This window comes from Pseudomonas sp. MWU13-2100, assembly GCF_023242365.1.
GTDB lineage: Bacteria > Pseudomonadota > Gammaproteobacteria > Pseudomonadales > Pseudomonadaceae > Aquipseudomonas.
Genome location: NZ_JALLIX010000051.1, coordinates 1 through 43,815, shown reverse-complemented (window position 1 = coordinate 43,815; position 43,815 = coordinate 1). Strand labels below are relative to the sequence as shown.

Genomic DNA, 43,815 nt, shown 5'->3' with positions numbered 1-43,815 from the left:
ACTGGCGGTTTTTTGTTTTCACAGGAACCCGGCTCAGTCCGCCAGGCGCCAGGTCGTCCCACCCTTGCCGTCTTCCAGCACCACGCCCATGGCGGTGATCCGGTCGCGGATACGGTCGGATTCCGCCCAGTCCTTGTTCGCTCGTGCTGCCAGCCGCGCCTGGATAAGCACTTCGACTTCAGCCGCATCGACCCGACCTTCGGCACCTGCCTGCAGGAAGTCATCAGCTTCCAACTGCAGGACACCGAGCACGCTGGCCAGTTCTTTCAGGCGTGCCGCCAGACCGGCCGCCGCCGCGAGATCGCTCTCGCGCAGGCGGTTGATCTCGCGCACCATCTCGAACAGCACCGCGCAGGCTTCCGGCGTACCGAAGTCGTCGTTCATCACCCGAGTGAAACGCTCGACGAACGCCTCGCCACCGGCCGCCGCTACATCCGGCAGGCCCTTCAACGCATGGTAGAAACGCTCCAGGGCGCCCTTCGCATCCTTGAGATTGCCTTCCGAATAGTTGATGGCACTGCGGTAGTGGCTCGACACCAGCAGGTAACGCACGACTTCCGGGTGATACTTGTCCAGCACATCGCGAATGGTGAAGAAGTTGTTCAATGACTTGGACATCTTCTCGCCATTGATGCGAATCATGCCGCAATGCATCCAGGCATTGGCGTAGGTCTTGCCGGTGGCCGCCTCGCTCTGGGCGATTTCGTTTTCATGGTGCGGAAACTCGAGGTCGCTGCCGCCGCCATGGATATCGAAGGTCTCGCCCAGGCAGCAGGTGGACATCACCGAGCATTCGATGTGCCAGCCAGGACGCCCGGCGCCCCACGGTGACGCCCAGCTCGGCTCGCCGGGCTTGGCGCCTTTCCACAGGACGAAATCCAGCGGATCCTGCTTGGCTTCATCGACTTCGATTCGCGCACCGATGCGCAGGTCTTCGATTTTCTTGCGCGACAACTTGCCATAGCCCATGAACTTGGCGACGCGGTAGTACACGTCGCCATTGCCCGGCGCATAGGCATACCCCTTGTCGATCAGGGTCTGGATCATGGCCAGCATGCCCGGGATATGGTCCGTGGCCCGCGGCTCCATGTCCGGCTTGAGGATATTCAGGCGCGCCTCGTCCTCGTGCATCGCCACAATCATGCGCTCGGTCAGCACGTCGAACGATTCGCCGTTCTCGTTGGCCCGATTGATGATCTTGTCGTCGATGTCGGTGATATTGCGCACATACGTCAGGTCGTACCCGCTGAAACGCAACCAGCGGGTCACCAGGTCGAAGGCAACCATGCTGCGACCATGGCCCAGGTGGCAGTAGTCATACACGGTCATCCCGCAGACATACATGCGCACCTTGTTGCCATCCAGGGGCTTGAAGACTTCTTTGCTCTTGCTGAGCGTGTTGTAGATCGTTAGCACAACGGCTTCCTTAAAGAATCACTGGCCCCACGAATCACGCAAGGTCACGGTACGGTTGAATACCGGAGCACCGGGTTTCGAGTCCTTGATATCCGCGCAGAAGTAACCTTCACGCTCGAACTGGAAACGGTCTTCCGGCTGTGCATTGCCCAGCGAGGGTTCAGCACGACAACCGGTGAGCACTTGCAGCGAGTCAGGGTTGATGTTGTCCAGGAAACTGGCGCTGTCTTCGGCTTTCTCGGGGTTGGCCGAACGGAACAGGCGATCGTACAGGCGCACTTCGCACTCGACGCTGGCCGCCGCCGGCACCCAGTGGATCACGCCCTTGACCTTGCGGCCCTCGGGGTTCTTGCCCAGGGTCTGCGGGTCGTAGGAGCAGCGCAGCTCGACGATATTGCCGTCGGCATCCTTGATCGCTTCGTCGGCACGGATCACGTAGCTGCCGCGCAGGCGCACTTCACCGGCAGGCTCCAGGCGCTTGTAGCCCTTGGGCGGCTCTTCCATGAAGTCGTCGCGATCAATGTAGATCTCACGGGCGAACGGCAATGCGCGCACGCCCATGTCTTCTTTCGGGTGGCGCGGCAGTTCGAGGTTCTCGACCTGGCCTTCCGGATAGTTGGTGATCACGACTTTCAACGGACGCAGCACGCACATGGCCCGCGGTGCGCTGTGATCGAGGTCGTCACGGATGCTGAACTCCAGCATGCCGAAGTCCACCACACCATCGGAACGGTTGGTGCCGACCATTTCGCAGAAGTTGCGGATGGATTTCGGCGTGTAGCCACGACGACGGAAGCCCGAGAGCGTCGACATGCGTGGGTCGTCCCAACCGTTGACGTGCTTCTCGTCCACCAGTTGCTTGAGCTTGCGCTTGCTGGTGATGGTGTAGTTCAGGTTCAGACGGCTGAACTCATACTGACGTGGATGCGCCGGCACGGACAGGTTGTCGAGGAACCACTCATACAGCGGACGATGGCTTTCGAACTCCAGGGTGCAGATCGAATGAGTGATGCCTTCGATGGCATCCGATTGACCATGGGTAAAGTCGTAGTTCGGGTAGATGCACCACTTGTCGCCGGTCTGGTGGTGATGCGCGTGGCGGATGCGATACATGATCGGGTCGCGCAGGTTCATGTTCGGCGAAGCCATGTCGATCTTGGCCCGCAACACCCGGGCACCGTCCGGGAACTCACCGGCGCGCATGCGTGCGAACCAGTCGAGGTTCTCTGCCACCGAACGCTCGCGGAACGGGCTGTTCTTGCCCGGCTCGGTCAGGCTGCCTCGGTATTCCTTGGCCTGCTCGGGGGTCAGGTCGTCGACATAGGCCTTGCCGGCCTTGATCAACTCCACCGCCCAGTCGTGCAACTGGTCGAAATACTGCGAGGCATAGCGCACTTCGCCGGACCATTCGAAACCCAGCCACTTGACGTCGCTTTCGATGGCGTCGATGTATTCCTGGTCTTCCTTGGCCGGGTTGGTGTCGTCGAAACGCAGGTGCGTGACGCCACCGAACTCCTGGGCCAGGCCGAAGTTCACGCAGATCGACTTGGCGTGGCCGATGTGCAGGTAGCCGTTGGGCTCAGGCGGGAAGCGCGTCACGATCCGGGTGTGCTTGCCCGAGTCCAGGTCGGCCTGAATGATCGGGCGCAGGAAGTTGACCGGGACAGCCGGTCCGGTCTTGGCGTTCGAGGTAGGGTCGACAGTGGGCTTGCTCATAGGATCCTTGGGCTTGCGGATGCGCGGCCGGGGGCGGCCTGATCAATCAAAACGGGTATCATAGCCGATGCGATCAGGCAGCCGACAGTGGCGCGCCGAAAACGGCGGCTATTAATAGTCCGAGAATAAAAAACCGCCTCGAAATTCCCGCGCCTCACGCTAAACTGCGCAACCTGGCTGCTTTATGCCAGACAGGTTCGGACCCGCGGGCGCCACCCGCGCTCCGAAGCCCACGAATTCCTTCAAAGAGTAGCCAAGATGACCCAAGTCAAACTGACCACCAACCACGGCGAAATCGTCCTGGAACTGAATGCCGAGAAAGCCCCGATCACCGTGGCCAACTTCATTGAGTACGTCAACGCCGGCCACTACGAAAACACCGTTTTCCACCGTGTGATCGGCAACTTCATGATCCAGGGCGGCGGTTTCGAGCCTGGCATGAAAGAAAAGAAAGACAAGCGCCCAAGCATCCAGAACGAAGCCGACAACGGTCTGCCGAACGAGAAGTACAGCGTCGCCATGGCCCGTACCATGGAGCCGCATTCGGCCTCCGCGCAGTTCTTCATCAATGTCACCGACAACAGCTTCCTGAACCACAGCGCCAAGACTGTCCAGGGCTGGGGCTACGCGGTATTCGCCAAAGTGGTTTCCGGGACTGAAGTGGTCGACAAGATCAAAGGCGTGGCCACCACCATGAAGGCCGGCCACCAGGACGTACCAGCAGAAGACGTGATCATCGAGAAAGCCGAGATCATTGAGTGATATTGCTGATTTCAGATTTGCATCTGGAAGAGGAGCGCCCGGACATCACCCGGGCGTTTCTGGATTTCCTCGCCGGACGCGCCCGTTCGGCACAAGCACTGTACATCCTGGGCGATTTTTTCGAAGTCTGGATCGGCGACGATGCCATGACCCCCTTTCAACGCTCGATCTGCGCAGCCTTGCGCGCATTGAGTGACAGTGGCACGCAGGTTTTCCTGATGCACGGCAATCGCGACTTCCTGCTCGGCAAGGCTTTTTGCAAAGAAGCCGGTGCGACCCTGCTCAAGGACCCGAGCGTGGTGCGGATGAATGACGAGCCGGTGCTGCTGATGCACGGCGACAGCCTGTGCACTCGGGACGAGGCCTATATGCGCCTGCGTCGCTATCTGCGCAACCCCATCACCTTGTTCATCCTTCGGCACCTGCCACTACACACTCGCCACAAGCTGGCGCGCAAACTGCGCAGTGAAAGCCGAACGCAGACGCGGATGAAAGCCAATGACATTGTTGATGTGACACCGGATGAGGTGGTGCAGGTCATGCAGCAGCATGGCGTGCAAACCCTGATCCACGGCCACACCCATCGACCGGCCATTCACAAGTTGCAGCTCGGTACGCAAGCCGCGAAACGGATTGTGCTGGGGGATTGGGATCGCCAGGGCTGGGCCTTGCAGGTGGATGAGCAGGGTTTCCAGCTGGCAGCGTTTGATTTCACCCCGCCAGCCTGACAACAGAATCCCGTGTGACGAAGGGGCCTGCCCCCAATGCCGTTCATTCAGCGGCATGGCATATTGAAAACGCCACACCACTGTGGGAACGGTGCTTGCCCGCGAAGAGGCCCTTGAGGCCGCTAAAAGCTTCGCGGGCAAGCTCCACTCCCACAGGGATCGTGTTCGCCCCTAACTGAAAGACATTGGGGCTTACTCCTCGCCACATCGGTAGCTAGCCGTCAGTGCCCGGCCGCCGCCGGCCCGGCCTTCGCCGCGAACGGCGGCTTGGCCAGCCATACCAACAGCATCAAGGCCATAAAACCCCAGCCCAGCAGCGTGAAGTAATCCACGGTCGAGAGCATGTAGGCCTGGCTGGTGAGCACCTGATCCAACTGGGCATAAGCCCGGCTGCCCGCCCCGCCGAGATTGCCCAGGGCATCACGGGTCGCCGGGTCGAAGGGAGTGATGCTTTCACTCAGGTAAGCATGGTGCTGGTCCGCCCGGCGAATCCAGATCCAGGTCGTCAGCGAGGCCGCGAAGCTCCCCCCCAGCGTACGCAGGAAGGTGGCCAGGCCGGCACCATCGGCGATCTGGCTCGGCGGCAGGTCCGACATCAGGATGCTCAAGGTCGGCATGAAGAACAACGCCACGCCGATCCCCATGAACAGTTGCACCATGGCGACATGCTGGAAGTCCACCTCGTTGGTGAAACCGGCGCGCATGAAGCAGCTCAGGCCGATCGCCAGGAACGCCAGGCCGGCGAGCAAGCGCAGGTCGACCTTGTTGGCATATTTACCGACGAAAGGCGACATCAACACCGGCAGGATCCCGATTGGCGCCACTGCCAACCCGGCCCAGGTCGCGGTGTAGCCCATCTGGGTCTGCAGCCACTGCGGCAGGATCAGGTTGATACCGAAGAACCCGGCGTAGCCAAGGACCAGCACAATGGTGCCGATGCGGAAATTGCGGTAGGCGAACAGGCGCAGATTGACCACCGGATGCTTGTCCGTCATTTCCCAGATCACGAACACCGACAGGGCAATCGCCGAGATGACCGCACCGATCACGATGAAGTTCGACTCGAACCAGTCCAGGTCATTGCCCTTGTCGAGAATCACCTGCAAGGCGCCCACACCAATGATCAGGGTCAGCAAGCCGACATAGTCCATCGGCTGGCGACTGATCTCCACCGGTCGGGCCTTGAGTTGCTGACGGACCACCATGGCCGCGAATACGCCGATAGGCACATTGATAAAGAAGATCCACGGCCAGCTGTAGCTGTCGGTGATCCAGCCGCCAAGAATCGGCCCGGCTATCGGCGCGACCACCGTGACCATCGCCAATAGCGCCAGGGCCATGCCGCGCTTGGCCGGTGGATAGACCGCAATCAGCAGTGTCTGGGTCATCGGGTACAACGGCCCGGCGACCAGCCCTTGCAGCACACGAAAGCCCACCAGCTCAGGCATCGAGGTGGAAATACCGCAGAGGAACGATGCCATTACAAAGAGAATCGTCGCCCAGATAAACAGTTTCACCTCGCCAAAGCGCCGACTCAGCCAGCCGGTCAGCGGCAAGGCAATGGCATTGCTCACGGCAAAGGAGGTGATGACCCAGGTGCCCTGCTCCGAACTCACCCCCAGGTTGCCGGAAATGGTCGGCAAGGCCACGTTGGCGATGGTGGTGTCGAGCACCTGCATGAAGGTCGCCAGCGACAGGCCGATGGTACTGAGCAACAGGCTGGGCGGTGTGAAAGATGCGTTCGAGCTCATCGCGAATCCTTGGAAACGAGGCAGGTGCCGCGACGTTCGGGTCGCGGCTGGATTGGCGACTCAGCGTTGCACGGTTTTCGTCGCGATAGCGCTGTTTTCATGGATCAGGCGGGTAATCTCCGCATCGGCATCGGCCAGTTGCTGCCCATACACATCGGTGCTGAACGAAGCCTTTTGTGGCGGCTGCTGGGCCAACACCGGACCGCTCTGATCATGCAGATTGACTTCGACCTGGGTCGACAGGCCGACCCGTAGCGGGTGCTTGGCCAGCTCTTCGGCATTGATGTGAATGCGCACCGGCACCCGCTGGACGATCTTGATCCAGTTGCCGGTGGCGTTCTGCGCCGGCAGCAGGGCAAAGGCACTGCCGGTACCGGCGCCGAGGCTGTCGATGGTGCCGCTGAATTTCACCGAACTGCCATACAGGTCGGCCTCGATGTCCACGGGCTGGCCGATGCGCATATCACGCAGTTGGGTTTCCTTGAAGTTGGCATCGATCCATAGCTGATCCAGGGGAATCACCGCCATCAGCGCGGCACCCGGTTGCACCCGCTGGCCCAATTGCACGGTGCGCTTGGCGACATAACCGGTGACCGGCGCAATCAGGGTGGTCCGCGCGTTGGCCAGATATGCCTGGCGCAGTTGCGCGGCCGCGGCTTTGACATCCGGGTGATTGGACACCACGGTGTCGTCCACCAGGGCATTGCTGCTATTGAGTTGATGCTGGACGTTGCTCAGTGCGCTCTGGGCGGAGGTCAGGTCGTCACGGGCATGGGACAGCTCTTCCTGGGAAATCGCGCCACCGGCCGCCAGGTTCTTGCGACGGGTGAAGTTTTCCTGGGCCTTCTGCACCGCCGCCTTCTGTTCAGCGACCTGGGCCCGCATGCCATCGACATTGCTATACAAGCCACGGACCTGGCGCACAGCCTTGGCCAAGTTGGCCTCGGCGCTTTGCAAGCCGATCTTGGCGTCGCTCGGATCGAAGTTCACCAGCACCTGGCCGGCGTGCACCAGGTCGCCATCATCGGCACCGATGCTGACCACGGTGCCAGTGGCCAGCGGCGTGACTTCCACCACGTTGCCGTTGACGTAGGCGTCGTCGGTGCTTTCATTCCAGCGCCCGTAGACCTCGTACCAGCCCCAGACCCCCAGCCCGCCCAGGATCACCAGCAGGGTAAGACCGGTCAGCATGACCTTGCGCTTGCGGGAATTGCCAGCGTCCCGGGTTGTTTCAGTTGCGTTCGTTTCAGTGGCCATGGCAGGTACCTTGAATTAATAAGTCTGAGCCGAGGGGCGGGGGGCGCTCGAGGCGATATTGTCAGCCTGGAAACCACCGCCCAGGGCCTGCATCAACTGGATGGAAAAATCGATCTGCTGGGCATTCAGGTCCGCCAGTTGACGCTGGGCCTGCAACAGGGTCTGCTCGATGGTGAGCACGTCCAGGTAGTTGCCGATGCCGGCGCCATAACGCTGCAACACGGTGTTGTAGGAGTCCTGGGCGATATCCGCCGCGTGTTGCTGGGCCACGATCTGCTGGCCGAGGGCGCGCAACTGCTGGAGGGTGTCGCTGACATCGCCCAGGGCCTGGACCAGGCTCTTGTTGTACTGCGCCACCGCCAGGTCGTAGTCGGCGTCCTTGGCGTCGAGACCGGCGCGCAGTCGACCGCCGTCGAAGATCGGCAGCGAGACGGTCGGGGCAATGCTGAAGAAGCGGCTGGGGGAGCCGAACAGGGCGTCACCCAGCAGCGACTCACCACCGGCGGCGGCACTCAGGTTGAGATTGGGATAGAAGCGGGTCTTGCCGGCGGCAATGTCCTTGCTCGCGGCCTCGACGCGCCAGCGTGCGGCCACCAGGTCAGGACGCCGTCCCAGCAGTTCCGCCGGGAGTACCGACGGCAAGGCCACGGCGCTCGGCTGGAGAATCTTCGGTCGGGCAATTTCATTACCGCGATCCGGCCCCTTGCCCAACAGTACAGCCAGGGCGACCTTGGCGCTTTGCAGTTTTTTCCCGGCGTCGATCACCTGTTCCTCGGCACTGGCGGCCAGGCTTTCGGTCTGCTGGTACTGGTAGTGGCTGTCAATCCCGGAGCTCAGCCGGCGTTTGCCCAGGTCCAGCAGTTTGTGGGTGCGCTGCAGGTCATCATTGGCCAGGTCGTAGACGATATGCGCCTGCCCCAGGTTGCTGTAGGCCCGCGCCACGTCGGCGGCGAGGGTCAACTGCGCGGCCTGGCGGTCAACTTCGGCGGCACGCGCCTGACCCAGAGCGGCTTCCCAGGCGTCACGCTGGCCGCCCCAGAGGTCGAAGCTGTAGTTGAAGCTGACACCGAGCTTGCGCACGGTGTCGTAGACCCCGCCGCGACCGCTGGGGTCCTGATCCCGTGCCAGACGCGAACGGCTGACACTGCCGCTGGCATCAAGGGTCGGCAACCGCGCCGCATCGGCGGCATAGGCCGCTGCGCTGGCTTGGTGCGCCCGTGCACTGGCGACCTGCATATCGGGGCTGTCATGCAAGGCTTCGCGGATCAGACCATCGAGTTGCGGATCGCCGAGGCTTTTCCACCAGTCGTTTTTCGGCCAGGCCGCCGGTGACAGGGTCACGCCCTTGAGGGATTGTGCGGCCTTGAGGTTTTTCGCCTCGAGGCTGACGCCTTCGGTGTGCAGGCCGCTGTAGCTGGCGCAACCGGCCAGGAGCATCGACAGGAACACCAGGCTGAAGCCGGTATGCAGGGTTTTACTGCTCATTTTTTTCACCCACCCGCAGCAGGGTGATCGAGTCCCCGGCCGCCAGCAAAATTTTCTTCAGGATGCTCTCCAGAGTCCGCAGCTCTTGCTCGGTGACAGCTCCCGCCAGCTCGTTCATCGCATCGGCACCGATTTCCGGCAAACGGTCGGCGAGGACCTGCCCCTGGGCCGTGAGCACCAGTTGGACCTGGCGCCGATCACCCTCCGAGCGCCGACGGGCGAGCAGTTCTTTCTGCTCCAGGCGATCGAGCATGCGGGTCATCGAACCGCTGTCCAGGGACAGATGGCGGCACAGCTCGGCCGGGGTATCGACGCCGAACTGGGCCATGATGATCAGCACCTTGAACTGCGCGGCGGTGATGCCGTACGGCACCATATGGGTGTCAATGATCCGGTCCTTGAGCAACGCGGCACGCCCCAGGAGCAAGCCGAGGTGGCAGTTGTGAAAGTCGTCCGGGGTGAAATGCTTCATGAGGCCACCAAAAGCTGCTTAGGCAGAGAGTTGGTGAGATATTACTGCTTAGGCAGCTAATGTCAAAACATTAGTTAGCAGGCTTTTTATTTTCCCGATAAAAGGCCGAGGACGGAATAGATAACTCTAGACACACCTTTGAATTCGATGTCTGATAGTGGGGCGACTAGGCTTCCCTGACATACCTGACAAGGAGTCACAGGTGAAAAGCAGGGATTTGATCGCCGAACTGGAGGCCGCGGGCTGGACGCTGCAACGAATCAGGGGCAGTCATCATGTATTTGTCCACCCCAGCAGCCCCCACTCGATCCCCGTGCCACATCCTAAGAAGGATCTGCCGCCCGGGACCATCAGAAGCATCAGAAAACGGGCGGGCTTGCTATGAACCCGCTCAGTCAGGAGACCATCATGCAATATCCCATCGCCATCGAATGGGGTGATGAACACACCGCCATCGGCATCCAGATTCCGGATATTCCAGGGGCCGTGACCGCCGGCGATACCTTCGAGGAGGCCTATAATGCCGCCCTGGAAATCGCCCACATCCTGCTCGAGGAGATCGTTTCGAACGGCCAGCCCGTGCCGACGCCATCGCCCTCCTTCACCCATCGGAAAAATCCCGAGTTCGCGGACATGGGCTGGGGCATGCTGGAAATCGATATCTCGCCCTATCTGGGCAAGACCGAGAAGGTCAACGTCACCCTTCCCGGCTTTGTGATCCAGCGTATCGACCGTTACGTACGCGACCACCGGATCAAGAGCCGCTCGTCGTTCCTGGCGGACGCGGCGCTGGAAAAGCTGGTCCGTACTTAAGCGCCGGTAAAGGCCGGGACACCGCTGTGGAAGCGGAATTCGCCGTCGGGCGACTCGATCAGTTCCTGTTCGACCGCCCGCACCCGCTCGATGACCCTGTCGATGTCCTCGGCGTCGCCGTACTGGTAGGCCAGTTTCAGGTAACCCTGGAAATGCCGGGCCTCGCTCTTGAGCAAGCCGAAGTAGAACTTGCCCAGCTCCTCGTCCAGGTGCGGCACCAGCGCTTCGAAGCGCTCGCAGCTGCGTGCCTCGATAAAGGCGCCAACCACCAGGGTGTCCACCAGCTTGACCGGTTCATGACTACGGACCGCCTTGCGCAGCCCTGAGGCATAACGACCGGCGGACAACTGCCGCAGCTCGATCTTGCGCCGTTTCATCAGGCGCATGACCTGTTCGTGGTGCACCAGCTCTTCCCGGGCCAGGCGCGACATCAGGTTGATCAGGTCGACATGGGAATGGTACTTGGCGATCAGGCTCAAGGCGGTGCTGGCCGCCTTGAACTCGCAGTTCTTGTGGTCGATCAGCAGGGTTTCCTGATCCGCCAGCGCCGCCTGCACCCAGCCTTGCGGGGTTGGGCAGCCGAGGAATTCGTGGATTTCCGGCAGATTCACAGGAAAGCTCCCGTCACAGGAAAGGCTTGGCAGGGGTGCAACACGGGAATAGTCGACATGGGACTCACAAAACCGGGGATCAGGCAGGACGAGGCCGCCGATTATACGGGCCCCGGGGCAGATCGCCAGCCGTCGCCCTTGATATGCATCAAGGTCGCAGTCGGCAGACTGCAACTATAGTTGTAGCAAGTCGCCTTCAGCCTTCCCCGGAGCACCCCGACCATGCAAGCCATCCGCAGCATCCTGGTGATACTCGACCCCGACCACGCCCACAGCCTGGCCCTCAACCGCGCCAAGCTGATCGCCGGCGTCACGGATGCGCACCTGCACCTGCTGATGTGCGACCCCAAACAGGACCACAGCGCCCTGCTCAGCCTGCTCAAGAGCCAGTTGCATGATGACGGCTATAGCGCCACGGCCGAGCAGGCCTGGGACAAGACCCTGCATGAGACCATCATCGGCGTGCAACAGGCCGAAGGCTGCGGCCTGGTGATCAAACAGCACCGCCCCGACAGCCCGCTGAAGAAAGCCCTGCTGACCCCTTCCGACTGGAAACTGCTGCGCTACTGCCCCTCCGCCGTCTTGATGGTCAAGACCGAGACACCCTGGTCAGGCGGGGTAGTTCTGGCGGCGGTGGACGTGGGCAATGCCGACGATGAACACCGGCACCTGCACGCCAGCATCATCGATCACGGCTATGACATCGCCAGCCTGGCCAAGGGCCATTTACACGTTATCAGCGCTCACCCCTCGCCGATGCTGTCGGCCACCGATCCGGTGTATCAGCTCAGGGAAACCATCGAAGGCCGTTATCGCGATCAATGCCGGGACTTCCAGGCGCAATTCGATGTCGATGACGAGCACCTGCATATCAAGGAAGGCCCCGCCGACGTGCTGATCCCCCATATGGCCCGCACGCTCGGGGCTGCAGTGACGGTGATCGGCACGGTGGCGCGTAGTGGGATTTCAGGGGCACTGATCGGCAATACCGCGGAAGTGGTGCTCGATGCACTGGAAAGCGATGTGCTGGTGCTCAAACCCCAGGAAATCATCGATCATCTGGTGGAAACGGCACCGCGGCCCTGAAGGTATCAGGCAGCCTTGCGATCGCCTTCGCGGGCAAGCTCCGCTCCCACAGGGATTCGCGTCGGACCTGGAGTTTGTGTGAGGCCGAAAACCTGTGGGAGCGGAGCTTGCCCGCGAAGAGGCCAGAACAGACACCACAACCTCAGGCGCCGTACGCATCCTTGAGGAAGCCCGGCGCGATATAGCGCTGGTAATGCGCCTCGGACAGCAGGAAAAACTCCCGGTCGATGGCATCACGCAACTCGGGCAGGCCCCAGTCGCGAAACTCCGGCAACAATACCATGCCGTAGGCCTCCAACTGGCTGATCACCCGCGCGCCGCGGGCAATCAACTGGTACGCCCAGCAATATTCCGACTGATGGGGCACGAAGCGAATCTTCCGGGCTTCCAGCTGCTGGCGCAGCCTGGGCGGATCGAACACCTCGATCTTGGCCACCATGACCTGCACCAGCAATTGCTCCAGGCGCAACCACACCGCACGCTTTTCTTCCTCGTTGTAGCCGTTCCAATGGATGACTTCATGATGGAAGCGCTTGCAGCCGCGGCACACCAGATCACCGTAAACAGTGGAACAGAGGCCGACGCAGGGGGTCTTGATGGTCTGATTGGACATGGGCAGGGGTCACGCGGAAAAGCAAAACAGGCCCGCATGTTAGCCCTTTGTCTAACAAGGGTCACCCCCGAACCTGAAGGGCTTAACTTACCTTTCTCCGGAATATGCCGTAGAATCGGCCTGCCTTTTTAGGCGCCAATGTCCGTTGGAAGCTGTTTTCAAAGCGTCACGAGCACAGTGCAGGGGGAAATCACGTCCGAGGACGCTTCATCCCTCGGGCGTAAATCGCCCTCAACCCTAAAGAACGGCGTTGGCGTGGGATTTTCCGCCCGGAAGTCCCTGCGCCAACCCTCATCAGCTCCCGTTCCGCAGGCGTAAAACTTTGAAAACAGCTTCTGTTGGAAAGCGTGGAAACTCTGGCTAAGCGGCTCAAAAAGCCCCGCAGCGCATGAGTGCCGTGCATTTCTGGATGAGCGTCCCGGACACCCATTTGGGACCACTGATGAGGGTAATAACTGTGCTTGAAGCCTACCGCAAACATATCGAAGAGCGTGCCGCACTGGGCATCGTGCCCCAGCCGCTTAACGCCGAACAAACCGCAGGCCTGGTCGAGCTGCTGAAGAATCCCCCGGCTGGCGAAGAAGCTTTCCTCGTTGACTTGATCACCAACCGCGTTCCACCTGGAGTGGACGAGGCGGCCTACGTCAAGGCCGGTTTCCTTTCCGCCCTGGCCAAGGGCGAAGTCAAATCCCCCCTGATCGACAAGAAGCGCGCGGTAGAACTGCTCGGCACCATGCAGGGCGGCTACAACATCGTGACCCTGGTCGAGCTGCTGGACAACGCCGAGCTGGCCGCCGTTGCCGCCGCACAACTCAAGCACACCCTGCTGATGTTCGATGCCTTCCACGACGTCGCGGAAAAAGCCAAGAAGGGTAATGCTCACGCCAAGGAAGTAATCCAGTCCTGGGCCGACGGCGAGTGGTTCAAAAACCGCCCGGTACTGGCCGACAAGATCAGCCTGCGCGTATTCAAGGTCACTGGCGAAACCAACACCGACGACCTGTCGCCGGCTCCTGACGCCTGGTCGCGTCCGGATATCCCGCTGCACGCACTGGCCATGCTGAAAATGGCCCGTGACGGCATCGTGCCTGACCAGCAAGGCGCGATCGGCCCGATGAAACAGATCGAGCAGATGCGCAACGACGGCTTCCCGATCGCCTACGTCGGTGACGTGGTCGGTACCGGTTCGTCGCGTAAATCGGCAACCAACTCGGTGCTGTGGTTCTTCGGCGACGACGTCCCTTACGTGCCGAACAAGCGCGCAGGCGGCTTCTGCTTCGGCAGCAAGATCGCCCCGATCTTCTACAACACCATGGAAGATGCCGGCGCACTGCCGATCGAGTTCGACGTTACCAACATGAACATGGGCGACGTGATCGACCTGTACCCGCATGCTGGCAAAGTCACCAAGCACAACAGCGATGAAGTCCTGACCACCTTCGAAATGAAGACCCCGGTCCTGCTCGACGAAGTCCGTGCCGGCGGCCGTATTCCGCTGATCATCGGCCGTGGCCTGACCGAAAAGGCGCGCGCCGAACTGGGCCTGCCACCTTCGACCCTGTTCAAGCTGCCGGAAGCCCCGGCCGAAAGCACCAAGGGCTATACCCTGGCGCAGAAAATGGTCGGCAAGGCCTGCGGCGTGACAGGCGTTCGTCCTGGCACCTACTGCGAGCCGAAGATGACCACCGTCGGTTCCCAGGACACCACTGGCCCGATGACCCGCGACGAGCTGAAAGACCTGGCCTGCCTGGGCTTCTCCACCGACCTGGTGATGCAGTCGTTCTGCCACACCGCGGCCTATCCGAAGCCGATCGACGTCACCACGCACCACACCCTGCCCGACTTCATCATGACCCGTGGCGGTGTGTCCCTGCGTCCGGGCGACGGCATCATCCACAGCTGGCTGAACCGCATGCTGCTGCCGGACACCGTCGGTACCGGTGGTGACTCCCACACCCGTTTCCCGATCGGCATCTCGTTCCCGGCCGGTTCCGGCCTGGTGGCTTTCGCCGCCGCCACTGGCGTGATGCCACTGGACATGCCGGAATCGATCCTGGTGCGTTTCAAGGGCAAGCTGCAACCAGGCGTCACCTTGCGTGACCTGGTTCATGCCATCCCTTACTACGCCATCCAGAAAGGCCTGTTGACCGTCGAGAAGAAAGGCAAGAAAAACGCCTTCTCCGGTCGCATCCTGGAAATCGAAGGCCTGGAAACCCTGACCGTCGAACAGGCTTTCGAACTGTCCGACGCCTCGGCCGAACGTTCCGCCGCCGGCTGCACCATCAAGCTGTCGAAAGAGTCGATCGCCGAGTACCTGAAGTCGAACATCACCCTGCTGCGCTGGATGATCGGCGAAGGCTACGGCGATGCCCGCACCCTGGAGCGTCGTGCCCTGGCGATGGAAGCCTGGGTCGCCAACCCTGAGCTGCTGGAAGCCGACAAGGACGCCGAGTACGCGGAAATCATCGAAATCGACCTGGCCGACGTCAAGGAGCCTGTGCTCTGCGCGCCGAACGACCCGGACGATGCCCGTCTGCTCTCCAGCGTTGCCGGCGAGAAGATCGACGAAGTGTTCATCGGCTCCTGCATGACCAACATCGGTCACTTCCGCGCTGCGGGCAAGTTGCTGGAACAGGTCAAAGGCCAGCTGCCAACCCGTCTGTGGCTGTCGCCGCCGACCAAGATGGACGCTCACCAGCTGACCGAAGAAGGCTACTACGGCATCTACGGCAAGGCTGGCGCACGCATGGAAATGCCGGGCTGCTCGCTGTGCATGGGTAACCAGGCACGGGTAGAACCGAACTCCACCGTGGTTTCGACTTCGACCCGTAACTTCCCGAACCGTCTGGGCGACGGCGCGAACGTCTACCTGGCTTCGGCCGAGCTGGCGTCCGTGGCTTCGATCCTGGGTCGCCTGCCGACCGTCGAGGAATACATGGAGTACGCCGGCAAGATCGACAGCATGGCTGCCGACGTCTACCGCTACCTCAGCTTCGACCAGATCGCCGAGTTCCGTGAAGCTGCGGCGAACGCCAAGATTCCGGTCGTTCAAGCCTAAGCTGTACGCGCAATAGAAAAAGCCCCGACTTGTCGGGGCTTTTTTATGCCTGCTGTCCCCTCAGCGAGCCGCTCAATGTGGCGAGCGGGCTTGCCCGCGCTCGACTGCGCAGCAGTCGCAAAACCGGAATCCTTGATCCGCCTGACAAACCGAGCTCGCCGGTTTTAGGGCCGCTTCGCGGCCCAGCGCGGGCAAGCCCGCTCACCACAAGTAAGAAGTACGCTTACTGGCGCACCAACCGCAGGTTCTGAAATGCGACCTTCTCCGTACTGCGATACGGATTGATGTCCAACCCGCCCCGCCGCACATAACGCGCATACACGGTCAACTTCTCCGGCTTCAGCAAGCGCTGCAGGTCAAGGAAGATCCGCTCCACGCATTGCTCGTGGAAGTCCGAGTGCTGACGAAAGCTCACCAGGTAAGCCAGCAGGCTCGCGTGATCCAGCGCCGCACCGCGATACTCCACGACCACACTGCCCCAGTCCGGCTGGCTGGTCACCGGGCAATTGGACTTGAGCAAATGACTGTGTACGACCTCCTCGACCACCCGTGACGCATCGCAACGCAGTAGCTCCGGACGCGGATGGGCGTAGTCACTGACGCTGATCTCCAGGTCGTCGATACACGCACCCGGCAAGGCGACCATTCCCTCGGCCTGCACCTCGCTCAATCGGCGAACCCGCACGCCCACCGGTTTTCCAGCGGCCGCCGACAGATCGGCACGCAGCACCGCTTCCAGGCTGGCGGTATCGACGAACGGCGTCTGGTTCAGGGAATTGAGGTACAGCTTGAAGGATTTGGATTCGATGATATTCGGCGAATCCGCCGGGATGCTGAACTCACCGATCGCCACCACCGGCTTACCGGACGGCAGCAGCCAGGACAACTCGAAGCAGTTCCAGAAATCCACGCCGACATATGGCAGGGTCTCGGCGCTCAGGCCCAGTTCGGCCCATTTGGCCGCCCGCGGAATCGGGAACAACAAGGACGGCGTGTAGGTGGCGATGTACTCACTGGACTTGCCCAGTGGCGAGTGTTCGGCGGCGGGATGCATGACAAAAACCTGACTGAATAAACCCCGCCAGTCTATCGCAATTCACCCGCGCGCACGAAAGCCCCCGGCCTGGTCGGGGCACTTCAAGGCGCGACCTTCAACGTCCCGACCATTCCCGCCTGGTAATGCCCGGGAATATTGCAGGCAAACTGCAGATTCCTGGCCTGGCTGAAGGTCCAGGTCAGTTCGGCGCTCTTGCCCGGTTCCACCAGCACGCTGTTGGGATCGTCATGCTTCATCGCATGCCCCATGGCCGCGTGGTCCATGCCGGCCATATTCATATCGCCCATCTGCATGCCGGTGGCCGTCAACTGGCCGCCCTGCTGCATCTTGAGCATCTCCTGCTGATGCTCGGCATGCGCCGCCGCGTGCCCCAGGTTGAATTCATGCAACAGATGGCCTTTATTGATCAGCACGAAACGCACGGTTTCACCGGCCTTCACATCCAGCTCCTTGGCACTGAAGGCAATATCGCTCATGGTCACCTCAACAGTGCGCGTGGCCTTGCTCGCCGGCGCCGGCTGGCCGAAGTCGTAGCTGCCCGCAGGCGAGGCCCAGACCGGCAAGCTCAGGACCAGCAAACCGACAAGCAGCAGGCTGTTACGCAAAAACATAGTCACACTCCAACTTCGATGGGCTCCAGATTGTGTGAAACTGTAAGGCCAGGTCGCTGGCATTGAGCTGACCCGCAGATTACAACTTTGTCAGCTTGCCCCCGTCCATCGCGTGCTCGGTATAACGCTCCCGTTCCATTTGCCACGAGTCATCCATGAAACTGCTGATCGTCGAAGACCAACCGAAAACCGGCCAATACCTGCGCCAGGGCCTGAGCGAGGCCGGTTTCAACACCGAACTGGCGGCCGACGGCATCACCGGCCAGCACTTGGCGCTGACCGGCGACTATGCCTTGCTGATCCTCGACGTCATGCTGCCCGGGCGCGATGGCTGGCAGATCCTCCAGGCCGTGCGCAGTGCCGGCCTGGACATCCCCGTGCTGTTCCTGACGGCCCGCGACGCCGTCGAGGACCGGGTCCATGGGCTGGAACTGGGCGCCGACGACTACCTGGTCAAGCCGTTCGCCTTTTCCGAACTGCTGGCCCGGGTCCGCAGCCTGCTGCGCCGGGGCAGCGCGGCCACCCAGGAAACCCACCTGCAACTGGCCGACCTGCGCCTGGACCTGATTCGCCGCCGGGTCGAGCGCGCCGGACAGCGCATCGACCTGACCGCCAAGGAGTTCGCCCTGCTGGAAATGCTGTTGCGTCGCCAGGGCGAAGTACTGCCCAAATCCCTGATCGCCTCCCAGGTCTGGGACATGAATTTCGACAGCGACACCAATGTCATCGAAGTGGCGATCCGCCGCCTGCGCCTGAAGGTCGATGACAGCCACCCACACAAGCTGATCCACACCGTGCGCGGCATGGGTTATGTCCTTGAAGAGCGCAACGCCTGATGCGCCGCCTGTCCCTGGGCGGCCGCCTGGCCCTGCTGTTCGCCGCTTGCACCGCCGTGGTTTCGTTGAGCGCGGGCGTACTGTTCAACCGCGCCAGCGAGTCGCATTTTGTCGAACTCGACCAGCAACTGCTCGATGCGCGTCTGGCGGCGTTGCGGGGCACCCTCGCGGGGGTCGTAAGCCTCGACGACTTCCAGCAACGCCGCGAACGGCTGCCCGCCGAACTCAACCTCAGCCCTGATCTGGCCTTGCGGGTCAGCGGAGCCGATGGCCGGCGCTGGTTCAATGCCGCGAACGCCCTGCCCGGCGACCTGCCGACGCAAGCCGGGCTTACCAGCCTGCGGATCGAGGGCACCGCCTATCGGGTCTTCAATGCCCCGCTGGACCCGAACAAGAGCGACTCTCCCCAATTGACCCTGATCCTAGACATCACTCATCACCAGCATTTCCTGCAGCGCATGCAGCACCTGATCTGGCTGACGGTCAGTCTTTCAGCCCTGGCCACCGCCCTGCTCGGTGCCTGGGCCGCGCGCAGCGGCTTGCGGCCCTTGCGGCGCATGAGCGAAATCGCTGCCGGGGTCTCGGCCAGCTCGCTGACCCAGCGCCTGCCCGAGGAACAGATGCCGCCGGAACTGGCGGAGCTGGCGCAGTCGTTCAATGCCATGCTCGCGCGCCTGGATGACTCGTTCCAGCGACTCTCGGCCTTCTCCGCCGATATCGCCCATGAACTGCGCACACCGCTGTCGAACCTGCTGACCCATACCCAGGTCACCCTGACACGACCGCGTACCCTGGAGGACTATCGCGAAACCCTGCACAGCAACCTCGAAGAGCTGCAATGGATGGCGCAATTGGTCAACGACATGCTCTACCTGGCCAAGGCCGACCACGGGTTGCTGACGCCGCGCCGCGAAGCGCTCGAGCTGGCCGATGAGGTGGATGCCCTGCTGGAGTTCTTTACCCCGCTGGCGGAAGAGAATCGAGTACGGCTCAAGCGCGAGGGCAAGGCGAGCCTGGCCGGTGATCGCGGCATGCTGCGGCGGGCGCTGTCCAATCTGCTGGACAATGCCTTGCGCTTCACTCCCGAAGAAGGCGAGATCGTGGTCAGACTGGAGAATGTAGCGCAGGGCCTGCGGGTCAGCGTCGAGAATACGGGGGAAGGTATCGCGTCGGGGTTGCTGCCACAGCTGTTCGACCGTTTTTATCGGGCCGACCCGGCACGTCGTGAAGGCAGCAATGAACACGCGGGGTTGGGGCTGGCGATTACCCAGTCGATCGTTCGGGCCCATGGTGGGCAGATTCACTGTAAATCAGAGGCGGGTTGGACGCGGTTCGTGATTGACCTACCCACCTCTCACTGACACAACACCCTTTGTGGCGAGCGGGCTTGCCACTGGCGCCATCCCGGATTACGAATAACGCAAGGCATGCGCCGGCTCGATCTTCGCCGCCCGATACGCCGGATACAGCGTCGCCAGGAAACTGAGGATAAACCCGGCCGAACAGATCAACAGCACATCCCCGCCCTGCAACTGCGATGGCAGGTTACTGACGAAATACACGTCGGAACTGAAGATATGCTGCCCGCTGACCCGCTCGATCCAGCCCACGATCTGGCTGACATTCAACGCCGCGATCACCCCCAGCACACCGCCGATCAGAGTCCCGACAATCCCGATCACCGTGCCCTGGACCATGAAGATCGCCATGATCTGCCGGGGCGTGGCGCCGATGGTGCGCAGGATCGCGATGTCCGCGCCCTTGTCGTTCACCACCATGATCAGGGTCGCGATGATATTGAACGCCGCCACCGCGACGATCATCAGCAACAACAGGCCGATCATGGTCTTTTCCATTTTCATGGCACTGAACAGGCTGCCCTGGGTATGGGTCCAGTCATCGGCCTTGAAATCGCTGCCCAGGCCAGTGGCGATGTCCGTGGATACCTGCGGCGCTGCATACAGGTCCTTCACCGCCAGCCGCACGCTCTGCACCTGGTTCGGCCGCCAGTGCTGGATATCCGCGGCATCGCTCATATGGATCAACGCCATGGAGCCGTCCAGCTCAGCACCGACCTTGAACACCCCGACCACGTTCAAGCGTTGCAGGCGCGGGGTAATGCCTCCGGGCTCGGTGCTGGGCTCCGGGACAATCAGGGTCAGCTTGTCGCCGACATTCACCCGGAAGCGCCGCGCGGTGATCTCACCGATCACCACCCCGAACTCACCCGCTTTCAGATCTTCCAGGCGGCCCTGGACAATATGCTGGGCAACGATCGACACCTTGCCTTCCTGGGCCGGATCGACGCCACTGATCTGGATCGGCTGCATCGCCCCCTTGTAGGAGAGCATGCCATCCATTTCGGTAAAGGGTACCGCCGCCGTCACTTCAGGGTTCTTCAGCGCCGCGGCGGCCACCGGTTGCCAGTCGTCGATGGGCTTGACGCCAACGATGGTGGCGTGGGGCACCATGCCGAGGATCCGCGAGCTCATCTCCTTCTGGAAACCGTTCATCACCGACAGCACCACGATCATCGCCAGCACGCCCAGGGCGAGGCCGATCATCGAGGTCATCGAGATAAAAGAGACAAAACGGTTGCGGCGCTTGGCGCGGGTATAGCGCGTGCCGATGAAAATCGATAACGGTCTGAACATTCGCTGGCCACCGTAGAAAAATAATCGACCCGACACCCGTGCAATTCAACGGGTGCAGGTCCTGGCGAATCAGATAGCGACGAGTTTGCCGTCTTCCAGGTGCAATACACGATCCATCTGCCGGGCCAGGTTCATGTCGTGGGTCACCACCAGGAACGCCGTGCGCATCGAGGTGCTGAGCTCCAGCATCAGGTCCTGGATGCCCTGGGCGGTGTGGTGGTCGAGGTTACCGGTGGGCTCGTCGAGCATCACCAACCCCGGCTTGTTCACCAGGGCCCGGGCAATCGCCACGCGCTGGCGCTCGCCGCCGGACAACTCCGACGGCTTGTGCTCCAGGCGATGACCGAGGCCGACCCGCTCCAGCAATGCCGTGGCACGCTGACGGGCCTCGGGAATCGCGGTGCGCCCGATCAGCAGCGGCATGCAGACGTTCTCCAGCGCGGTGAACTCGGGCAACAGGTGGTGGAACTGGTAAACGAACCCCAGCGAACGGTTGCGCAGCAGGCCACGGGCTTTCTCGCCCAGGGCGGAAAGCTCCTCGCCGGCCAGCCAGACGCTGCCCTGGGACGGCGTGTCGAGGCCGCCAAGGAGGTTGAGCAAGGTACTTTTGCCCGAACCCGAGCTGCCGACGATCGCCACCCGCTCGCCGGCGTGCAGCTCCAGTTGCAGGCCCGACAGGACCACCACCGACTCCGGGCCTTCCTCGTAGGACTTGCCCAGATTGCGGCAACTCAGCACTGCTTTTTCACTCATGCCCAACTCACTCATAACGTAGCGCCTCCGCAGGCTGGGTGCGCGCCGCACGCCAGGCTGGATACAGGGTGGCGAGGAAACTCAGGAGCAATGCCGCACCGCAGACCATCAACACATCCTCGGCCATCAACTGGGACGGCAGGTAGTCGATGAAGTACACGTCGGCATTGAGAAACTTGTGGCCGATCAGGCGCTCGAGGGCGGCGATCGCGGCGCTGACGTTCAGTGCGGCGAGGATGCCGACCACCGCGCCGATCAGCGTACCGATCACCCCGATCACGGTGCCCTGGACCATAAAGATCGCCATGATCTGCCCCGGCGTGGCGCCCAGGGTGCGCAGGATGGCGATATCGCCCTTCTTGTCATTCACCACCATCACCAGGGTCGAGATGATGTTGAACGCCGCCACTGCCACGATCAGCAGCAACAGCAGGCCGATCATGGCCTTTTCCATCTTGATCGCCTGGTACAGGTTGCCGTGGGTACGGGTCCAGTCACGGGCGTAGTAATGACCATCGCCCAACTGCTGGGCAATCTCCCACGCCGTGCGCGGCGCCTGGAACAGGTCGTCGAACTTCAGGCGCAGGCCCTGCACCTGATCCGGCTTCCAGCGGTGCAGGCGCGCCAGGTCGTCAAGATTGGTCAGGCCAAGGTAGCCGTCCAGCTCACCGGCGCCGACATGGAAGATGCCGACCACGGTGAAGCGTTTCATTCGCGGAAACATGCCCGCCGGGGTCACCGTGACTTCCGGGGCGACGAAGGTCAGCTTGTCGCCAAGGCCGACGCCCAGTTTGGTCGCGGCCTTGTCGCCGATGACGATGCCGAAGCTGCCGGGGGTCAGCGCATCGAGCTGCCCCTGCCGCATGAACTGGTCAATGATCGAGACCTTGCGCTCCTGCACCGGGTCAATGGCATTGAGGATCACCTTCTGCACCTGGCCGTTGTTGGTCAACAAGCCCTGCATCTGGGTGAATGGCGCAACCGCCAGCACTTTCGGGTTCTTCAGGACCTTGTCGGCCAGCGCCGGCCAATGGCTGATCGGCTCGTCGGACTCGATGGTCGCGTGGGGCACCATGCCCAGCACGCGGGTGCGCATCTCATGATCGAAGCCGTTCATCACCGAGAGCACCACGATCATCACGACCACGCCAAGCGCGAGTCCGATCATCGAAGTCAGGGAAATGAAAGACACAAAATGATTGCGACGCTTTGCACGGGTATAACGCGTGCCAATAAATACGAAGAGTGGTCTGAACATGTCGGGGCTTGTTCGGAGGAAAAGAAGACGTCCTTGTGGCGAGGTAGGGTCAGCAGCTTTACACTCAGACCATCACCTCTGCCTTGGGTTCGCCATGTCGACATTAGATGAAGAAGATCGCCGCGAATACTACCGTATCGAGGACACGATCGCACTGGAAATCCGCCCCCTGTCCGCCCCTGACGCGGCGAGCAAGGAAGTGTTGCAGGATGCTTCGCCGCTCTTCAACCTGCTGAGCGAACTGCACCTGAGCGAATTCGAGTCGCAGCATCTATTACGCCAGGTCAGCGAGCGCGACCGTAGCCTGACTGCCTTCCTCAAGGCCCAGAACAGGCGCATCGACCTGCTGGGCCAGGTGATGGCCTATTCGGTCCTCGGCGAGTTCGGCGAACTGCAGCGGGTGATCATTTCCGAGGGTGGCCTTGAGTTCGAGCACCATATGGCCTATGCCATCGGCAGCCACCTGGCGGTCAAGATGGTACTGATGCCCCAGGCGCACGGGTTGCTGCTGCGAGCCAAGGTGACCCATTGCGCGCCCCGCAGCTTCGGCACCTTTGATCTGGGTACCGAATTCGAAGCATTGACCGACGCCCAACGCCAGTTGCTGGCGCGGCATATCTTGCAGAAACAGGCGCAGGAGCGACGCCAGGCCCGGGAGCAGAACGGTACCGAGGCCAGTTGAGCCGTTGCGGCGGCTGCCAGCCCATCGTATTAACCTTGTAACAGCATTCCCCCCCGAAGGAGCAGTCGTGACTCTGATTTATGGCCATCGTGGCGCCAAAGGTGAAGCACCGGAAAACACCCTGACCAGTTTCCAGGAATGCCTCAAGCACGGCGTACGCCGCTGCGAACTGGACCTGCACCTGTCCATGGACGGGGAACTGATGGTCATCCATGACCCGACCCTCAAGCGCACCACCGACCGCCGCGGCAAGGTAGTCGAGCATTCCGCCGCCGAACTGGTGACTTATGACGCGCGCCAGGGCGGTCCGGGCTGGATCAAGCCCTGCCCGATTCCACGCCTGGAAGAATTGTTCGAGCAGTGCGATTTCGAGCACTGGCAACTGGAAGTCAAGAGCGCCTCGCGCACCCGGGCGGCGACCACCGTGCTGGCGATCCGCGAAATGGCCCAGCGTTTCGGCCTGCTGGACAAGGTCACCGTCACCTCCAGCTCCCGGGAAGTGCTCAAGGCGGCCCTGGAACTGACTCCGGACCTGTCACGCGGACTGGTAGCCGAGTACGCCTGGCTCGACCCGTTGAAGGTCGCCCAGAGCTATGGCTGCGAGATTCTGGCGTTGAACTGGACACTCTGCACCCCGGAACGCCTGATCAAGGCTCAGCGCCAGGGTCTGCATGTGTCGGTGTGGACGGTCAACGAACCCGCGCTGATGCGCAGGCTCGCCGACTTCGGCGTCGATAGCCTGATTACAGACTTTCCCGGTTTGGCCATGGCCACACTTGGCAAAGGCTGAAATCGGTCTCCCCGGCCGGCTCAGGCCACCGGCCGGAGCCGCTCAAAAAAGCCGGTTGAGGCCATCGTAAGCGGCTACCCGATAGGCTTCGGCCATGGTCGGGTAGTTGAACGTGGTGTTGACGAAGTACTTCAGGGTGTTGTTCTCACCCGGCTGGTTCATGATCGCCTGACCGATGTGCACGATCTCCGAGGCCTGATAGCCGAAACAGTGCACACCCAGCACTTCCAGGGTTTCACGGTGGAACAGGATCTTCAGCATGCCTTGCGGCTCGCCGGCGATCTGCGCCCGGGCCATGCCCTTGAAGAACGCCTTGCCCACTTCGTAAGGCACCTTGGCCTTGGTCAACTCCTGTTCGTTCTTGCCGATCGAACTGATCTCTGGAATGGTGTAGATCCCGGTTGGTACGTCATTGACGAAACGCCAGCTGCCGTTGTCGACAATGCTGCCCGCCGCCGAACGGCCCTGGTCGTGGGCGGCACTGGCCAGGCTCGGCCAGCCGATCACATCGCCGGCGCCATAGATGTTTGGCACGCAGGTGCGATAGTTCTCGTCGACTTCGATCTGGCCACGGCTGTTGACCTTGACCCCGATATTTTCCATGCCCAGCTTGTCAGTGTTGCCGGTACGACCGTTGCACCAGAGCAAGGCGTCGGCCTTGATCTTCTTGCCGGACTTGAGGTGCAGGATCACCCCGTTGTCCAGGCCTTCGACCCGGTCGTACTCCTCGTTGTGGCGCACGGTGATGTTGTTGTTGCTGAAGTGGTAGCTCAACGCCTGGGAAATTTCCGAGTCGAGGAAGCTGAGCAACTGGTCGCGGTTGTCCACCAACTCCACCAACACCCCGAGGCCACTGAAGATCGAGGCGTATTCGCAACCGATGACCCCGGCCCCGTAGATGATCAGCTTGCGCGGCGTGTGACCAAGGCTGAGGATGGTGTCGCTATCGTAGATACGCGGGTGGTGGAAATCGATATCGGCCGGGCGATACGGACGTGAGCCGGTGGCGATGATGATGTGCTTGGCCACCAGTTTCTCGACCACCCCGTTGGAGCAGACCACTTCGATGGTCTGCTCGTCGGCGAAGCTGCCGGTGCCGAAGAACAGGTCGACGCGGTTGCGGGCGTAGAAGCCGGTGCGCGAAGCGACTTGCTTGGCAATGACTTTCTCCGCGCTTTTCAGCACGTCGGGGAAGGAAAACCAACGCGGCTCACCAATGGCCCGGAACATCGGGTTGGTGTTGAACTGCATGATCTGCCGGACCGAGTGACGCAAGGCCTTGGACGGGATAGTCCCCAGGTGGGTGCAGTTACCGCCGACCTGGCGGCGGCTGTCGACCATCGCCACCTTGCGCCCCGCTTTCGCGGCGTTCATTGCCGCGCCTTCACCAGCCGGGCCGGAACCCAGTACCACTACGTCGTAGTTGTAGACAGCCATGCGTACTCCTCAGAACAGGCCGAGGCACCCCTCTGGCACCTGCGGCTAAATCATGTCGCGGCCAGCGACATGAAGGATCAAATCTCGGTGTGCAGTCTATAGAAGCTTCAACGCCGCGCACATTAACCCTTGGTCGCGTCGTAGGCCAGCTTTGCCTGCACTACATGTTATGTCCGTCACCCTTGGCCGGGCGCTCGAACGCCTGATTCGACGGTGTGACGAAACCTGTATCGGCAGGTATCACAAAAAATGCGGCAATCGGGTGTTTCTCCGCGTAATCCCAGCCCAGCCCCCAGGCTCGTAACAAAGCCACGGCAGCCTGTGGATTTGACATATTCTTTAGAAAGGCCCTTTCCGGAGTTGACCATTATGCGTCAGATAATCGCCTCCTTATTGCTGATCTTCAGCGCGCTGACCTGGGCTGGTCCCGCCGAACGCCTGAAGGAAGCGCATTTCCCCAGTCAATGGCGCAGCGGCAGCGAAACCCTCGAACTCAAGGGGCAAACCGTCCTCACCTACCTCTGGGCCGACGTCTATGCCGCCGCGCTGTACAGCGCCCCCGGCATCAGCGCCCGCCAGGCCTTCACCGAACTGCGCGACCAGCGCCTGGAGCTCTATTACTTTCGCGACATTGACCGCAACGACTTGATCAAGGCCGCCACCACCACCCTGCAACGCCAGCAAACAGCCGCCACTCTGGCGCGCCTGAGAGGCAAACTGGACAGCCTGCAACAGAGTTTCAAGGACATTCAGCGGGGTGATCGCTATGCGCTCGACTATCGGGTCGGACACGGGCTGAACCTGGAATGCAACGGTCAGGTGATCTTCAGCAGTCGCGATCCTGAACTGGCCAGGGTGTACTTCGCGATCTGGTTGGCCCCACAAGGCCTGTCGGCGCCGTTACGGGAAACACTGCTGGCACAAAACCCCGATTGAAGCCGTCTAAATCAAGGGTTGTGCCATTTAGCCAGCAAGCTAGGTTTTTTTGTTGCCTGGCGCCCCCAATACACATATCGTTACAAAACTGTTCTGCCAGCGTGCGTATGCCTGAAAGGTTCAGTGAAGACGAGCAGAGACGACGGATTGCTTATAAGACAGATAAAGTGAGTGAAAAAAATGGCCTCAAACACAGGCAAAGGCAAGGCGATCTTTCGCGTTGTCAGCGGCAACTTCCTCGAGATGTTCGACTTCATGGTTTACGGCTTCTATGCCACGGCCATCGCTAAAACCTTCTTCCCCAACGACAGCGCCTTCGCCTCCCTGATGCTCTCGCTGGCCACCTTCGGTGCCGGCTTCCTGATGCGTCCACTGGGTGCGATTTTCCTCGGCGCCTACATTGACCGCCATGGTCGTCGCCAAGGCCTGATCATCACCCTGGCGCTGATGGCCGCGGGTACGGTGCTGATCGCCTGTGTCCCGGGCTATTCGACCCTCGGCGTGGCCGCACCACTGCTGGTACTGCTCGGTCGGCTGCTGCAAGGCTTCTCCGCCGGTGTCGAACTGGGTGGCGTCTCGGTCTACCTGGCCGAGATCTCGACCCCGGGTCGCAAGGGCTTTTTCGTCAGTTGGCAGTCCGCCAGCCAACAGGCAGCGGTGGTCTTCGCCGGCCTGCTGGGTGTGGGCCTCAACCACTGGCTGAGCCCCGAGCAGATGGGTGACTGGGGCTGGCGCGTGCCGTTCCTGGTGGGCTGCATGATCGTTCCGGCGATTTTCATCATTCGTCGCTCGCTGGAAGAGACACCTGAGTTCCAGGCACGCAAACATCGTCCGAACCTGTCGGAAGTGATGCGCTCAATCGGTCAGAACTTCGGCCTGGTGCTGGCAGGCACGGCGCTGGTGATCATGACCACCGTGTCCTTCTACCTGATCACCGCCTACACCCCGACCTTCGGCAAGGCTGAGCTGCATCTGTCGGACTTCGACGCTTTGCTGGTGACCGTGTGCATCGGTCTGTCGAACTTCTTCTGGCTGCCGGTGATGGGTGCGCTGTCTGACAAGATCGGGCGCAAGCCGTTGCTGCTGGCAGCGACCATCCTGGCTATCCTCACGGCGTATCCAGTGCTGTCCTGGCTGGTGGCGGCGCCAAGCTTCAGTCACCTGCTGATTGCCTTGCTGTGGCTGTCGTTCCTCTACGGCTCCTACAACGGTGCCATGGTCGTGGCCCTGACCGAGATCATGCCGGTCGAAGTGCGGACCACCGGCTTCTCCCTGGCCTACAGCCTGGCAACGGCGACCTTCGGCGGTTTTACCCCGGCGGTCTGTACCTACCTGATCCACGTACTGAACAACAAGGCGGCACCGGGCATCTGGCTCAGTGCCGCGGCGGTCCTGGGGCTGATTGCGACCCTGGTGCTGTTCCGTGGCAACAAGCATGAACTGCGCACCGCGCAGATGGCCGTCTCCAGCCGCGGCTGAGCAGACGCCCTCCCCCGAGCAAACGCCTGCCATGCCGGCGCTTGCTGGTCACCTCGCGCGCGGCACGGACGCCGCGCGACGGTCTGCCAAGAGCTCCCTCAAGGCGCCGGCCTTGGCGGTTGTGCCACACGCGGCTCACCGGCGACCTTCAACGACTGGCTCCAGCCTCCTCCCAGGGCCTTGTACAGGTTCACTTGATTGATCTCCCGCGCCAGCTCCAGCTGCGACCATTTCTGCTGTGCCTCGAATAGCGAGCGATGGGCATCCATGGTCGAGAAGTAGCTGTCCATGCCCGCCTCGAACCGCAAGCGCGACTGGCGATAGGCCGCCTGGTAATCCTCCACCAGACGTTTCTGCGCCGCCACCTGGACGAGCATCTCCTGTCGCGCGTTGAGCGCATCGGCGGCCTCGCGAAAGGCATTCTGCACCGTCGCCTCATAGGCTGCGGCCCGGCCATCGAATCGTGCATGCGCGCCATCCACCTGGGCCCGTCGGGCACCAACGTCGATCAGGGTCAGGGAGCCGCTCAGGGCGGTCGACCAGAACTGCGCCGGGGCGCTGAGCAAGTGAGAGAAATCGCCACTCAGGCTGCCCAGCGCCGACGTCAGGGAAAAGGTCGGAAAGTAGGCGCTACGCGCCGCGCCGATGTCCGCATTGGCCGCCCGTAGCAAGGCTTCGGCCGCCATGATGTCAGGGCGCCGGGCCATCAAGGACGACGGCAGCCCGGCAGGCACGTCGGCGGTGGCCAGGGACTCGCCCAACACCCCGCTGGGCAAGAGGGCTTCGGGCACGGGCTGACCGACCAGGACCCGCAGTGCATTCATGTTCTGCGCCACCTGCATGCGATAGGTGTTGATCTGCACCGCCGCGGTGTTGGTTTGCGCGTCGGCCTGGTGCACATCGATCTGCGCGCTGGAGCCCAGGTTGTAGCTCTTGCGCAGCAACTGCCCGTAGTTGTTCTGGGTCTCGTAGGTGGCCTGGGCCAGATCCAGCAGGTTCTGGCTGGCCTTGAGGCTCAACCAGGTACTGGCGACCTCGCCGATCAGCGCCAGCCGGGCCGTCTGGTAATCCGCTTCGGAGGCTTCGAAGCGAGCGCCGGCGGCGCTTCTCTGGCTACGTATACGCCCGAACAGATCCAGTTCGTAGGAGGTGAAGCCGGCTGTCGCCTGGAAGGTATTGGCGATACTGCCCGCGCTGTCGCCTCCGCCCGGCGTGCGCACCAGCGGCGGCAGCTTACTGCGCCCGGCATAGGTATCGATGCCGATCGAGGGGAACAATGCCGACTGTGCCCCGGCATAGCCGGCCCGGGCTTCTTCCACGCTGGCGGCGAACTGGCGCAGGCCGCGATTGTTGTCCAGCGCCAGCTCGATCAGGCTACGCAGCCGCTGATCGATGATAAATCCATGCCAATCGTGATCGAACGCCTCCTTGGCCGCACAGCAGGAGCCTGTCGAGCTGGCCGGCCACTGCTCGTCGATCGGCGCATCGGGCTTTTGGTAGGCGGGCTCCAGCGAACAAGCGCTGAGCAGCAACAGGGACAGCAGACAAGTCGAAGGTACGCAACGGTTCATGATCCACCTCTCTCAACGCAGGCCGAACAAGGCGCGCAAGGGGGAAACCAGGGCGTCCCACAGACCACCACGGGCCCTGGCCACCCGCGACAGGGACTGTTTGCGCAAACGCAGCGCAGCCGGTCGATAACTCGCGAGTCCGTCATAGGACGGGGTCCTGGACATCCGGGAGAATGACGGCAGCGTACGCCGCTCCCCCAACAACGAACGGCGCAACAGGGTGCCAAAGGCCATGGCCGGCTCGGCCTTGCTGGCCACATTGACGCTGGCATCACTGAACAGCCGGGCGATAAGGCGCTGGCGCTGCCCCTCATCAAGGTCGACAAAACGCAACCCCAGGCGATCGGAGCCCTGGTTGCGCATGACCTCCACCCCGAGCCAACCCAGCGAGCGGACCCACACTTGCCCATGCACACCCGGCTTGATCGAGGCGGCCAAGCTGCAAGACAGGCAGACCCCGCTGACCGAAATATCCACCAGTCGCCCCGCAAAGGTTTTCGTCCCCAGGCGCAAGCCAGTGGCTTCATCGGAGGGAAAGCGTTCTTCACCATGCAGCCGCGGCCGGTCAACGCAAGCCACCAGCGTCGCCAGGTTGTAGATCAACGCGACCACGGTCCAGCACAGATTGAACAGCATGTTGCCGTCGAAAGCCGCGGCCGTGGCAATGGCAATGAACGCGCCCACCTGGGAAAACAGGATCAACGCCAGAAAGAATCCGAACAGCTTCCAGTGGATCAGGGTTCGGGTGCGATCGAGGCCTTTGGCGGTCACTTTGAAAGGGCGACCGAAGGGACGAATCATCGCACTGGCAATCGTCGCGGTGACCGCCAGGGACGCGACGATCTGCGTGACTTCGGTGAACACCGGCAGGGTTCGGCGGGCCGTGACCCAGGTGCCATAGCCCCAGAAGGCGATCAGCGCAGGCATGCCAAAGGCCAGGAAATCCGCGGGCTTGGCATAGAATCCGGCAATCCCGAAGTACCAATAGAGCACTGGGGACACCAGCAACATCAGGATGAAAGGCTTGGAGAACCAGTGCATCAGACCATGCAGGTAGTGCAGACGGTCATTGAGACTGTAGCCACGGCCACGCAAGGGTCCCTCCTTCAATAACGCCACCTGGAGGGTCCCCAGGCACCAGCGCGCACGCTGGTTGATGTACTCGGTCAAACCCTCGGCCGACAAGCCGATGGATAACCGTTCGTTGAGCCAGCGGGTCACATAGCCTTGTTGCAGCAGACGGCAGGTGGTGTAGATATCCTCGCAGACCGAGCCGGTGGGGAAACCGCCGATGCGGGTAATCAGGTCGCGCCGTACCACAAAGGAGGTGCCCACGCAAAACGCTGCGTCCCAGCCGTCCTTGGCCGGCTGGAAGACATCGAAGAAGACGCGCTGCTCGTCCACCCAGCAGTCGGACGAGCCGAGGTTGTGCTGGATCGGATCCGGGTTGTAGTAGAACTGCGGGGTCTGTACCAGGCCCACCCGTGGATCCTCGAACAACCCGAGGATGCGCATCAGGATCGGTTGCTGAGCGGCGAAGTCGGCGTCCAGCACCAGGATGTACGGCGCGTTGCTGCTGGCCGCCGACTGGCGCAGTCCATTGTTCAGGTTGCCGGCCTTGGCGTGGGTATTGTCCGCACGCCGGGCGTATTGCACCCCGACCTCGGCGCAATAGTCGCGCAACCAGTCGCGCCGGGTATCGTCCAGCACCCAGACAGTGAAGTTGGGGTAGTCGATGGCCTGGGCGGCAAGAATGGTTTTCTCGAGGATCTCCAGGCCTTCGTTGTACGTGGCGATAAACACATCCACCGCCGGCACGTCGTTCCCGGCCGCCCGCAGGCGGCGCTCGCCGGCATCGGCACTGGCCTGGTGATCGCTGCGACAGAGCATGACGACAATGGAAAACAACGTATAACCAATGGCCATCATCTCGAAAAACAGAAAGCTGTAGGCCCAGACCACGGCAAATCCGTCCTGGCCGTCGGGTAAGGTGTCGCGGATGCGCCAGGCGGCGTAATTGATCAGCAACACTGCGGTGATCGCCCCAAAGCCGGCCCGGGCTCCCCATTGCTCGCGCCGGGTCAGGCAACTGAAGAGAATCACGACAGCCAGGGTCCAGAAATTGATTTGCACAAGCTGCAACGGGTCGAGTACCTGCATGTCAGTTCGCCTCTTGAGCGCCGGTAAAGGGATTGACGCCGGTGGCCGCGATAGCAGCCCATGCCGTGGCGCCCAGATGAGGCAGGTGGTAGTAGAAGAAATCGTTGCTCGGCGAATCCGGACCGATAGCCAGCCCGGTGCTGATTTGCGCCTGCGGCGTCGCGAACAGCCAACCGTGACCGGCCTGCAATGCCAACAACACCGGCCACAAGGGCTGGGCCCGGTCGGGCAGACCACTCAGGCGCGCCACCGCCGCGGCCTGGGCGGTGCCCTCGGTCCAGACGCCGTCGGGGTTGCGGTTGAACCCATAGCCGTCGGCGAAACGGTGGCTTTGATCGACAAAGGCAAACACCCGACGCCAGTCCCGCGGCGGATCGGGAACCGCCAGCAACGGCCAGAGCTGCGCGTCCAGCCCTGAGCGCAGGCGATCCGAGGTTCGTCCATCCTCGCCGGTGCCAATCAGGAAACGCCCCTCACCGTCATCCCACTGACTTTGCACGAAGCCCAGGGCAACCTGCGCCTGGCGCCGCGCATTCGGGTCCGCTGCCAAGCGGTCGAACGCGGTCCAGGCAGCTATCAGGTCGACATTGTGCTCGGTGGACTTCCAACCTTGCCGCACCTGCCGGTTGAAATAGCCATAGGCGCCACCACTGAAGCCCGGGGGGGCCTGGGTGTCGTAGGTGTTCTGCTGGACCCAGTGCAGCACCCGGCGTGCCGCGGCAAGATAGGACGGCTCGGCGGTCTGGCGGTAAGCCTCAAGCAGCGCGAGCGCCCCCCAGGCCTGATTGCCGGTGGCACTGCTGACCTGATAGGCATCCTGACTCCAGGCATTGCGCTCAGTGCTCCAATACCCCGACAAGCCCATGGCCTGGCCCTTGATCGGACCGGCCGCATAGGCATTGCGCAGACGCCCGTCAGCGTACTCGGGGTCATGCTCCACGGCGAACGCCAGGGCATCGGCCAACCGGCGAGCGGACTGCGCCTTGCCACAGGCAAACAAGGCGATGCTGGCCAGGGCGTTGTCATAGGTGAAGGCCACCCCGCGCAGGGCCAATATTGCCGGAGGTTGTCCGTCCAGGGTCGGATAGCTGGTCAGCAGCACCGGATCGGTACCAGGATAAGCCCGTACCGCCCGCTCCAATGCCCCACAGGTGTCCGTCGCCAGTTGCACCCGGGGCGGCACCGCCCAGGCCGCCTGCCCGACGCCCAGCAGCACCCCGCCGACTAACCAGGCCACGCCGCGCCAGCGGCTCATTTCCCCGCCACCTCGGCGGAAGCCCAGAGCCCGGGCTTGCACACCATGCTTCGTTGCCTGTCACTGAGATTCGCGGCGAAGGTGGCGACCACATACACGGAGTTCTGCTCGGCGTAGGGGAAAGGTACGCTGTACGTTCCCGGCTGCAGGTCGGATGAGTGGGACAACAGTTGCTCGACCTTGGCCGTCAGCGGCTCGTCCAGGCCACGAATACTCACCTTCAACACGGTGTCACGATCGATTTTGCTCGCCACACGCTCGGGAAACACCGCAACGACGTAGCTTTCCCCGCAATTGGTCGCGCGTACCAGGGTCGAACCGGCACGTACCAACGTGCCTTGGGGCGCTACCACTTCCTGGACCGTCCCGGCGGAATAGGCCACCACGTCATATCCGGACATCAGCTTGATCCGGCTGTTTTCCGCCTCGATCAACCCGTCGAGCTTTTGCAGCTCCTGCTGCACCGCGGACCGGTTGCGCTCCTGATTGTCCAGGCTCAGCTTCAAGGTGACCAAATGCGAGCTGAGGTCGAACATGCGCAACTGATCCGGGTCCAGGTACACCTGCTGGTTGGCCGCGCTAAGATCGCCATTGCTGATACCCAACTGAGACTTGACTGTCTCCGCGGCGCCCTGCAACGAGGCCAACTGGGCTTTCGACGAGTCGACCAAGGCATTACTGACCGCTCCCTGGCGGAACAACTCGAGATTGCGCTCTACTGTTTCTTCAGCCTCTTTCAAGCGCGCGCTGGCGGCGTAATTTTCGGCGCGCAGGGCTTTCTGGCCGAACAACTGGCGGGTACGGAAAGCCGACTGGTATTGCTGGCTGCTTTTCTCCAGCGCCTGGTAGTACTGCTGGTCGTGTTCGAACTGGCTGAGGGATGCTGACAACTCCTGCTCCAGGCTCAAGCGCCGGGTTTGCAATGTCAACAACGTGTCTTGATTGGCCCGGGGGTTTTCCACCACGGCCACCTTCTGCCCCTGGACAAAAGAGGCCCCCGACTTGATCTCGAGGGAACTCACGACACCATCGATGGGGGTGGTCAGCAGAATCACCGGCGCATTGAGAATGGCCCGGGTGGCCGACGTCGATAGCAACGGCATGAACAAGGTCGACAGCAACAACCATAGGATGAAGACCAGAATGCCCACACCCACCAACCGGGGTAACAGGGACAATGGAAAGTGCCTTGTGCGCTCTTCGGTCATGTCAGGTTCTCCCGATAGGGCATGAAGACATTCATTCTCAACAAGCAGCCAATAGCCGCACGTTATCGTGAAAGGCATAAAGCAGTGTTGCCAGCAAAGATGTCCCATCATCAGGCCACGACTTGATCGGCCCGACTTAGTTGGTTTCTTAGTGTTGTGAGCAGGAATGATATTCCTGTCTTTTTGGAAGTTGGCATCCGCTCATAGTGACCACTTATCCACTATTTATGTTGCCTGTTTATTACTGAAAGGAAGCTCGCGGACTTCACCCCGGCCTGATGGCTAAATACAGGCCTTTTGATAGCTAGTTCCCGGCAAGCTCGGGTGTTGTCAGAGGCGACACTAAGTTGGGTCTTTTCCAGTGTCAAGCGCCCAGACACAAACATTTTAATGGCGCCAATTATATAGCGCCTCGAAAGAATGGATCCATTAGATGAGCGCCCGCAACGCGTGATCCGCAACTGATTATTTTCCCTGGGATTTTTAATTCATCGAAAAATAAAATTAAAAACCCTTCTATATGGATATCGCTCCAACTGAACAACTTACCAGATGAAAGCGATATAAAACATCGATCCACTCAGCACATCAACACAGTCTTCGCGACAAGTCCATTACACACTTGGCACAATGAAAAACGCCCCGACAAGTCGGGGCGTTTTCATGTGCAACGAGTGCTTAGCGCGGGAACGCAGGTGGGTTGACCCCAGCCATGTCTTCCATCACGCGGACCACCTGACAGCTGTAACCGAACTCGTTGTCGTACCAGACGTACAGCACAACACGGTTGTCGTTGCAGATGGTCGCTTCGGCGTCGACCACACCGGCGTGGCGCGAACCGACGAAGTCGGTGGAGACCACTTCCTGGGAATTGACGAAGTCGATCTGCTTGTGCAGGTCCGAATGCAGCGCCATGTAGCGCAGGTACTCGTTCATCTCTTCGCGGGTGGTGGCTTTCTCGAGGTTCAGGTTGAGAATGGCCATCGACACGTTCGGCGTCGGCACACGGATAGCATTGCCGGTCAGCTTGCCGGCCAGCTCAGGCAGGGCCTTGGCTGCAGCGGTGGCGGCACCGGTCTCGGTGATCACCATGTTCAGCGCGGCACTGCGTCCACGACGATTGCCCTTGTGGAAGTTGTCGATCAGGTTCTGGTCGTTAGTGTACGAGTGAACCGTTTCAACGTGACCGTTAAGGATGCCGAACTTGTCGTTGACCGCCTTGAGCACCGGCACGATGGCGTTGGTGGTGCAGGACGCCGCGGAAACGATCTTGTCCTCGGCGGTGATTTCGCCGTGGTTGATCCCGTGCACGATGTTCTTCAGCTTACCCTTGCCCGGTGCGGTCAGAACAACGCGATCGATACCCGGGCAGGTCAGGTGCTGGCCCAGGCCGTCGGCATCACGCCATACACCAGTGTTGTCCACCAGCAAGGCGTTCTTGATGCCGTACTGGGTGTAGTCCACCTCGGTCGGGTTCTTCGCGTAGATGACCTGGATCAGGTTACCGTTGGCGGTGATGGTGTTGTTTTCTTCGTCGATGGTGATGGTGCCGTTGAAGGAACCATGCACCGAATCGCGACGCAGCAGGCTGGCGCGCTTGGTCAGGTCGTTCTCGGCCCCCTTGCGCACAACGATGGCACGCAGGCGCAGGCCGTCGCCGCCACCGGTTTTCTCGATCAGGATACGGGCCAGCAGGCGACCGATACGACCGAAACCGTACAGCACCACGTCAGTGCCCTTGCGGCCGGCGGCGCTTTGCTGGCCAACTACATCGGCCAGTTCTTCGCGAACGAACTGCTCGGCGCTGCGGCCATTGCCTTGCGCCTTGAATTTCACGGCCAGCTTGCCCAGATCCACCGAAGCGGCACCCAGCTTGAGCTCGCTCATCGCCTTGAGCAGCGGGAAAGTCTCGTGGACGGACAGTTCGACATCATCGCTCTGACGATGGCGAGCAAAGCGGTGAGCCTTGAGAATCGCGATGACAGACTGGTTGATCAGGCTGCGGCCATAGATCGAACTCACCACATTGTTATTGCGGTAGAGCTGACCGATAAGCGGGATCATCGCTTCTGCAAGCGCTTCACGATCAATCCACTCACCAAGACACTGGTCGGGCTTCTGAGTCACGGGAACCTTCCACATGTAGGGGCTGAAAAAAGGGGCTACATTATGCCGCCGAGTGGCCCTGCGAGCAATGCGCGGCTGTCGTACACGGGCCAAGAAAAAACCTTTTTTAAAAAGTGCACCCCGCGCCAGCCCAGTAAACACGCGGCTTGCAGCAAGGCACGGAATGAGCGCTGATTGGCGACTTGTCCGTAACCCTCCAAAACATCCGGCCAATACGGCACTACATAATGGGTTGAAAAGCGCTATTTCTTGTCATAGCCACTACATTTCCCTCATTGCGTAATAGAAACAGTCTGCAACTGACAGGCGGCACCCAGGACCGTTACAATTACCGACTTTGTCGCAACGCTTGGAGCTCAACCTTCCGTGCCCGTTCTGCGTCTACCGCTTCTCCCTGCCGCGGCAGGTAAACAGCACTGGGGCAATCTCCCCGGTGCCGCCCTGAGCCTGGCCATTGCCGAGGCTGCCAGCGCTGCCAAGCGCTTCACCCTGCTACTGACCGCCGACAGCCAAAGCGCCGAACGGCTCGAACAGGAGCTGAGCTTCTTCGCCCCCGACTTGCCGGTGCTGCATTTCCCGGACTGGGAAACCCTGCCCTACGATCTGTTTTCGCCGCACCAGGACATCATCTCCCAGCGCATTGCCAGCCTTTATCGACTGCCGGAGCTGGCCCATGGCGTGCTGGTCGTACCGATCACCACCGCCCTGCACCGCCTGGCCCCGACCAAGTTCCTGCTGGGCAGCAGCCTGGTGCTGGATATCGGCCAGAAGCTCGATGTCGAGCAGATGCGTACACGACTGGAGGCCACGGGCTACCGCTGCGTCGACACGGTCTACGAACATGGTGAGTTCGCCGTGCGCGGCGCCCTGATCGACCTGTTCCCGATGGGCAGCAAGCTGCCGTACCGCATCGACCTGTTCGACGACGAGATCGAGACGCTGCGCACCTTCGACCCGGAAAACCAGCGCTCCATCGACAAGGTCGATTCGGTACGCCTGCTACCGGCCAAGGAGTTTCCCCTGCAGAAAGAGGCGGTCACCCGCTTCAAGGCACGCTTTCGCGAACGCTTCGACGTCGACTTCCGCCGCTGCCCGATCTTCCAGGACCTCAACAGCGGGATCACCCCCGCCGGTATCGAGTACTACTTGCCGCTGTTCTTCGAGGAAACCTCGACCCTGTTCGACTACCTGCCCCAGGACACCCAGGTGTTCTCCCTGCCGGGCATCGAACAGGCGGCGGAAAACTTCTGGAACGATGTGCGCAACCGCTACGAGGAACGCCGTGTCGATCCGACCCGACCACTGCTGCCACCGGCCGAGCTGTTCCTGCCGGTGGAAGACTGCTTCGCCCGCCTGAAAAACTGGCCACGGGTGGTCGCCAGCCAGCAGGACGTGGAAACCGGCATCGGCCGTGAACGCTTTCCGGCCCGCGAACTGCCGAACCTGGCGATCGAGGCCAAGGCCAACCAGCCGCTGGCGGCGCTCTCCGCCTTCCTCGATGAGTTTCCCGGCCGCGTGCTGTTCACCGCCGAATCCGCCGGGCGCCGGGAAGTCCTGCTGGAACTGCTTGAACGCCTGAAGCTGCGCCCCAAGACCGTCGACAGCTGGCCGGACTTTGTCGCCGGCAAGGAGCGCCTGGCGATCACCATCGCGCCGCTGGACGAAGGCCTGGTGCTGGACGACCCGGCACTGGCGCTGGTGGCCGAAAGCCCGCTGTTCGGTCAGCGCGTGATGCAGCGCCGGCGCCGGGAAAAACGCGCCGACGCCAACAACGACGCGGTGATCAAGAACCTCACCGAGCTGCGCGAAGGCGCGCCGGTGGTGCATATCGACCACGGTGTCGGCCGCTACCTGGGCCTGGCGACCCTGGAGATCGACAACCAGATCGCCGAGTTCCTCACCCTGGCCTACGCCGAGGGCGCCAAACTCTACGTGCCGGTGGCCAACCTGCACCTGATCGCCCGCTACACCGGCAGCGACGACGCCCTCGCCCCGCTGCACCGCCTGGGTTCGGAAACCTGGCAGAAAGCCAAGCGCAAGGCCGCCGAACAGGTGCGCGACGTCGCCGCCGAACTGCTCGATATCTATGCCCGCCGCGCCGCCCGCGAAGGTTATGCCTTCGCCGACCCGAAAGCCGACTACGCAACCTTCAGCGCCGGCTTCCCGTTCGAGGAAACCCCGGACCAGCAGACCACCATCGACGCCGTGCGCGCCGATATGCTCGCGCCCAAGCCGATGGACCGCCTGGTCTGCGGCGACGTCGGCTTCGGCAAGACCGAAGTGGCCATGCGCGCGGCCTTTATCGCTGTGCACGGCGGCAAGCAGGTGGCGATCCTGGTACCCACCACCCTGCTCGCCCAGCAGCACTACAACAGCTTCCGCGATCGCTTCGCCGACTGGCCGGTGAGCGTGGAGGTGATGAGCCGCTTCAAATCCACCAAGGAAGTCAACGCCGCGGTGGCGGACCTCGCCGAAGGCAAGATCGACATCGTTATCGGCACCCACAAGCTGCTGCAGGACGATGTGAAGATCAAGAACCTGGGCCTGGTGATCATCGACGAGGAACACCGGTTCGGTGTGCGCCAGAAAGAACAGCTCAAGGCCCTGCGCAGCGAAGTCGACATCCTCACCCTGACCGCCACGCCGATCCCGCGTACGCTGAACATGGCAGTATCGGGCATGCGTGACCTGTCGATCATCGCCACCCCGCCGGCACGCCGGCTGTCGGTGCGCACCTTCGTCATGGAGCAGAACAAGAGTACGGTCAAGGAGGCCCTGCTCCGCGAGCTGCTGCGCGGCGGCCAGGTCTACTACCTGCACAACGATGTGAAGACCATCGAGAAATGCGCCGCCGACCTCGCCGAACTGGTGCCGGAAGCGCGCATCGGCATCGGCCACGGGCAGATGCGCGAGCGCGAACTCGAACAGGTGATGAGCGACTTCTACCACAAGCGCTTCAACGTGCTGATCGCCTCGACTATCATCGAGACCGGCATCGACGTGCCGAGTGCCAACACCATTATCATCGAGCGCGCTGACAAGTTCGGCCTGGCCCAGTTGCACCAGTTGCGTGGCCGGGTCGGGCGCAGTCACCACCAGGCCTATGCCTACCTGCTGACCCCGGGTCGCCAGCAGATCACGCCCGACGCGGAAAAGCGCCTGGAGGCCATCGCCAATACCCAGGACCTCGGTGCCGGCTTCGTGCTCGCCACCAACGACCTGGAAATCCGTGGCGCCGGCGAACTCCTGGGCGACGGCCAGAGCGGGCAGATCCAGGCGGTCGGATTCACCCTGTACATGGAAATGCTCGAACGCGCGGTCAAGGCCATTCGCAAGGGCGAGCAACCCAACCTCGACCAGCCCCTGGGCGGTGGTCCGGAAATCAACCTGCGCCTGCCGGCGCTGATCCCCGAAGACTACCTGCCGGACGTGCACGCCCGGCTGATCCTCTACAAGCGCATCGCCTCGGCGTCCGACGAAGAGGGCCTCAAGGACCTGCAAGTGGAAATGATCGACCGCTTCGGCCTGCTGCCGGAACCGACCAAGAACCTGGTGCGCCTGACCCTGCTCAAACTGCAGGCCGAGCAGTTGGGCATCAAGAAAGTCGACGGTGGTCCGCAAGGTGGGCGCATCGAGTTCGCCGCGGACACCCCGGTCGATCCGCTGGCGCTGATCAAGCTGATCCAGGGCCAGCCCAACCGCTACAAATTCGAAGGTGCCACCCTGTTCAAGTTCATGGTACCGATGGAACGTGCGGAAGAACGCTTTAATACACTGGAGGCGCTGTTCGAACGCCTCACCCCGAAAACTGCCTGAAGGACGCCGTATGCGCCTGATACCCTCGCTGGCCTTGTTGTTGGTCCTGATCGCCCCGGCGGCGTTGGCCGACGAGTTGTATCAGATCGAAATGATCCTGATCCGACAGAACCTGGAGCAACCCTTCCAGAGCCAACCGGCGCCCGAGGATTGGGCCAAGGGGGCCAAGCCGGTCACCGCCGACCAGGAACGCACCCCCAGCCTCAACGAGATGACCGCCAAACTCGGCGCCAGCGGCAACTACGAGGTGCTGCTGCACAGGGCTTGGCAACAACCTCTGAGCGACCAGCCGAGCCTGGTTTCGATCACCGAAGGCCAGGAACAGTTCGGCCAGTTCCCGGTGCAGGGCACGCTGAGTTTCACCCTCAAGCGCTTCACCGACGTGCAAGCGCAGTTCTGGGTCAACCAGTTCGACAAGAACGGCGTGGTCAGTGCCAGCGAACGCCTGAACCAGACCAGCCAGACCAAGAACGGCCAACTCAACTTCCTCGATGCCGGCCACCTCGCCCTGCTGCTCAAGGTGACCTCACTCGCCGCATCGAAACGCGAAGCGCCGTCACAGAATCTCGACCAGTGAACGTCCGATGCCCTCGTCCCTGACGCCCGCCCTGACGAAACCGCTCGCCGCGTCCTGGGTCAGTCGCTTCAAGGAACAGAGCCTGGAACGGGGCCGGCGCTACGCCCTGGAAAACCGCGTGAGGATCGTCCAGGCCGGTGACAGCACCATTATCGCCAGTTGCGAAGGCTCGGGCGGTAATACCTACCGCCAGACCATTCACCTGCGCGAGTCCGCCAAAGGCACGCTGCTGGTGGTCGACGCCACCTGTACCTGCCCGGTGCGCAACTGCTGCAAGCACACCGCCGCGGTATTGCTGCAAGTCCAGGAAACCCTGGCCTACCCGGCGGCGGAAAAGGACGCCCAATTGCTGGAAAAACTCCAGGCCGTGCTGGATGCGCGCACGCCGTCGCCCTTGCCGCAACAGCGTATCGATGACCTGATGCCGGTGCCGCGCCTGTGGCTGGCAAGCATCGAGTTCAGCGCCTTCGAGCCGCGCAACGGGCGGATGCAACGTTATATCCAGCACCGCGCGGCCCTCTCCTTCGACTACCTGGGCGAGTACGTCAGCGGGCAGAAAAACGCCGATATCATCCTGCGCCAGGAGCACCAGAGCCTGCGCATCAAGCGCCAGCTTGAAGCGGAAAAAGCCTGTCGCGAGCAATTGCGCCTGCTGGGATTCAAGATCGCCACGCGCCAGAGCAAGGCGTTGCCGGAAAGTGCCGGCGAACTGTTCGAAATGGTCAATGACAGCGCCTGGCTGAACTTCACCCTCAACGAACTGCCAGACCTGCGCGCCCAAGGCTGGGAATTGCAGATCGAGGACGACTTCGGTTTCGACCTCAGCCCCGTGGAGGACTGGTACGCCACGGTCGACGAAGCCCCCGAACGCGACTGGTTCGACCTGGAATTGGGGATTATCGTCAACGGTGAGCGCCTGAGCCTGCTGCCGATCCTGCTGAACCTGGTGCGTTCGCATACCGAACTGCTCAACCCCGAGCGCCTGGCCCGGCGCCGCGACGACGAACTGATTCTGGTGAATATACCGGCCTCCCCCGGCGGCAGCCACGGGCCACTCCAGGTCGCCTTGCCCTATGGACGCCTGCGGCCGGTGCTGAACACCCTGGGCGAGTTCTACCTGCAAGAGCCCGGCACCACTCGCCTGCGCCTGAGCCATGCCGATGCGACCCGGCTCAACCCGCTGGACGAGCTGTCGCTGCTCTGGGAAGGCGGCGAACAGATCCGTGGCTTCGCCCAGCGGCTGCGGGATATCCGCGACTACAGCGCGACGCTCCCCGAAGGTCTCAACGCCACGCTGCGCCCGTATCAGCACGAGGGCCTGAGCTGGATGCAATCGCTCAGGCAACTGGAAGTCGGCGGCATCCTGGCCGATGACATGGGCCTGGGCAAAACCTTGCAGACCCTGGCCCACATCCTCAGCGAAAAGCAGGCCGGGCGCCTGGACCGCCCCTGCATGGTGGTGATGCCGACCAGCCTGATTCCCAACTGGCTGGACGAGGCCGCGCATTTCACCCCGCAGCTCAAGGTGCTGGCGCTGTACGGCGCCGGGCGCAAGAAGCATTTCGAGCAATTGCAGGATTACGACCTGCTGCTCACCACCTATGCCCTGCTGCCCAAGGATATTGAACTGCTCAAGGCCCAACCGCTGCATGTGCTGGTCCTCGACGAGGCGCAGTACATCAAGAACCCCGGCAGCAAGGCCGCCCAGGCCGCCCGCGAGCTGGATGCGCGACAACGCCTGTGCCTGAGCGGCACGCCGCTGGAAAACCACCTGGGCGAGCTCTGGTCGCTGTTTCACTTCCTGCTGCCGGGCTGGCTGGGCGACGTCAAGAGCTTCAACCGCGACTATCGGACGCCGATTGAAAAACACGCCAGCGAAGTCCGCCTGCAACACCTCAACGGCCGGATCAAACCCTTCCTGCTGCGCCGCACCAAGGAACAGGTGGCCACCGAACTGCCACCGAAGACCGAGATCATCCACTGGGTCGAACTCAACGAGGCCCAGCGCGATGTCTACGAGACCATGCGCCTGGCCATGGACAAGAAGGTCCGCGCCGAGATCACCCGCAAGGGCGTGGCCCGCAGCCAGATCATCATCCTCGAGGCGCTGCTCAAGCTGCGTCAGGTCTGCTGCGACCTGCGCCTGGTCAACGACGCGCCCTTGCCGGCACGCGGCAGCGCCTCCGGCAAGCTCGACAGCCTGATGGAGATGCTTGATGAGCTGTTCGACGAGGGGCGGCGGATCCTGCTGTTCTCGCAGTTCACCTCGATGCTGTCGCTGATCGAGGTCGAATTGCGTAAACGCGGGGTGGCGTATGCGCTGCTGACCGGACAGACCCGCGACCGGCGCACGCCGGTCAAGGACTTCCAGAGCGGCAAGTTGCAGATTTTCCTGATCAGCCTCAAGGCCGGCGGCGTGGGGCTGAACCTCACCGAAGCCGACACGGTGATCCACTACGATCCGTGGTGGAACCCGGCCGCCGAACACCAGGCCACCGACCGCGCCTATCGGATCGGCCAGGAGAAGCCGGTATTCGTCTACAAGATGATTGCCCGTGGCACGGTGGAGGAAAAGATCCAGCACCTGCAACGGGAAAAATCGGACCTGGCCGCGGGGGTGCTCGACGGTCGCCAGGCGGGCGATTGGCAGTTGCAGAACGACGATATCGAAGCGCTGTTCGCACCGCTGCCAGACAACAAAATCGGCGGCTGACCCTCTGTAGGAGCTGACTTGTCGGGGCGCCGCAGCGCCGCGAAGCTATTGGTGGCCTCAAGGGCCTCTTCGCGGATAAATCCGGCTCCCACAATCTGCGGGGCGAATCGAACGTTCACATACAACC

The 43,815-nt window shown here is 61.9% G+C and carries 34 protein-coding genes; 15 read left to right on the top strand and 19 right to left on the bottom strand.

The window, feature by feature from the left end; translation table 11 throughout:
- Window positions 1-33 precede the first annotated feature (33 nt).
- Complete coding sequence (gene cysS / locus M5B99_RS26085) at window positions 34-1,416, bottom strand: cysteine--tRNA ligase (protein ID WP_248806761.1); 1,383 nt, start codon at window positions 1,414-1,416, stop codon at window positions 34-36.
- Window positions 1,417-1,434: 18 nt separating this feature from the next.
- Window positions 1,435-3,132, bottom strand: a complete 1,698-nt coding sequence (locus M5B99_RS26080) for a glutamine--tRNA ligase/YqeY domain fusion protein (RefSeq protein ID WP_248806760.1) — start codon at window positions 3,130-3,132, stop codon at window positions 1,435-1,437.
- A gap of 258 nt (window positions 3,133-3,390) precedes the next feature.
- On the opposite strand from M5B99_RS26080, the gene M5B99_RS26075 reads away from it, so the two are divergent.
- Both M5B99_RS26075 and lpxH read left to right on the top strand, forming a co-directional pair.
- Window positions 3,391-3,894: a peptidylprolyl isomerase gene (locus tag M5B99_RS26075; protein WP_248806759.1), complete on the top strand. Its 504-nt coding sequence runs from the start codon at window positions 3,391-3,393 to the stop codon at window positions 3,892-3,894.
- A complete protein-coding gene (gene lpxH / locus M5B99_RS26070; protein WP_248806758.1) occupies window positions 3,891-4,622 on the top strand; it encodes a UDP-2,3-diacylglucosamine diphosphatase in 732 nt (243 codons plus the stop codon). The genes M5B99_RS26075 and lpxH overlap by 4 nt, the downstream gene beginning before the upstream one ends.
- A 221-nt stretch (window positions 4,623-4,843) precedes the next feature.
- On the opposite strand, the gene M5B99_RS26065 is transcribed toward lpxH, so the two are convergent.
- Genes M5B99_RS26065 through M5B99_RS26050 form a run of 4 tightly spaced genes read right to left on the bottom strand, consistent with a single transcriptional unit; the run spans window position 4,844 to window position 9,587 of the window.
- Window positions 4,844-6,373, bottom strand: coding sequence for a DHA2 family efflux MFS transporter permease subunit (locus M5B99_RS26065; protein ID WP_248806757.1), 1,530 nt, complete (start codon window positions 6,371-6,373; stop codon window positions 4,844-4,846).
- 60 nt (window positions 6,374-6,433) lie between these two features.
- Window positions 6,434-7,630, bottom strand: coding sequence for an efflux RND transporter periplasmic adaptor subunit (locus M5B99_RS26060; RefSeq protein WP_248806752.1), 1,197 nt, complete (start codon window positions 7,628-7,630; stop codon window positions 6,434-6,436).
- A gap of 15 nt (window positions 7,631-7,645) precedes the next feature.
- Window positions 7,646-9,115, bottom strand: a complete 1,470-nt coding sequence (locus tag M5B99_RS26055) for an efflux transporter outer membrane subunit (RefSeq protein WP_248806751.1) — start codon at window positions 9,113-9,115, stop codon at window positions 7,646-7,648.
- Entirely contained in the window at window positions 9,105-9,587 is a 483-nt protein-coding gene (locus M5B99_RS26050) for a MarR family winged helix-turn-helix transcriptional regulator (RefSeq protein ID WP_248806749.1), read from the bottom strand. The genes M5B99_RS26055 and M5B99_RS26050 overlap by 11 nt, the downstream gene beginning before the upstream one ends.
- A gap of 202 nt (window positions 9,588-9,789) precedes the next feature.
- Between M5B99_RS26050 and M5B99_RS26045 the strand changes: the two genes are divergently transcribed.
- Together M5B99_RS26045 and M5B99_RS26040 are read left to right on the top strand one after the other, a co-directional pair.
- The gene (locus tag M5B99_RS26045; protein ID WP_248806748.1) at window positions 9,790-9,972 is read left to right on the top strand and encodes a type II toxin-antitoxin system HicA family toxin; all 183 of its coding nucleotides are present in this window, start codon (window positions 9,790-9,792) and stop codon (window positions 9,970-9,972) included.
- A 23-nt stretch (window positions 9,973-9,995) separates the two neighbouring features.
- Entirely contained in the window at window positions 9,996-10,400 is a 405-nt protein-coding gene (locus tag M5B99_RS26040) for a type II toxin-antitoxin system HicB family antitoxin (protein ID WP_248806746.1), read from the top strand.
- Here M5B99_RS26040 and M5B99_RS26035 read toward each other — a convergent pair.
- Window positions 10,397-11,011: a tRNA-(ms[2]io[6]A)-hydroxylase gene (locus M5B99_RS26035; protein WP_248806745.1), complete on the bottom strand. Its 615-nt coding sequence runs from the start codon at window positions 11,009-11,011 to the stop codon at window positions 10,397-10,399. The two genes, M5B99_RS26040 and M5B99_RS26035, sit on opposite strands and share 4 nt — an antisense overlap.
- 222 nt (window positions 11,012-11,233) lie before the next feature.
- Between M5B99_RS26035 and M5B99_RS26030 the strand changes: the two genes are divergently transcribed.
- A complete protein-coding gene (locus tag M5B99_RS26030; RefSeq protein WP_248806744.1) occupies window positions 11,234-12,097 on the top strand; it encodes a universal stress protein in 864 nt (287 codons plus the stop codon).
- 142 nt (window positions 12,098-12,239) lie between these two features.
- Here M5B99_RS26030 and M5B99_RS26025 read toward each other — a convergent pair whose 3' ends face one another.
- A complete protein-coding gene (locus tag M5B99_RS26025) occupies window positions 12,240-12,710 on the bottom strand; it encodes a DUF1289 domain-containing protein (RefSeq protein ID WP_248797583.1) in 471 nt (156 codons plus the stop codon).
- Between the two features lie 457 nt (window positions 12,711-13,167).
- Here M5B99_RS26025 and acnB point away from each other — a divergent pair, with 457 nt between their 5' ends.
- Window positions 13,168-15,768 carry a bifunctional aconitate hydratase 2/2-methylisocitrate dehydratase gene (gene acnB, locus M5B99_RS26020; protein WP_248806763.1) on the top strand — a complete coding sequence of 867 codons (2,601 nt, stop codon included), beginning with the start codon at window positions 13,168-13,170 and terminating at the stop codon, window positions 15,766-15,768.
- 223 nt (window positions 15,769-15,991) lie between these two features.
- Here the strand turns inward: acnB and queF are convergent, their stop codons facing one another.
- Together queF and M5B99_RS26010 are read right to left on the bottom strand one after the other, a co-directional pair.
- Window positions 15,992-16,822 (bottom strand): NADPH-dependent 7-cyano-7-deazaguanine reductase QueF, encoded by an 831-nt coding sequence (gene queF, locus M5B99_RS26015; protein ID WP_248806743.1) that lies wholly within the window; start codon window positions 16,820-16,822, stop codon window positions 15,992-15,994.
- Between the two features lie 83 nt (window positions 16,823-16,905).
- Window positions 16,906-17,436: a plastocyanin/azurin family copper-binding protein gene (locus tag M5B99_RS26010; RefSeq protein ID WP_248806742.1), complete on the bottom strand. Its 531-nt coding sequence runs from the start codon at window positions 17,434-17,436 to the stop codon at window positions 16,906-16,908.
- 155 nt (window positions 17,437-17,591) lie between these two features.
- On the opposite strand from M5B99_RS26010, the gene M5B99_RS26005 reads away from it, so the two are divergent.
- Together M5B99_RS26005 and M5B99_RS26000 are read left to right on the top strand one after the other, a co-directional pair.
- On the top strand, window positions 17,592-18,272 hold the full coding sequence (locus M5B99_RS26005; protein WP_248806740.1) for a heavy metal response regulator transcription factor: 681 nt from the start codon (window positions 17,592-17,594) through the stop codon (window positions 18,270-18,272).
- Entirely contained in the window at window positions 18,272-19,633 is a 1,362-nt protein-coding gene (locus tag M5B99_RS26000) for a heavy metal sensor histidine kinase (RefSeq protein WP_248806739.1), read from the top strand. Before M5B99_RS26005 ends, M5B99_RS26000 begins: the two co-directional genes overlap by 1 nt.
- Before the next feature lie 48 nt (window positions 19,634-19,681).
- On the opposite strand, the gene M5B99_RS25995 is transcribed toward M5B99_RS26000, so the two are convergent.
- The 3 genes from M5B99_RS25995 to M5B99_RS25985 form a co-directional block, all read right to left on the bottom strand.
- Entirely contained in the window at window positions 19,682-20,926 is a 1,245-nt protein-coding gene (locus M5B99_RS25995; protein ID WP_248806738.1) for a lipoprotein-releasing ABC transporter permease subunit, read from the bottom strand.
- Between the two features lie 69 nt (window positions 20,927-20,995).
- On the bottom strand, window positions 20,996-21,679 hold the full coding sequence (gene lolD, locus M5B99_RS25990) for a lipoprotein-releasing ABC transporter ATP-binding protein LolD (protein ID WP_177126855.1): 684 nt from the start codon (window positions 21,677-21,679) through the stop codon (window positions 20,996-20,998).
- A gap of 7 nt (window positions 21,680-21,686) precedes the next feature.
- Window positions 21,687-22,937, bottom strand: a complete 1,251-nt coding sequence (locus tag M5B99_RS25985) for a lipoprotein-releasing ABC transporter permease subunit (protein WP_248806737.1) — start codon at window positions 22,935-22,937, stop codon at window positions 21,687-21,689.
- A 94-nt stretch (window positions 22,938-23,031) separates the two neighbouring features.
- On the opposite strand from M5B99_RS25985, the gene M5B99_RS25980 reads away from it, so the two are divergent.
- Both M5B99_RS25980 and M5B99_RS25975 read left to right on the top strand, forming a co-directional pair.
- Window positions 23,032-23,619: a PilZ domain-containing protein gene (locus M5B99_RS25980; protein WP_248806736.1), complete on the top strand. Its 588-nt coding sequence runs from the start codon at window positions 23,032-23,034 to the stop codon at window positions 23,617-23,619.
- A gap of 67 nt (window positions 23,620-23,686) precedes the next feature.
- Window positions 23,687-24,409, top strand: a complete 723-nt coding sequence (locus tag M5B99_RS25975; RefSeq protein ID WP_248806735.1) for a glycerophosphodiester phosphodiesterase — start codon at window positions 23,687-23,689, stop codon at window positions 24,407-24,409.
- A gap of 42 nt (window positions 24,410-24,451) precedes the next feature.
- Here M5B99_RS25975 and sthA read toward each other — a convergent pair whose 3' ends face one another.
- On the bottom strand, window positions 24,452-25,846 hold the full coding sequence (gene sthA / locus M5B99_RS25970) for a Si-specific NAD(P)(+) transhydrogenase (protein ID WP_248806734.1): 1,395 nt from the start codon (window positions 25,844-25,846) through the stop codon (window positions 24,452-24,454).
- A gap of 369 nt (window positions 25,847-26,215) precedes the next feature.
- Between sthA and M5B99_RS25965 the strand changes: the two genes are divergently transcribed.
- Both M5B99_RS25965 and M5B99_RS25960 read left to right on the top strand, forming a co-directional pair.
- The gene (locus tag M5B99_RS25965; RefSeq protein WP_248806733.1) at window positions 26,216-26,782 is read left to right on the top strand and encodes a chalcone isomerase family protein; all 567 of its coding nucleotides are present in this window, start codon (window positions 26,216-26,218) and stop codon (window positions 26,780-26,782) included.
- 180 nt (window positions 26,783-26,962) lie between these two features.
- Entirely contained in the window at window positions 26,963-28,261 is a 1,299-nt protein-coding gene (locus tag M5B99_RS25960) for an MFS transporter (protein WP_248806732.1), read from the top strand.
- A 98-nt stretch (window positions 28,262-28,359) separates the two neighbouring features.
- On the opposite strand, the gene M5B99_RS25955 is transcribed toward M5B99_RS25960, so the two are convergent.
- From M5B99_RS25955 to M5B99_RS25935, 5 genes are all read right to left on the bottom strand, one after another.
- Window positions 28,360-29,832 (bottom strand): efflux transporter outer membrane subunit, encoded by a 1,473-nt coding sequence (locus M5B99_RS25955; RefSeq protein ID WP_248806731.1) that lies wholly within the window; start codon window positions 29,830-29,832, stop codon window positions 28,360-28,362.
- 12 nt (window positions 29,833-29,844) lie between these two features.
- Window positions 29,845-31,992, bottom strand: a complete 2,148-nt coding sequence (locus M5B99_RS25950; RefSeq protein ID WP_248806730.1) for a glycosyltransferase family 2 protein — start codon at window positions 31,990-31,992, stop codon at window positions 29,845-29,847.
- Window position 31,993: 1 nt separating this feature from the next.
- On the bottom strand, window positions 31,994-33,247 hold the full coding sequence (locus tag M5B99_RS25945; protein ID WP_248806729.1) for a hypothetical protein: 1,254 nt from the start codon (window positions 33,245-33,247) through the stop codon (window positions 31,994-31,996).
- A complete protein-coding gene (locus M5B99_RS25940; protein WP_248806728.1) occupies window positions 33,244-34,455 on the bottom strand; it encodes an HlyD family secretion protein in 1,212 nt (403 codons plus the stop codon). The genes M5B99_RS25945 and M5B99_RS25940 overlap by 4 nt, the downstream gene beginning before the upstream one ends.
- Window positions 34,456-35,133: 678 nt before the next feature.
- Window positions 35,134-36,597 carry a glyceraldehyde-3-phosphate dehydrogenase gene (locus M5B99_RS25935; RefSeq protein ID WP_248806727.1) on the bottom strand — a complete coding sequence of 488 codons (1,464 nt, stop codon included), beginning with the start codon at window positions 36,595-36,597 and terminating at the stop codon, window positions 35,134-35,136.
- Between the two features lie 351 nt (window positions 36,598-36,948).
- On the opposite strand from M5B99_RS25935, the gene mfd reads away from it, so the two are divergent.
- From mfd to M5B99_RS25920, 3 genes are read left to right on the top strand one after another with little or no spacing between them, the layout of a single operon-like run.
- Window positions 36,949-40,398 (top strand): transcription-repair coupling factor, encoded by a 3,450-nt coding sequence (gene mfd / locus M5B99_RS25930; RefSeq protein ID WP_248806726.1) that lies wholly within the window; start codon window positions 36,949-36,951, stop codon window positions 40,396-40,398.
- A gap of 10 nt (window positions 40,399-40,408) precedes the next feature.
- Window positions 40,409-40,975 carry a CsiV family protein gene (locus M5B99_RS25925; RefSeq protein ID WP_248806725.1) on the top strand — a complete coding sequence of 189 codons (567 nt, stop codon included), beginning with the start codon at window positions 40,409-40,411 and terminating at the stop codon, window positions 40,973-40,975.
- 7 nt (window positions 40,976-40,982) lie between these two features.
- Window positions 40,983-43,688 carry a DEAD/DEAH box helicase gene (locus tag M5B99_RS25920; RefSeq protein ID WP_412548762.1) on the top strand — a complete coding sequence of 902 codons (2,706 nt, stop codon included), beginning with the start codon at window positions 40,983-40,985 and terminating at the stop codon, window positions 43,686-43,688.
- Window positions 43,689-43,815 lie beyond the last annotated feature (127 nt).

What these genes read in the sequence shown, in the direction of transcription:
- M5B99_RS25960 (WP_248806732.1), top strand. Translation starts at nt 26,963, where the DNA reads ATGGCCTCAAACACAGGCAAAGGCAAGGCGATCTTTCGCGTTGTCAGC.
- M5B99_RS25935 (WP_248806727.1), bottom strand. Translation starts at nt 36,597, where the DNA reads ATGTGGAAGGTTCCCGTGACTCAGAAGCCCGACCAGTGTCTTGGTGAG.
- M5B99_RS25980 (WP_248806736.1), top strand. Translation starts at nt 23,032, where the DNA reads ATGTCGACATTAGATGAAGAAGATCGCCGCGAATACTACCGTATCGAG.
- M5B99_RS26010 (WP_248806742.1), bottom strand. Translation starts at nt 17,436, where the DNA reads ATGTTTTTGCGTAACAGCCTGCTGCTTGTCGGTTTGCTGGTCCTGAGC.
- M5B99_RS26005 (WP_248806740.1), top strand. Translation starts at nt 17,592, where the DNA reads ATGAAACTGCTGATCGTCGAAGACCAACCGAAAACCGGCCAATACCTG.
- M5B99_RS26040 (WP_248806746.1), top strand. Translation starts at nt 9,996, where the DNA reads ATGCAATATCCCATCGCCATCGAATGGGGTGATGAACACACCGCCATC.
- M5B99_RS25940 (WP_248806728.1), bottom strand. Translation starts at nt 34,455, where the DNA reads ATGACCGAAGAGCGCACAAGGCACTTTCCATTGTCCCTGTTACCCCGG.
- M5B99_RS26075 (WP_248806759.1), top strand. Translation starts at nt 3,391, where the DNA reads ATGACCCAAGTCAAACTGACCACCAACCACGGCGAAATCGTCCTGGAA.
- sthA (WP_248806734.1), bottom strand. Translation starts at nt 25,846, where the DNA reads ATGGCTGTCTACAACTACGACGTAGTGGTACTGGGTTCCGGCCCGGCT.
- M5B99_RS25945 (WP_248806729.1), bottom strand. Translation starts at nt 33,247, where the DNA reads ATGAGCCGCTGGCGCGGCGTGGCCTGGTTAGTCGGCGGGGTGCTGCTG.
- M5B99_RS26050 (WP_248806749.1), bottom strand. Translation starts at nt 9,587, where the DNA reads ATGAAGCATTTCACCCCGGACGACTTTCACAACTGCCACCTCGGCTTG.
- queF (WP_248806743.1), bottom strand. Translation starts at nt 16,822, where the DNA reads ATGCATCCCGCCGCCGAACACTCGCCACTGGGCAAGTCCAGTGAGTAC.
- M5B99_RS26080 (WP_248806760.1), bottom strand. Translation starts at nt 3,132, where the DNA reads ATGAGCAAGCCCACTGTCGACCCTACCTCGAACGCCAAGACCGGACCG.
- M5B99_RS25920 (WP_412548762.1), top strand. Translation starts at nt 40,983, where the DNA reads ATGCCCTCGTCCCTGACGCCCGCCCTGACGAAACCGCTCGCCGCGTCC.
- M5B99_RS26065 (WP_248806757.1), bottom strand. Translation starts at nt 6,373, where the DNA reads ATGAGCTCGAACGCATCTTTCACACCGCCCAGCCTGTTGCTCAGTACC.
- M5B99_RS25965 (WP_248806733.1), top strand. Translation starts at nt 26,216, where the DNA reads ATGCGTCAGATAATCGCCTCCTTATTGCTGATCTTCAGCGCGCTGACC.
- M5B99_RS26060 (WP_248806752.1), bottom strand. Translation starts at nt 7,630, where the DNA reads ATGGCCACTGAAACGAACGCAACTGAAACAACCCGGGACGCTGGCAAT.
- M5B99_RS25995 (WP_248806738.1), bottom strand. Translation starts at nt 20,926, where the DNA reads ATGTTCAGACCGTTATCGATTTTCATCGGCACGCGCTATACCCGCGCC.
- M5B99_RS26055 (WP_248806751.1), bottom strand. Translation starts at nt 9,115, where the DNA reads ATGAGCAGTAAAACCCTGCATACCGGCTTCAGCCTGGTGTTCCTGTCG.
- M5B99_RS25925 (WP_248806725.1), top strand. Translation starts at nt 40,409, where the DNA reads ATGCGCCTGATACCCTCGCTGGCCTTGTTGTTGGTCCTGATCGCCCCG.
- M5B99_RS25950 (WP_248806730.1), bottom strand. Translation starts at nt 31,992, where the DNA reads ATGCAGGTACTCGACCCGTTGCAGCTTGTGCAAATCAATTTCTGGACC.
- M5B99_RS25955 (WP_248806731.1), bottom strand. Translation starts at nt 29,832, where the DNA reads ATGAACCGTTGCGTACCTTCGACTTGTCTGCTGTCCCTGTTGCTGCTC.
- M5B99_RS25985 (WP_248806737.1), bottom strand. Translation starts at nt 22,937, where the DNA reads ATGTTCAGACCACTCTTCGTATTTATTGGCACGCGTTATACCCGTGCA.
- M5B99_RS26025 (WP_248797583.1), bottom strand. Translation starts at nt 12,710, where the DNA reads ATGTCCAATCAGACCATCAAGACCCCCTGCGTCGGCCTCTGTTCCACT.
- M5B99_RS26030 (WP_248806744.1), top strand. Translation starts at nt 11,234, where the DNA reads ATGCAAGCCATCCGCAGCATCCTGGTGATACTCGACCCCGACCACGCC.
- lolD (WP_177126855.1), bottom strand. Translation starts at nt 21,679, where the DNA reads ATGAGTGAAAAAGCAGTGCTGAGTTGCCGCAATCTGGGCAAGTCCTAC.
- M5B99_RS26000 (WP_248806739.1), top strand. Translation starts at nt 18,272, where the DNA reads ATGCGCCGCCTGTCCCTGGGCGGCCGCCTGGCCCTGCTGTTCGCCGCT.